The 57671-nt window shown below is 68.3% G+C and carries 56 protein-coding genes (1 of these 56 running past the window's edge); 22 read left to right on the plus strand and 34 right to left on the minus strand.

Going from position 1 to position 57671, the window contains the following annotated elements; genetic code table 11:
* The first annotated feature begins 288 nt into the window (after window positions 1-288).
* Complete coding sequence (locus AB0F41_RS19385; RefSeq protein ID WP_357425630.1) at window positions 289-1188, plus strand: cutinase family protein; 900 nt, start codon at window positions 289-291, stop codon at window positions 1186-1188.
* On the opposite strand, the gene AB0F41_RS19390 is transcribed toward AB0F41_RS19385, so the two are convergent.
* From AB0F41_RS19390 to lysX, 3 genes are all read right to left on the minus strand, one after another.
* Entirely contained in the window at window positions 1189-1800 is a 612-nt protein-coding gene (locus AB0F41_RS19390; protein WP_357425632.1) for a histidine phosphatase family protein, read from the minus strand.
* Between the two features lie 130 nt (window positions 1801-1930).
* The gene (locus tag AB0F41_RS19395; protein ID WP_357425634.1) at window positions 1931-2392 is read right to left on the minus strand and encodes a hypothetical protein; all 462 of its coding nucleotides are present in this window, start codon (window positions 2390-2392) and stop codon (window positions 1931-1933) included.
* 119 nt (window positions 2393-2511) lie between these two features.
* Entirely contained in the window at window positions 2512-5844 is a 3333-nt protein-coding gene (gene lysX / locus AB0F41_RS19400; RefSeq protein ID WP_357425636.1) for a bifunctional lysylphosphatidylglycerol synthetase/lysine--tRNA ligase LysX, read from the minus strand.
* 259 nt (window positions 5845-6103) lie between these two features.
* On the opposite strand from lysX, the gene AB0F41_RS19405 reads away from it, so the two are divergent.
* On the plus strand, window positions 6104-6325 hold the full coding sequence (locus AB0F41_RS19405; RefSeq protein ID WP_357425638.1) for an RNA-binding S4 domain-containing protein: 222 nt from the start codon (window positions 6104-6106) through the stop codon (window positions 6323-6325).
* A gap of 30 nt (window positions 6326-6355) precedes the next feature.
* Here the strand turns inward: AB0F41_RS19405 and rraA are convergent, their stop codons facing one another.
* The 8 genes from rraA to AB0F41_RS19445 form a co-directional block, all read right to left on the minus strand.
* Window positions 6356-6844: a ribonuclease E activity regulator RraA gene (gene rraA, locus AB0F41_RS19410; protein WP_357425640.1), complete on the minus strand. Its 489-nt coding sequence runs from the start codon at window positions 6842-6844 to the stop codon at window positions 6356-6358.
* Window positions 6845-6913: 69 nt separating this feature from the next.
* Entirely contained in the window at window positions 6914-7276 is a 363-nt protein-coding gene (locus tag AB0F41_RS19415) for a DUF5313 family protein (RefSeq protein ID WP_357425642.1), read from the minus strand.
* Between the two features lie 60 nt (window positions 7277-7336).
* The gene (locus AB0F41_RS19420; RefSeq protein ID WP_357425644.1) at window positions 7337-7720 is read right to left on the minus strand and encodes a DUF5313 family protein; all 384 of its coding nucleotides are present in this window, start codon (window positions 7718-7720) and stop codon (window positions 7337-7339) included.
* Window positions 7721-7729: 9 nt separating this feature from the next.
* Window positions 7730-8656: a CopD family protein gene (locus AB0F41_RS19425; RefSeq protein ID WP_357425646.1), complete on the minus strand. Its 927-nt coding sequence runs from the start codon at window positions 8654-8656 to the stop codon at window positions 7730-7732.
* The gene (locus tag AB0F41_RS19430) at window positions 8653-9195 is read right to left on the minus strand and encodes a copper resistance CopC family protein (protein ID WP_357425648.1); all 543 of its coding nucleotides are present in this window, start codon (window positions 9193-9195) and stop codon (window positions 8653-8655) included. The genes AB0F41_RS19425 and AB0F41_RS19430 overlap by 4 nt, the downstream gene beginning before the upstream one ends.
* Window positions 9192-9854 carry a YcnI family protein gene (locus AB0F41_RS19435; RefSeq protein ID WP_357425650.1) on the minus strand — a complete coding sequence of 221 codons (663 nt, stop codon included), beginning with the start codon at window positions 9852-9854 and terminating at the stop codon, window positions 9192-9194. Before AB0F41_RS19435 ends, AB0F41_RS19430 begins: the two co-directional genes overlap by 4 nt.
* Window positions 9815-10441, minus strand: a complete 627-nt coding sequence (locus tag AB0F41_RS19440; RefSeq protein WP_357425652.1) for a hypothetical protein — start codon at window positions 10439-10441, stop codon at window positions 9815-9817. The genes AB0F41_RS19435 and AB0F41_RS19440 overlap by 40 nt, the downstream gene beginning before the upstream one ends.
* Before the next feature lie 198 nt (window positions 10442-10639).
* Complete coding sequence (locus AB0F41_RS19445; RefSeq protein WP_357425654.1) at window positions 10640-11284, minus strand: DUF6474 family protein; 645 nt, start codon at window positions 11282-11284, stop codon at window positions 10640-10642.
* A 279-nt stretch (window positions 11285-11563) separates the two neighbouring features.
* Between AB0F41_RS19445 and AB0F41_RS19450 the strand changes: the two genes are divergently transcribed.
* From AB0F41_RS19450 to AB0F41_RS19460, 3 genes are all read left to right on the plus strand, one after another.
* Window positions 11564-13231 carry a TM0106 family RecB-like putative nuclease gene (locus tag AB0F41_RS19450; RefSeq protein WP_357425758.1) on the plus strand — a complete coding sequence of 556 codons (1668 nt, stop codon included), beginning with the start codon at window positions 11564-11566 and terminating at the stop codon, window positions 13229-13231.
* A 15-nt stretch (window positions 13232-13246) separates the two neighbouring features.
* On the plus strand, window positions 13247-15205 hold the full coding sequence (gene htpG, locus AB0F41_RS19455) for a molecular chaperone HtpG (RefSeq protein ID WP_357425656.1): 1959 nt from the start codon (window positions 13247-13249) through the stop codon (window positions 15203-15205).
* Between the two features lie 250 nt (window positions 15206-15455).
* On the plus strand, window positions 15456-15980 hold the full coding sequence (locus AB0F41_RS19460) for a hypothetical protein (protein ID WP_357425658.1): 525 nt from the start codon (window positions 15456-15458) through the stop codon (window positions 15978-15980).
* Between the two features lie 88 nt (window positions 15981-16068).
* Here the strand turns inward: AB0F41_RS19460 and AB0F41_RS19465 are convergent, their stop codons facing one another.
* The 5 genes from AB0F41_RS19465 to AB0F41_RS19485 form a co-directional block, all read right to left on the minus strand.
* Window positions 16069-16836, minus strand: coding sequence for an SDR family NAD(P)-dependent oxidoreductase (locus tag AB0F41_RS19465; protein WP_357425660.1), 768 nt, complete (start codon window positions 16834-16836; stop codon window positions 16069-16071).
* Between the two features lie 110 nt (window positions 16837-16946).
* Window positions 16947-17687: a TMEM165/GDT1 family protein gene (locus tag AB0F41_RS19470; RefSeq protein WP_357425662.1), complete on the minus strand. Its 741-nt coding sequence runs from the start codon at window positions 17685-17687 to the stop codon at window positions 16947-16949.
* Window positions 17688-18295: 608 nt separating this feature from the next.
* A complete protein-coding gene (locus AB0F41_RS19475; protein ID WP_357425664.1) occupies window positions 18296-18826 on the minus strand; it encodes a peptidase in 531 nt (176 codons plus the stop codon).
* Between the two features lie 184 nt (window positions 18827-19010).
* A complete protein-coding gene (locus AB0F41_RS19480) occupies window positions 19011-19634 on the minus strand; it encodes a superoxide dismutase (RefSeq protein WP_357425666.1) in 624 nt (207 codons plus the stop codon).
* Window positions 19635-20004: 370 nt separating this feature from the next.
* Window positions 20005-20643: a hypothetical protein gene (locus AB0F41_RS19485; RefSeq protein ID WP_357425668.1), complete on the minus strand. Its 639-nt coding sequence runs from the start codon at window positions 20641-20643 to the stop codon at window positions 20005-20007.
* A 480-nt stretch (window positions 20644-21123) separates the two neighbouring features.
* Here AB0F41_RS19485 and AB0F41_RS19490 point away from each other — a divergent pair, with 480 nt between their 5' ends.
* The 4 genes from AB0F41_RS19490 (at window position 21124) to AB0F41_RS19505 (ending at window position 24328) form a co-directional block, all read left to right on the plus strand.
* Window positions 21124-21483: a rhodanese-like domain-containing protein gene (locus AB0F41_RS19490; protein WP_357425670.1), complete on the plus strand. Its 360-nt coding sequence runs from the start codon at window positions 21124-21126 to the stop codon at window positions 21481-21483.
* A gap of 18 nt (window positions 21484-21501) precedes the next feature.
* Complete coding sequence (locus AB0F41_RS19495; RefSeq protein WP_357425672.1) at window positions 21502-22551, plus strand: DUF4328 domain-containing protein; 1050 nt, start codon at window positions 21502-21504, stop codon at window positions 22549-22551.
* Entirely contained in the window at window positions 22548-23333 is a 786-nt protein-coding gene (locus tag AB0F41_RS19500) for a glycerophosphodiester phosphodiesterase (RefSeq protein ID WP_357425674.1), read from the plus strand. Before AB0F41_RS19495 ends, AB0F41_RS19500 begins: the two co-directional genes overlap by 4 nt.
* A 74-nt stretch (window positions 23334-23407) precedes the next feature.
* Entirely contained in the window at window positions 23408-24328 is a 921-nt protein-coding gene (locus AB0F41_RS19505) for a DUF5926 family protein (protein ID WP_357425676.1), read from the plus strand.
* A gap of 278 nt (window positions 24329-24606) precedes the next feature.
* Here AB0F41_RS19505 and AB0F41_RS19510 read toward each other — a convergent pair whose 3' ends face one another.
* From AB0F41_RS19510 to AB0F41_RS19530, 5 genes are all read right to left on the minus strand, one after another.
* A complete protein-coding gene (locus tag AB0F41_RS19510) occupies window positions 24607-25158 on the minus strand; it encodes a ferritin (RefSeq protein WP_357425678.1) in 552 nt (183 codons plus the stop codon).
* A 92-nt stretch (window positions 25159-25250) separates the two neighbouring features.
* Window positions 25251-25805 (minus strand): ferritin-like domain-containing protein, encoded by a 555-nt coding sequence (locus tag AB0F41_RS19515; protein WP_357425680.1) that lies wholly within the window; start codon window positions 25803-25805, stop codon window positions 25251-25253.
* Window positions 25806-26028: 223 nt separating this feature from the next.
* Entirely contained in the window at window positions 26029-27279 is a 1251-nt protein-coding gene (locus AB0F41_RS19520; protein WP_357425682.1) for an LCP family protein, read from the minus strand.
* Window positions 27280-27532: 253 nt separating this feature from the next.
* On the minus strand, window positions 27533-28309 hold the full coding sequence (locus AB0F41_RS19525) for a CPBP family intramembrane glutamic endopeptidase (protein ID WP_357425684.1): 777 nt from the start codon (window positions 28307-28309) through the stop codon (window positions 27533-27535).
* A 45-nt stretch (window positions 28310-28354) separates the two neighbouring features.
* Window positions 28355-29113: a DUF2470 domain-containing protein gene (locus AB0F41_RS19530; RefSeq protein WP_357425760.1), complete on the minus strand. Its 759-nt coding sequence runs from the start codon at window positions 29111-29113 to the stop codon at window positions 28355-28357.
* Window positions 29114-29305: 192 nt separating this feature from the next.
* Between AB0F41_RS19530 and AB0F41_RS19535 the strand changes: the two genes are divergently transcribed.
* The 3 genes from AB0F41_RS19535 (at window position 29306) to AB0F41_RS19545 (ending at window position 31728) form a co-directional block, all read left to right on the plus strand.
* The gene (locus AB0F41_RS19535; RefSeq protein ID WP_357425686.1) at window positions 29306-29737 is read left to right on the plus strand and encodes a hypothetical protein; all 432 of its coding nucleotides are present in this window, start codon (window positions 29306-29308) and stop codon (window positions 29735-29737) included.
* Window positions 29738-30151: 414 nt separating this feature from the next.
* A complete protein-coding gene (gene pheA / locus AB0F41_RS19540) occupies window positions 30152-31069 on the plus strand; it encodes a prephenate dehydratase (protein ID WP_357425688.1) in 918 nt (305 codons plus the stop codon).
* Complete coding sequence (locus AB0F41_RS19545; protein WP_357425690.1) at window positions 31066-31728, plus strand: histidine phosphatase family protein; 663 nt, start codon at window positions 31066-31068, stop codon at window positions 31726-31728. Before pheA ends, AB0F41_RS19545 begins: the two co-directional genes overlap by 4 nt.
* An 18-nt stretch (window positions 31729-31746) precedes the next feature.
* Here the strand turns inward: AB0F41_RS19545 and AB0F41_RS19550 are convergent, their stop codons facing one another.
* The 5 genes from AB0F41_RS19550 to AB0F41_RS19570 form a co-directional block, all read right to left on the minus strand.
* On the minus strand, window positions 31747-32577 hold the full coding sequence (locus AB0F41_RS19550) for an ESX secretion-associated protein EspG (RefSeq protein ID WP_357425692.1): 831 nt from the start codon (window positions 32575-32577) through the stop codon (window positions 31747-31749).
* Window positions 32574-33740 carry a PPE domain-containing protein gene (locus AB0F41_RS19555; protein WP_357425694.1) on the minus strand — a complete coding sequence of 389 codons (1167 nt, stop codon included), beginning with the start codon at window positions 33738-33740 and terminating at the stop codon, window positions 32574-32576. The genes AB0F41_RS19550 and AB0F41_RS19555 overlap by 4 nt, the downstream gene beginning before the upstream one ends.
* A gap of 96 nt (window positions 33741-33836) precedes the next feature.
* A complete protein-coding gene (locus AB0F41_RS19560; RefSeq protein WP_357425696.1) occupies window positions 33837-34169 on the minus strand; it encodes a PE family protein in 333 nt (110 codons plus the stop codon).
* A 177-nt stretch (window positions 34170-34346) separates the two neighbouring features.
* Window positions 34347-34697, minus strand: a complete 351-nt coding sequence (locus tag AB0F41_RS19565; protein WP_357425698.1) for a metallopeptidase family protein — start codon at window positions 34695-34697, stop codon at window positions 34347-34349.
* Between the two features lie 13 nt (window positions 34698-34710).
* Complete coding sequence (locus AB0F41_RS19570) at window positions 34711-35964, minus strand: septum formation family protein (protein WP_357425700.1); 1254 nt, start codon at window positions 35962-35964, stop codon at window positions 34711-34713.
* Window positions 35965-36110: 146 nt separating this feature from the next.
* Between AB0F41_RS19570 and serS the strand changes: the two genes are divergently transcribed.
* The 4 genes from serS to AB0F41_RS19590 all read left to right on the plus strand — a co-directional run bounded on the left by serS (window position 36111) and on the right by AB0F41_RS19590 (window position 41922).
* On the plus strand, window positions 36111-37373 hold the full coding sequence (gene serS / locus AB0F41_RS19575) for a serine--tRNA ligase (protein ID WP_357425702.1): 1263 nt from the start codon (window positions 36111-36113) through the stop codon (window positions 37371-37373).
* Between the two features lie 159 nt (window positions 37374-37532).
* Window positions 37533-39311 (plus strand): bifunctional diguanylate cyclase/phosphodiesterase, encoded by a 1779-nt coding sequence (locus AB0F41_RS19580; RefSeq protein ID WP_357425704.1) that lies wholly within the window; start codon window positions 37533-37535, stop codon window positions 39309-39311.
* A 160-nt stretch (window positions 39312-39471) separates the two neighbouring features.
* The gene (locus AB0F41_RS19585; protein WP_357425706.1) at window positions 39472-40830 is read left to right on the plus strand and encodes an MFS transporter; all 1359 of its coding nucleotides are present in this window, start codon (window positions 39472-39474) and stop codon (window positions 40828-40830) included.
* Window positions 40831-40950: 120 nt separating this feature from the next.
* The gene (locus AB0F41_RS19590; protein ID WP_357425708.1) at window positions 40951-41922 is read left to right on the plus strand and encodes a DMT family transporter; all 972 of its coding nucleotides are present in this window, start codon (window positions 40951-40953) and stop codon (window positions 41920-41922) included.
* Window positions 41923-41982: 60 nt separating this feature from the next.
* On the opposite strand, the gene AB0F41_RS19595 is transcribed toward AB0F41_RS19590, so the two are convergent.
* The 4 genes from AB0F41_RS19595 to AB0F41_RS19610 all read right to left on the minus strand — a co-directional run bounded on the left by AB0F41_RS19595 (window position 41983) and on the right by AB0F41_RS19610 (window position 47424).
* Window positions 41983-44268: a heavy metal translocating P-type ATPase gene (locus AB0F41_RS19595; protein WP_357425710.1), complete on the minus strand. Its 2286-nt coding sequence runs from the start codon at window positions 44266-44268 to the stop codon at window positions 41983-41985.
* A gap of 22 nt (window positions 44269-44290) precedes the next feature.
* Window positions 44291-45214 carry a hypothetical protein gene (locus AB0F41_RS19600; protein WP_357425712.1) on the minus strand — a complete coding sequence of 308 codons (924 nt, stop codon included), beginning with the start codon at window positions 45212-45214 and terminating at the stop codon, window positions 44291-44293.
* 636 nt (window positions 45215-45850) lie between these two features.
* Window positions 45851-46591, minus strand: coding sequence for a lysophospholipid acyltransferase family protein (locus AB0F41_RS19605; RefSeq protein ID WP_357425713.1), 741 nt, complete (start codon window positions 46589-46591; stop codon window positions 45851-45853).
* 71 nt (window positions 46592-46662) lie between these two features.
* Window positions 46663-47424 carry a lysophospholipid acyltransferase family protein gene (locus AB0F41_RS19610; RefSeq protein WP_357425714.1) on the minus strand — a complete coding sequence of 254 codons (762 nt, stop codon included), beginning with the start codon at window positions 47422-47424 and terminating at the stop codon, window positions 46663-46665.
* Between the two features lie 119 nt (window positions 47425-47543).
* Here AB0F41_RS19610 and AB0F41_RS19615 point away from each other — a divergent pair, with 119 nt between their 5' ends.
* The 6 genes from AB0F41_RS19615 to hemC all read left to right on the plus strand — a co-directional run bounded on the left by AB0F41_RS19615 (window position 47544) and on the right by hemC (window position 52768).
* Complete coding sequence (locus AB0F41_RS19615) at window positions 47544-48545, plus strand: hypothetical protein (protein WP_357425716.1); 1002 nt, start codon at window positions 47544-47546, stop codon at window positions 48543-48545.
* Between the two features lie 44 nt (window positions 48546-48589).
* Entirely contained in the window at window positions 48590-50167 is a 1578-nt protein-coding gene (locus tag AB0F41_RS19620; protein WP_357425718.1) for an MBL fold metallo-hydrolase, read from the plus strand.
* A gap of 9 nt (window positions 50168-50176) precedes the next feature.
* A complete protein-coding gene (locus tag AB0F41_RS19625) occupies window positions 50177-50677 on the plus strand; it encodes a GNAT family N-acetyltransferase (RefSeq protein WP_357425720.1) in 501 nt (166 codons plus the stop codon).
* A gap of 57 nt (window positions 50678-50734) precedes the next feature.
* Window positions 50735-51001, plus strand: coding sequence for a type II toxin-antitoxin system prevent-host-death family antitoxin (locus AB0F41_RS19630; protein WP_357425722.1), 267 nt, complete (start codon window positions 50735-50737; stop codon window positions 50999-51001).
* A complete protein-coding gene (locus AB0F41_RS19635; protein WP_357425724.1) occupies window positions 50998-51252 on the plus strand; it encodes a Txe/YoeB family addiction module toxin in 255 nt (84 codons plus the stop codon). The genes AB0F41_RS19630 and AB0F41_RS19635 overlap by 4 nt, the downstream gene beginning before the upstream one ends.
* Before the next feature lie 589 nt (window positions 51253-51841).
* The gene (hemC, locus tag AB0F41_RS19640) at window positions 51842-52768 is read left to right on the plus strand and encodes a hydroxymethylbilane synthase (protein WP_357425726.1); all 927 of its coding nucleotides are present in this window, start codon (window positions 51842-51844) and stop codon (window positions 52766-52768) included.
* An 88-nt stretch (window positions 52769-52856) separates the two neighbouring features.
* Here hemC and AB0F41_RS19645 read toward each other — a convergent pair whose 3' ends face one another.
* From AB0F41_RS19645 to AB0F41_RS19660, 4 genes are all read right to left on the minus strand, one after another.
* Window positions 52857-53231, minus strand: coding sequence for a hypothetical protein (locus tag AB0F41_RS19645; RefSeq protein WP_357425728.1), 375 nt, complete (start codon window positions 53229-53231; stop codon window positions 52857-52859).
* Window positions 53232-53429: 198 nt separating this feature from the next.
* Window positions 53430-54167: a hypothetical protein gene (locus AB0F41_RS19650; protein ID WP_357425730.1), complete on the minus strand. Its 738-nt coding sequence runs from the start codon at window positions 54165-54167 to the stop codon at window positions 53430-53432.
* Between the two features lie 38 nt (window positions 54168-54205).
* Window positions 54206-55882: an ABC transporter family substrate-binding protein gene (locus AB0F41_RS19655; RefSeq protein WP_357425732.1), complete on the minus strand. Its 1677-nt coding sequence runs from the start codon at window positions 55880-55882 to the stop codon at window positions 54206-54208.
* Between the two features lie 43 nt (window positions 55883-55925).
* Window positions 55926-57671 carry the 3' portion of an ABC transporter ATP-binding protein gene (locus AB0F41_RS19660; RefSeq protein ID WP_357425762.1) on the minus strand. Its footprint extends 123 nt past the window's final position, so the window shows 1746 of its 1869 coding nt (coding positions 124-1869); its start codon lies beyond the right edge, outside the window; it ends in the stop codon at window positions 55926-55928.

Here is a 57671-nt window from a genome sequence, read left to right on the forward strand (position 1 = left end):
CCTCGAAGCGCATGTGGCGAAGCCACGAGTCTCGAGGGCTGACAGCAGACGCCAAGAGGGCCGAACCCCGCGCGCGCCAGCGCGCCAATAAACACCGACTGGCGGTGATCGGTTCGTCGCTCTATTGTTATCTTCGGTGTGTCTGGGCGCCGGATCGTGATCCGATCGTGTACTTGTGACGCGTGGCTGTTGTTCACCTGTTGCACACGTCGGTGACATCGGCCGGGTTCAGCATTTTGGCGACGTAATCGGAGCGTCCCATCTGGGGCCTGGGTCGACTGGAGCAGTATGCAATTCAAGAGGGTTGCCGCGGCGATGAGTGCCTGCGCGGCGGTCGCGTCCGGATTGGTTTTCGGCGGTTCCGCGGCGAACGCGGCCCCCGGTTGCCCGAGTCTGTATGTCGTGGCGATTCCCGGAACCTGGGAAACGGGGCACGATAAGCGTCCTTCGCCGGGCATGCTGGCCCGGGTGACCGATGATCTGCCCGATTCGGCCGAGGTCGCCTACGTCACCTACGCCGCCACCGCCTTCCCGTGGGAGGGCGACGTCTACGGTGCCTCCAAGAACGAAGCGGTGAGCAACGCGCGCGGCATGATCTCGGCCATGGCCGAGCGCTGCGGTGCCACCGATATCGCGCTCCTCGGCTACAGCCAGGGCGCCGACGCGGCCGGTGATCTGGCCGCGGAGATCGGTACCGGCCTGGGCCCGATTCGCCCGGAACGGATCTCGGGCGTCGGCCTCATCTCCGATCCGCGGCGTTCACCCTCGGATATCCAGGTCGGCCCGGCCGCTCCCGGTGCCGGCGCGGGTGGGCCCCGGGTCGGCGGGTTCGGCTGGCTCAGCGACCGCACCCGCACCATCTGCATTCCCGACGACCTGTACTGCGCTACCGCGCAGGACGATTTCGTCACCCGTTTCGCCGGTTTCCTCGCCCAGAGCTCGGATCCCAGCCCCGCCAACATCTGGCGCTACCAGATGGAGGTCGGCGCGATCGTCAGCGATCTGATGACGCAGGGCGGGCTGCCCACTCTGCAGGCCCAGCTTTCCGATGGAGCCAACGAGAAGCGGGTCAAGGATCTCGAGAGCTTCTACCGGTCCGAGTCGCATCATTCCTACGGGAGCTACCGGGTCGGCAACGGTCAGACCGCGCTGTCCTGGATGCATAACTGGGTTTCGGATATGGCCTGATCAGCGCGATATATTGCGTGGCAGCAGTTCCCAGACGTGTCCGTTCTCGTTCACGGTCGCCGCACTGCGGCGGCCGGTGCGCGAGAACAGGATCCGGGTGATCGAGCAATAGTCGATGGGGAAGGTCAGCGGCCGGTCCAGGCCGAGGATCTCCTGAAGTGTGATGTTGATTACGCCGCCGTGGGCGAACACCACCACGGTGTCGGCCGCGGCGGTGGTGGACGCGATTTCGGTGACAGCGTCCCGCACCCGTTCCCGGAAGGCGTCCGCGTCGACCTGTGGCGGCAGATACCCGGCTTTGATCCGATCGTAGGTGTCCCGGAACTCGACCTTGGCGTCCTCGATCGGTATGTAGGACGGTAGGTCGCGGTCGTATTCGGCCAGCCCGTCCACCGTCTCGATATCGAGTCCGAGATCGGCCGCGGTGCGGGCCGCGGTCTCGCGGGCCCGGCGTTGCGGACTGCTGACGACCCGAACGATCCGGTACAGTTTCAGTGCGCCCGGTACCCGTTCGGCCTGCTCCACACCGATCGGCGAGAGGCCGGGGTCGGCGGCTGTCTCTGCGTTGTCGACCCGCAGGGGCTGGGCATGGCGAACGAATATCAACTGCACGGGTCCACTCTGCCGCATCACGGCCGGCCACTTTCCACGAGGTCGGGGCCGCTCACGGCGGGTCGGTGGTCCGAACGGACAACGGCCCGGCTCACCGTGGTGAGCCGGGCCGTTGTGGTTGCGGCAGTTCCTAGTGACCCGACGGCGGGTACGGCGGCTGACCGCCCTGCGGGGGGTAGGGGTTGTTCGGGTCGGAGGGGTATCCGCCTTGCTGGGGATAACCGCCCTGCTGCGGGTATCCGCCCTGCTGGGGATAACCGCCTTGCGGGTATCCGCCCTGCTGGGGGTATCCACCCTGGGGGTATCCACCCTGCTGCGGGAACCCGCCCTGCGGCGGCTGTCCGGGCTGGGGGAACTGGCCCGGCGCGTTGTTGTCGCTCTTCTTCTTCCTGGCCAGCAGGATGATCGCGACGATCACGACCACGACGAGGACGCAGCAGATGATGCCGACGAGCCCGAAACCGCCGCCGCCCTTGCTCTTGCCCTTCTTCCGGGCGGCCTCCAGATCGGCGACGGACGCGAGGACGTCGGTATTCGCCCAGGCGGAAAGGTCCACCTGGCTCGCGTGGGTCAGCAGGTCGACGTAGCTCACAATCAATCCCCGTTCCGAGAAGTGGGGCCCCTCCTCCTGGGGCCGAAGTCACACCACCGTACTTGCCGGGGGGCCGGTAGGAAACTCGGACGCTGCGGGATTATTCGGGCCGGACCGGGTCACCGGCGCCGGACCAGGGGGAACAGCTGCGTCTCGCGGATCGTCCGCCCGGTCAGCAGCATGATCACCCGGTCCACGCCGAGGCTCAGACCACCCGTCGGCGGCATGGCGTATTCCAGCGCGCACAGGAAATCCTCGTCGAGTTCCACGGTGGCGGGTCCGCCGCCGGCCGCGAGCCGCGACCGTTCGGCGAGCCGGCGGCGCTGCTCCACCGGATCGGTGAGTTCACTGCGGCCGGAGGCGAGCTCGATGCCGTGCGCCACCAGATCCCAGCGCTCGGCCAGCGTCTCGTCGTCGCGCCGGGGCCGCGCGAACGGCGAAATCCCGGCCGGGAAATCGGTGTAGAAGGTGGGTTCGCGAGTCGTTTCGACGACCAGTTTCTCGTACAGCGCGTAGGCGACCCGGCCTCGATCCCAGGCGGGCTGATAGGCGATATCGGCCTTCTCGCACAGTTCCCGGAGGTCGGCCAGCTCGGTGCGGGGGGTTATCTCCGCACCGATCTCCTCCGCGAGCGCCCGGTACATCGAGCGCACCCGCCATTCGCCGGAGAGGTCCACGGCCTCCAGTGAACCGTCCGCGGTCGGGCGCATCGCGATGAGCGAATCGTTGGCCGCCAGCGCGGCCTGCTGGATCAACTGGCGGCACAGGGTCATCACCCGGCGGTGATCGCTATGGGCCTCATAGGCTTCCAGCAGGGTGAATTCCGGCAGATGCCGGGAATCGGCCCGGGTGTTGCGGAATCCGGGGCCGAGCTCGAAAACCTTCTCCACACCCCCGACGCACAGCCGTTTCAAAGACAGGCCCGCGGAAACACGGAGATGCAGGTCGGTGTTGTCGGCGTCGAGATGCGTGCGCATACCGCGCGTGAACGCGCCGTCGCGGCTGTTGCGCAGGACCGGCGTGGTGACTTCCAGGAAACCGCAGTCGTGCAGGACGTCGCGTAGTGAACGCACCACGGCGCTGCGCCGGGCCAGCAGGTCGCGGGCGTCGCGGTCGGTCATCAGGTCCAGATAGCCGCGCCGCATCCGGAGTTCGGGATCGCTGAGCCCCCGCCACTTCTCGGGCAGCGGGCGCAGGCATTTGCCGAGCATGCGCCAATCCGCCACCAGCAGAGACAGTTCGCCGCGCCTGCTGTGGCCGAGCTGACCGCTCACCGACACCAGATCACCGAGGTCGACGAGTTCGCCGAACTCGGCGCAGCGTTGGGTGCCGAGCCGGTCCCGGTCGAGCAGCAGCTGGATATCGCTGGTCCAGTCCCTTACGACCGCGAAGATCACCCCGCCGCAGTCGCGTAGCCGCAGCACCCGGCCGGAGACGCGGACCGTGGTGCCGCGCGGGGCCCGTCGCGCGGCGGCGACGGTATGGGTCGGTGGGAACGGCAGAGGGTAGGGGTCGATATCGGCGGTGGCCAGCCGGTCCAGTTTGCCGGTCCGCACCCGGACCTGTTCGGGTCGCGGGTCGCGCGCGGGTACGGAGTCGGGATCGGTGACGGTCACCGTGGAGACGGGAGGGGTGACAGCGGTGTCCGGCGCGGCCCGGTGGGTTCCGGTATGGGTGAACGCCGTGTTCTTGCGGCCGAACCGGGGCAGCAGTCCTTCGGCCGCCGCGGCGGCCACCGCGATCGCCGGCAGCGCGCGGCGGTCGGCGCACAGCACGAAGCGGGGAACCCACTGCGGTTGGTATCGCATACTCGCCCGGTGCAGCTGGGCGAGCTGCCACCAGCGCGAATACGCCAGCGGTACCGTGCTCGCTCCGCGCGCCAGCGCCGCCACCCGGCCCGGTATCGACCGGACGCCGTGAGCCGGGCCGGTTGCGGCCGGGTATCCGGCCGCCTCGAATACCGAGCGGAATACGGTGAAGTTCAGTGAGATCCGGTGCACGCCGTGCTGTTCGGCGTGTAATGCCAGTTCGGCGATCAGGAGGTCGGTGATCTCCTCGGTGGTATCGGGGGAGCGGCGGATCAGTTCCAGCGTCGCGCCGGTTCGACCCCACGGCACCAGCGAAAGCAATCCGAGTAGCCGGGCGTCCGCGTCCAAGGCCTCGACCAGCAGGCAGTTGCCGTCCTGGCGGTCGCCGAGCCGGCCCAGGGGGAGCGGATAGGCGCGTTCACCGGCACCGGGGTAGCGGCTTTCGGCGAAGACGGCCAGCTGTGCCAGTTCGGAGGTGGGAATATCGCGCTGGCGGCGGATCCGGACCGTCATGCCCTGTTTGCGGAGCCCGGTGACCACGGCGCGGACCGGCTTCAGTTCCGGGGTGGCGAGCGAGAAGGTTCTGCTGTCGAGTACCGCCTCGGCTCCCGCCGGTACCGGTACGAGTCCCGCGCGCCGGTAGATCGGGACGGCGGATTCGCTTGCCCCGATTACCGCGACCGTCCAGCCGAACCGCTGGGCATGACGCTGCCAGGCCTCGACCGCCTGCGGCCAACTGTCGCGGGCGCCGACCGGATCGCCGAGGGCCAGGCAGATTCCGTACTCGACGCGGTAGCCGATGGCCGCCCGGCCGTTGGGTGTGAAGACGACGGAGCGGTCCCGGCGGGTCGTCGGATAGTCGGTGGAACCGGCGGGGTCCGGACCGTCGAGCAGGGCGCGCAGCGCCGATTCGTCGCTTTCGGTGAGGGCGTACTCGTCGCGCCGGGTCCGGTTCAGGACGAACGCGGTCGCGCCGAAGACGAGCACACCGAACAATCCGATCGTGAACTGGACCTGGAAGGGGAGTGCACCGGCGAGAGTTTCCGTGCGCAGCACCGGGTTCACGGTGAGCCCCGCGAGCACCCACAGCACGCGCTGACCCCCGGATACCACGGAACCGGGGAACGCCTGGACCAGGCACCAGCCGAGGACGGCCGCCGCCACCCAACCGGCGGCCAGTGCCGTCACCGCGGGACGCAGCGAGCAGCGTCTGATCCGCGCGCCGAACCGGGCCCGGCTCGCGAGCAGCACAGCGAGCATCAGCAGATGCGCGAGCAGCGCCACCGCGGCGTGGCGATCCTGATGGCGGACGATATCGAGCAGATTCACCGGCAGCCAGCTCACCAGGTACAGCACCAGCGCCCACCAGGCCGGCCGTTTACGTCGCGCGAGTCCGATCGCCAGCGTCGCGGCCGCGGCCGCCCACAGCAGGCTGGTTGCCGGTGCGCCGAGATAGTAGTGGTCGAGATAGCGTCGTGGTCCACCCAGCAGCGTGGACAGGGCCGGCGAACAACTCCACAGCAGGCAGGCCGCGGCGAGAACACCCGAAATCAGCGCGGTGACGCGCGGTATCGCGCCGAATCGCCCGGGTGTTCTGGATCGGCCCGGTGTTTCGAGGTGTTGCGGCTCTTGCGTGGCTATCACCGTTCCAGTCTGCCGCTCACGGTGATCGAATCAGTGCTGTGGCCCGGCGTGTTAGGGCCGGATCGGCCCGGATCGGCACGTATTGCCCTGTGCGCGGGCACGGTTGGCCGATATGGGAAAGAGTGTCCCGGGCGTGGCGGGTGAGCCGATCGCGAAATGCCGGATTTGTCTTAATTGTTCGAGACCGGTGCGCGGTTCGGCACGCCAATACCCCGGGCCGGTCGGAATGCCCGGCGACCGGGGGAGTAAGCATGTGAGTATGCCGGATCCAATCGATGTGCCGATCGACGACGACACCATACGGCTCGGGCAGTTCCTGAAACTCGCCAACCTCATCGAATCGGGGTCGGAGGCCAAAACGGTGATCTCGGCCGGATTGGTACGCGTCAACGACGAGGTCGAACTGCGCCGCGGACGGCAGCTCCACCCGGGCGACGTCGTCGGCCTGGCCGGACATCTCGCCCGGGTGGGCGGAGGCTAGTCCCGGGCCGACCGTCCGCGCCGGTAGGGATCAGGCCTGCGCGCGAACCACGATGCCGTCGTGATCGCTGTAGAGCATCTCGCCGGGGTGGAAGGTCACGCCGCCGAACTCCACCGGAACATCCTTTTCGCCGCTACCGGTCTGGGTGCTCTTGCGCGGGTTGGTGCCCAGGGCCTTGAGTCCGATATCGAGCGTGCGGAGAATGGCCGAATCACGGACGGCGCCGTTGACCACGACACCGGACCAGCCGTTGTCCACCCCGCGTCCGGCGATGATGTCGCCCACGAGCGCTGTGTGCAGACCGGCGCCGCCGTCGACCACGAGCACCCGGCCCGCCCCCGGTTCACTCAGCGTCTGCTTGACCAGCAGGTTGTCCTGGAAGCAGCGGATGGTGGTGATCGGTCCGGAGAACGCCGGACGGCCACCGAACTGGATGAACTGGGTATCGCAACTGCGGATATCGGGTCCGATCTCGTCGGCGAGATCCGCGGTGGCCACCTGCTGCTCTGAATCGGTCACGTTCCCGATTGTGCCGGTTGCGCGGTGGCAGCCGCCAGCGACCCCCCGCGCCTACGTACTGCTCCCGCGCTAAGTGCGATACCGCGCGTTGTACATGTCACGATCATGCGAGGAGAACTTCTGCCGGTCGACCAGGTCCGGGTCCAGGCCGTGCTGGACCAGGCGGTAGCGCCGCCACACGTAGCAGAGGGAGATGGCGAAGATGATCAGCGGAACGATCATCATCACGATGATCCCGAGCTTGAGCGTCATCGGGCCGGGGTACAGCAGGATCAGCACGAAGAACGGGATGATCGGACCGATGAAGCGGATCAGGTAGCGCTCCATGGCCCCGTGGCCGCAGAGATCCTCGACGACCCATTCGTGCAACTCCACGGGAAGTTCGCGGCCCAGATCGTAGGCGATCCGTTGCTTGAAGGTCGGCTTTTCCATAGCTCCAGGCTATGCCTGTGTGAAACAGCTCACCAGGGTTGATTCCGCACGACGCGGCTGTCAGGCCCGGCCGTGCCGCGATTCGTAGGCCAGCCGTTCGGCCTCGGCGCGGCGGCGTACGTCGATATCGGCCAGATCCGGGTCCAGCCCGTGCTTGACCAGCCGGTTCCGCCGGAACACATAGGTCAGTGCGACCGTGAAATAGATCAGCGGCAGCAACAGCAGGCCCAGCATCGACAGACCTATCCACAGCGGCCCCGGGACCAGCAGGAACGGCAGCAGCACCAGCACGATCGGAACCAGCATCCGGAGTAGATACCGCCGGGTCGCGCCGGGGCCGGTGAGGTCCTCCAGTACCCAGTCCGAGTACTCGGACGGCAGCGCGCGGCCACAGATGTACCCGATCCGCTGGAACGGGTTGGGAGAGGCAGCTCCGGCACGCATGGCCCCAGGTTATCCGCTGATCGCCAGCGACGCCGCCAGCCCGAACGCCGTCGCCATCACCGAGACCTCCAGCACCGCCCGCCGCAGCGACCCCTCGGCCGATATCCGGTGCCCGCCGGCCGCCACCACCCAGGTGCGGCGCCACCACCAGCCGAGGACCAGCAGTACGACGAGCAGCAGGGTCTTGGCGACCATGATCCGTCCGTAGCCGGTGGTGAAGAACGGCGTGATCCCGCCGACCCTGATCAGTCCGTTGAGGACACCGGTCACCGCGATCGCCGCCACCATCGGCATCGCGATCGCCGAATAACGTGGCAGCGCCGAGGCCCAGCCGCCGCGGCCGCGCACCACCAGGGCCAGTGCCAGTAGCAGACCCAGCCACATCGACGCGGCCAGGGCGTGCACCCCGGCCAGCATCGAGCCGAACGCCTGTTGTGACATATGCCCGGTTATCGGCCGCAGGGTCACGGTCACCGCGGCGAACACCAGCACCAGATCGGGGGTGCGCTGCCGTGGCAGCCGGTAGGCGAGAGCCGCGTAGCCGGCGACGGCGGCGGTACCGAGCAGAATCGCCACGCCTATCTGACCGCCGCTGATCCGCGCCAGATAGGTGCCGAAATCGGCCGGGCCCAGACCGCCCACACCCGTGCCGACCACCTCGCCGGCGGCGAAGATCAGCACCCCGAACTCCAGACAGCACCAGAGCCCGGCCAGTGCCGCCAGCATCCGCCACGGCACCTCGAACCGGCCGTCCAGCCGGGGCAGCGCCGCCAGCCCGAGTACGGCCGCCCCCGCCATATCGGCGCCGAACCGCACTGTCGCGTCGACCGGGACGTCACTCAGAGCCCAGGCCAGCAGCACCCCGAGCAGGCCCGCCGGGATTACGAATACGAGCCGGGCCCGCTGGTCGGGCCCGCTCGGGGTACCGCGTCTCACCGCTCGTTCTTGCCCTTGCCCAGGTTCGACCCGAACAGCGCGAACGCCAGGCCGCCGCCGAACAGCACCAGCGCACCCAGGATGTACACCCAGACCGGCACACCGCCGCCGGAGTCGCTACCGGAACCAGCGGCATCGGCCGCCGGACCCGGTGTGCCGCTGCCCGGGGCGCTCAGGGTGAAACTCTGCTCGCCGTCCACGACATGCCCATCGGCCGAGGTCACCCGGTAAGCCATCCGATACACCCCGGCGGGGCCCAGTTCACCGACCTCGACGCTGATGTTGCGGCCGTCCACGACCGGATCACCCTTGGACCACAGGTTGCCGTCCGGCCCCACCACGGTCATGGCGGGGAAGTTCGGTTGCAGCGGCTCGTTGAAGGTGAGGGTGGCGCGGGCCGGTCCGGCGTCGAGCGTGGCGCCGTCGGCCGGGTCGCTGCCCACGACCGTGGAATGCGCCGCCGCCGGTCCGGCGGCGAGGCCGAGGCCCAGGCCCAGCAGACCGGTCACCAGTGCGACCAGTCGCAGCGCCCGGTTCATCGCCGGCTCCGGAGCACCGCGCCGACACCGGCGCCCAGCGCCAGCGCGCCCAGGGCCAGGCCGATGCCGCCGAGCCAGCGGGCGGTGGTGTCGGCGTCGCTCGCGGTATCGGCGGCCGCGGTGGCTTGATCGCCGTGGTCGTGTCCCGAATCCTGGGCGCTGCCGGCCGTGAGGGTCACGACGGGCGCCGGATGATCGACCGAATCGTGGTCACCGGTCTCGTTCCAGCGCACGACCTCGCCGTCGCTGTAGGTCTGCTCGGCCGGGAAGGTGAGCGTCTCGGTTTCCGGGAACGGCCCCAGCGAGACCACGAAACGCTGGAACTCGCCGGGACGGATTCCGGGCGAGCCCGGGGCCGCGGTCCAGGTCACGGCCGTGATCTTGTCCTGGTCGTTGCGGTCGACCTTCGCGGTCCAGCCGGGCAGCGGCTCGGTCCGCGCGGAGGTGAATTCCGGGACGGTGACCTTCACCGAGGTCGTGCTCGCGGTATCCGATTCGGTCGGCACGCTGAAGGTGGCCACGGCGGACCGGCCGGGTGTGGCGTCCGGGGCCGAGACGGAGACGTGCGCGGCGGCGGTGCCCGCTCCGGCCAGGACGAATCCGGTGGCGACGGTGGCGGTCAGGCCACGACGCAGGACAGGGGAATACCCGTGGGGCATGGGTCGAATACTTTCTCTCCGAAGGAAATGGGTGCGTAGGTGCCGCCGCGCGCGGGTGGCGCGCGCGGTCCGGCCGCCCCGTTCGGAGCCCGGTGATCCGGGGTCGGGAGAGTCGCCGTCGCGAGGCAGCGAGGTGCCCAGGGCAGGGGACGTGAGGAGCCGAGCAGCACTCGGAGAACCGCCGAAGCGACCCGGTACAGCTGCTCGGCGGCGGTGATGGCGACTGCGCAGACCAGCGTGGCGATCAGGTGCGCGGCGAACATCACCGATTGCGGTTCCGCCGCCTCGACCGGCGTGACGATGTGGTGATCGGTGAGCCCGGTCAGCGCCCAGTGGCCGATTCCCTGGCCGATCGCGAGGGGGAGCACCACACCGATTCGGGCCGCGAACCCGGAACGCGGCCGGCCGCTACCGGCGGCCGCACCGGCCGCGAACCCGGTCAGGAGTGCTGTGAGCAGCAATAAGGCCGCGCCCTCCGAGGTCGGGTATCCGCCGCCCGCGGCGCCGTGCGCGGCGAGGGCGAGGGCCCCGGTCGCCGCGCCCACCACACAGCCCCGCAGCGGCGCGGCAGCGGCGGACGTGGGCATCGGGATCTTTCGGAGGCGGCGGGCTCACCGTGCCCGGTGAGCCGGAGTGGACTGGGCACTGTCCATCGTGGCCGACGCGCCGGGGCGCCGGGCACTCGGGCCCGTCGGCGGCCCGCTCCGGGCCGATACCGGGGTCCGAACCGGTCCTTGCGGAGCCTCGGCACCGGGTTAGAGCGCGTTCGGGTCCCGGGTCTCGGATCAGGCGACGCCGAGACGCGCGAGGACGTCCGCTTCGATCCTGGACAGTTCGGTGGCGATCGAGGTGTGCACCGAACGCCGCCGCGCGGCCGGCATCTGATCGGCGGTGCGGACCGCCGCGGACAGGGCGTCGAGCCGGCTCCGGGTGGAACCGATGAACTGCTGGATGTCCTTGTCCTTGCCGGCGTTGCCGTTCGCGATCTTGTCCAGGGCCGCTTCGGTGTTGGCGATCCGCGCCTGCAACCGGCCGCCGTGCCCGGGGTAGTCACCGAGCCGCTCCACGCCTACCCCGAGCCGGCGGGCCCGGCGGGCGTCGAGCTGCCCGCGCAGGTAGGTGGCGCCGCGGTAGGCGAGTGGGGCGAGCACCGGAACCAGCACCCGGGCCACCCCGATGTACTTCTTCACCTGTCCCGGGGCGAAGGGATCCCGCTCGGCGCGGGCGGCCGTTTTGAGGGCGGCCTTCTCCTCGGCCTGCAAGGCGGCGACCTGGGCCTTGGCGACCTTGCGCTGGGACCGGGCGTCGGCGCGGTGTCGTTTGCGTTCGTTCTTCGCGCCGAGTTTGGCCTCCACGGCGGCCTTGTGTTTGAGAGCCTTGGCCTCGGCCCGTCGACTCGGCCGCCGTTTGCGCTTGGTGAACAACCCCATCGAAGGCCCTCCGTCATGCTGGTTCGCTACGGCGATACGACACGAAAACCGCACCGTTCACCCGTGTCACACGGTTCGCCGACACCCTATCGGTTTCCGGCCCCAACCCGCGACAGACTCCGCTCCGGCCGGTGTTCGCGCCGGGCGTCCGGGTGCTCGATTGGCCGGGGTGTCGGGGGCAGGGACCATACTGCTTGCGTGCAACCGGGCAGTGTCGACCGAGAAGATCACTCCGCCGCCGATGGCGAGCGGCGTGAGTTCCCCGTGCTCACGGGGCGGATCGCAGCGGGTGAGAGACCCGCGTTTCTCGACGCGAGGGGTCTGATCGGGTGTCGCCACCGGCTCGGCATGGATGCCGCGCACCCGGAAATGCTGGCCGAGGTTCGTGAGGACGCCGGGGTGGAGCAGCGCCGGGCCGCCGCGCAGGCGCACCGGGAACGGGTACGCGACACCCTGGTCGCCGCCGATCCCGAGAGCTGGGTGATCATCGACCCCACGCTGTCCGCCCGCGACCGGGCCGCCGCCACGATACGGGCCTGCGAAGCGGGGGCCGCCCGTATCTGGGGTGGGTTGCTGCCGCAGGAATCCGATACCGGCCGCCGCGGCGGCGCCGAGATCTTCCTGCGCGACGAGCGCGGCGGCTATATCCCGGTGATCGTCGTCAACCACAAGGTGACCGATCCGCGCCGTCCCGCGCCCGCCGAATTCCATCCGCTGACCTCGGATCTGCTGCGCTGGCATCCCGAACCGGACCGTGCCCGCAAACTCCGCCAGCAGCCGCGCGACCAGCAGCGCCTGGCCCACGTCTACCGGATGCTCGAGCGGCGGGGTCTGGCGCCGTCCACCCCGGTGGGCGGAGTCATCGGATTCCATTTCGACCGGATCCTGGTGCACGATCTGCGGCCCGTGCTCGTCGACTACGACAAACGCTATGCCGACCGGATCGCGGTGGTTCGCGGGCAGGCGCAAACCGTGCCCTCGAAGGTGCCCGAATGCCGTCAGTGCATCTGGTGGAATCGTGGTCCCGGTGGCGGCTGTCAGGCCTGGCTGAACGAGCATCGGGATGTGAGCGTGGTGGCGCCCGGGTCCCGCGCCGAGGTGCTGCGTGGTCACGGTGTCCGGACCATCGACGAGCTCGCCGGCTGGACCGGACCCGAACCCGAGGACTGGCAGCACGGTCCCTTCGAGGAAACCGTGGTCACCGCTCGTGCCTGGCTGGTCGACGCACCACTGGTACGCCGGTTCGACCGGGTCTGGGTGCGGCGCGCCGATGTGGAGGTGGATGTCGATCTGGAGAGCTACCAGGAGGACGGCGCGTACCTGTGGGGCACTCTGCTCGACGGTGTGTACCGGCCCTTCGTCACCTGGGATCCGCTGCCGACCGAGGACGAGGGGCGGTCCTTCGCGGAGTTCTGGGTGTGGCTGATGGGTATCCGTGACGAGGCGGTGGCCGCGGGCAGAACTTTCGCCGCCTACTGCTATTCGCGTTCGGCCGAGGACAAATGGCTCTACGAATCCGCGCGCCGGTTCGCCGGGCGGCCCGGCGTCCCGACCGAGGCCGAGGTCACCGCGTTCGTCGACTCGATCCAGTGGGTCGATATGTTCCAGGCCGTCACCGATCAGTTCATCTGCCCGAGCGGTAAGGGGCTCAAGAAGATCGCACCCGTCGCCGGTTTCGCGTGGCGGGATCCGGAAGCCGGTGGGGAGGCATCGATGAGCTGGTACCGGCGGGCCGTCGGATACGACGACGCCCCCGATCTCACCCAGCGCACCCGGTTGCTCGAATACAACGAGGACGATGTGCGGGCGACCGCCGTGCTGCGCGAATGGATGAACCCGACCACCATCCGGGAACACTGCGCCGAACGAGAGGTACCCGCGCTCAGCGATTTCGCCGGTCCTCCGGGGAACTCGCCCGACCTGTGGACGAGCGGCGCACAGGCTTGATTACCATGGTCCACCGTGACTGAGCACGTCGAACAACTCGAGTTCCAGGCCGAAACTCATCAGCTGCTCGAGCTGATGATCCACTCGGTCTACTCCAACAAGGACACGTTTCTGCGGGAGCTGATCTCGAACGCTTCCGACGCGCTGGACAAGCTGCGGCTGGAGTCCTACCGGGACAAAGATCTGCATGTCGATACCGACGACCTGCATATCGAGCTGGAGGTCGACAAGGATCAGCGGATCCTGACCGTCCGGGACAACGGCATCGGAATGTCGCGCGCCGAGGTGGTCGATCTGATCGGAACCCTGGCCAAGTCCGGTACGGCCGAACTTCGCCGGAAACTGAACGAGGCGAAATCCGATGCCGCCGCCGAGGAACTGATCGGCCAGTTCGGGATCGGCTTCTACTCGACATTCATGGTGGCGGACAAGGTCGTGCTCACCACGCGCAAGGCGGGCGAGAGCACCGTCACGCGCTGGGAGTCCGAGGCCGGGTCGGGCACCTACACCATCGAAACCCTCGACGAGGGCCCGCAGGGGTCCGCGGTGGCACTGCACCTCAAGCCGGCCGATGCCGAGGATCACCTTTTCGACTACACCCAGGAGCACAAGCTCCGCGAGATCGTCAAGAAGTACTCGGATTTCATCGCCTGGCCGATCCGGATGCAGATCGAGCGCACGGTGACCGAGGGGGAGGGCGAGGATCAGCAGGAGAAGACCGTCGTCGAGGAGCAGACGCTCAACTCGATGAAGGCCCTGTGGACCCGCCCGCGCGGTGAGGTCTCCGAGGAGGAGTACCACGAGTTCTACAAGCACGTCAGCCACGCCTGGGACGAGCCGCTGGAGACCATTCCGCTCAAGGCCGAGGGCACGTTCGAATATCAGGCGCTGCTGTTCCTGCCCTCGCAGGCGCCGTTCGACCTGTTCACCCGGGAGCACAAGCGCGGTGTGCAGCTCTACGTGAAGCGGGTGTTCATCATGGACAACTGCGAAGAGCTGATGCCGGAGTATCTGCGGTTCGTCAAGGGCGTGGTGGACGCGCAGGATCTGTCGCTGAACGTCTCCCGGGAAATCCTGCAGCAGGACCGTCAGATCCAGATGATCCGCAAACGGCTGGTCAAGAAGGTGCTGAGCACCGTCAAGGATTTGCAGGGCGCCGAGGACCAGGCGAAGTACCGCACCTTCTGGCAGGAATTCGGCCGCGTCCTCAAGGAGGGCCTGGTCTCCGATTACGACAACCAGGAGACCATCCTCGAGGTGTCCTCGTTCGCGTCCACGCATTCCGACTCCGAGCCGACCACCCTCGCGCAGTACGTGGAGCGCATGCCGGAGGGCCAGGACGCGATCTACTACATGACCGGGGAATCCCGTGAACAGGTGGAGAAGTCGCCGCATCTGGAGGCGTTCCGCGCCAAGGATCGCGAGGTGCTGATCCTCACCGATCCGGTCGACGAGATGTGGGTGGGCTCGGTACCGCAGTTCGACGGCAAGACGTTCCAGTCGATCGCCAAGGGCGAGGTCGATCTGGAAACGGAGGAGGAGAAGAAGGAATCCGAGGCCCTGCGCGAACAGCAGGACAAGGATTTCGCCGAGGTGCTGACCTGGCTGGGCAAAACCCTCGAGGACAGCGTCAAGGAGGTCCGCCTCACCTCGCGTCTGACCAGTTCACCGGTATGCCTGGTGGGTGACGTCTTCGATATGACCCCCATGCTGGAACGGATGTATCGGGCCTCGGGTCAGGAGCTGCCGCAGTTCAAGCGGATCCTGGAGCTCAACCCGACCCATCCGCTGGTCACGGGTCTGCGCGACGCGTACGACACCCGCAAGCAGGACGCCGACGAGGGTAAGGTCCCCGAACTCGCCGAAACCGCCGAACTGCTGTACGGCACAGCGGTTCTCGCCGAGGGCGGCGAGCTGAAGGATCCGGCGAAGTTCGCCCAGATCCTCGCCGACCGGCTGACCCGCACCCTGTGATCGAGACGGAGGCCGCGCCACGTCGCGCGGCCTCCGCTTCGTCCGAGGACCCCGCTCACCACCACCGCGTATCCCGGGAGCCGGCACTGCTGGCGTCGTGCGCCGCCGGGCGGACGGTCGGCGTCTCCGAACCGATTCGTGCGCAGAGGGTTTCGCCTGGGCGAATCGCTTGTGTTCTGTAATGCGTCAAGGGGTGTAGTCGATATAGATCTCCGGGACACGCGAATCGTGTTCGGATAGGAGATCGATTATGTCGACCACCAGTGCGGCGCGCCGCGGATCGCGCCACACCTCGTTTCGGATCGCTTTGCTCGGCGTGCTGTTGGCCGCCCCGGCCCTGGTGGCGATACCCGCGACGGCAGCACCGGGTGAGGCCCCGATCACAGCGCGCTTCGCCACCGTTTCCGATGATTACGACGCCTTCGGCTATGACGCATTCGGTTACGACCGCCACGGTTACGACCGCAAAGGGTATGACCGGTTCGGTCGCGACCGCGACGGCTTCGACGAGGACGGCTACGACCGGTTCGGCCGGGATCGCGGCGGCTACGACGAGGACGGGCTCGACACTTTCGGGCGTGATCGATCCGGTTACGACCGCCACGGCTACGACCGGTGGGGTTACGATCGCCGCGGTTTCGACCGCGAGGGCTACACGTCCTCGGGATGCCGCATCGACGGCAACGACCGGGAGTCGGCAGACCGCGCGGTCTGCGATGCCTGGCGGGCGCGCCTGGCCGACCGGCAGCGCCCGCCGACCGGCAGCGCCGGCTGACACGCAATCGGTACGCGGCACCCGGAACACAACGCCCGCCGCCCGGGATTCCCGGGACAGCGGGCGTTGTTGTTGTACGGCCTGAGGACTACCGCGGCGCCATACGCAGCGCGCCGTCCATGCGGATGGTCTCGCCGTTGAGGTAGTCGTGTTCGACGATGTACTGCGAGAGCTGCGCGTACTCGTCCGGGCGGCCCAGGCGGGACGGGAACGGCACACCGGCCTCCAGGCCCTGGCGGTATTCCTCGGTGACACCGGCCAGCATCGGGGTGTCGATGATGCCGGGGGCGATGGTGTTGACCCGGATGCCGAACTGCGCGAGGTCACGCGCGGCCGGGACGGTCATACCGTGCACGCCACCCTTGGACGCGGAGTAGGCGATCTGGCCGATCTGGCCCTCGAACGCGGCGACCGAGGCGGTGTTGATGACCACACCGCGCTGGCCGGCCTCGTCCACGGTGTCGGTCTTTGCGATGGCGTCGGCGGCCAGGCGCATCACGTTGAAGGTGCCCAGCAGGTTGACGGTGATCACCGTGCGGAACAGCTCCAGATCGTGCGGGCCGTTCTTGGACAGGATGCGACCGGCCCAGCCGACACCGGCGCAGTTGACGACGATGCGCAGCGGAGTGCCGGACTCGACGACCTTGGCGACGGCCGCCTCGACCTCTTCATGGTTGGTGACATCAGCGGCGAGCAGGGTGACCCCGTCGGGCACGTTGTCGCCGGCGCGCTCGATCGACTGCGGTACGTCGAGCCCGAAAACGGTGGCGCCCAGATCGGCGAAACGCTTGGCGGTGGCGGCGCCCAGACCGGACGCGCCCCCGGTGACGATGGCGGCGGAACCCGAAATCTCCACGATGGTCCTCTCGTTCGTGACTGGCCAGTTGGCCTGACGTCAATTGCACCCTAACCCCTGAGTGCCCGGCCTTCGTGGACGGTCCCCTTGCGCTTATCGGTGATCGATGCTCACTGCCGATCCTCGGACCGTGCCTCCTCGATTCCGGCCGGTCCGGCCTCGGAAACGAGTACGGTCCGGCCGCGAGAACGGCTGGTCAGCAGCCATAGGACACTCCCGGCGGCAGCCGGCACCAGCAGGGCGAGACCGATCGCCGCCGGGACCCCCAGGGCGGGGGCCGCGGTGGTCAGGCCGGTCAGTGCGCCGATGAAGAGGAACAGCAGCCCGGATCCGAAGCCGATGGCGCGTTCGGGCAGATGTTTGCCCACCAGGATGCCGACGGCGATGGCCAGCGCGTCCGCGGCGACCATGCCGATGGTGGATCCGAGCCAGACGGCCGCCCAGTTGTTGTCGGTGGCCAGCGCCGCGGTGGCGAACATGGTTCGGTCGCCGAGCTCGGCCAGCAGGAAGGCGGACAGGACGACGAAGAATGGCGCGGTGGTGACCAGCCGGGAGGCGGGGGGCTCGTCCTCGCCGGAGCCGCCGGTGACGAGTTCACGCAGGGTCCACACCCCGACCGCGAGGAAGGTCAGCGCCGCCACCACCGCGATCGCCGCGGTGGGCAGGGCGGCGCCCAGGAAGTGGCCGATCGCCACGGAGATCACATGCACCGAAGCCGTGGCCACGGCGATACCGCCGAGGACGACCCACCAGCGGTACCGCAGGGCGAACGTCAAGGCCATGAGCTGGGACTTGTCACCCAGTTCGGCGAGGAAAACGATGCCGATGGCGAGTCCGATGGTGGCGATCATCTGAAGGGCTCCCGATCATCCGGTTCGCCGGCCGGATTCGGGGTCGTCTCCGGCCGACAACATCACTGCTGTCCGCCGAAGGTCTCGCCCACCGGGTTCTCCGGTTCACGCGCCCGGACTCACCGGCGAACGGTGGGTCAGTATGTCGACCGCGTGATTGGGGGCTACTCCCCTTCGCTGTCGGCAACGATACCGCATCACCTACCGTGAGACAACGGTCAGGATTCCAAATACCCACCGTGACAATATGTTTGGCGAGGCTTCCGAGTGGTTGAGGGTACCCTTAAATATCAGGTACGGGCAGCCGGAAGATCCTGTTGGCATCGTCGTGGCAAACATCTGCTCGCGCAGGTACGGGCCCGTTTCCGGTAGCTGAGGTGAGGGTCGCCGGGCCCGGTGCCACCGGCGGTCCGCTGTTGCGATGAGCCCGGGGAAGGAGTCGTTCGCGCCCTGAACGCCGCGATCGCAGGCTGCTTGCTCGGGGTGCTCGCCGATGGCGGGCGCGTCGGGACGGTGTGGGGACCGGGTCGATTCAGCGATGGGATCGGCACGCCGGAGGAGTGTCGGCGGCCGGTCCCGCATGGACTGTCCGGCCCGTTGCCGGTGGGTCAGGCCGCTGCGAGCAGCATGGCGAGCACGGCGGTATCGGGGTCGCTGATCGGATCCAGCCCGATTCGGCTCACCAGCGAAGTGACGGTGCCGTCGGCTTCCGCCTCGGCCCAGGCCGCACGGTGTTCGAGGCCCAGATGGGGTATTCCCGGCAGCAGGACGCACCCGGATGCCGCGCCGCTGCATTCGGGCAGCGAGGGGTTGGTCTCCTGGGGTGGATGCAGCATGAACAGGGCCGGTGGGATGTGTTCGGCGAAGCGCCCCGGTTGCACACCGTCCTCGCCGAGGACCGGACCTTCGGAGATCACCAGTCCGACGGTATCCGGTGCGGGATCGTCGGGCAGTTCCTCACGGACCCCGAATATCGTCGAGGTCGACAGCAGGCCCGGCATCGAGGCCACCCGGACCGCCAGGACCAGCAGTTGTGACCATTCCTTGGTGGTATCGGGCCAGCGGCCCGAGATCACGAACCCGCGCAGCGTGCCCGCGGCGTGGAACGGCGTGACGCCTATCGGAGCGTTGCTGCGCATAGTGCCTCCCGTACGGATACCCGGGGGCGGCCCTGCCCGTCCTCGAACTATGTGAAAGACGAGGATCCCGCAGAAGTTGTCTGGCACACAAGTACCAGAGAGTGCCAGATCGCGCGGCGAACGCGGAAAAACCCGCGGACGACGGTCCGCGGGTTCCTGTCGCGCTACCCGGATGGGCAGGCGATCAGCCGAAGATGAGGCCCTTGGCCTGGCTGGTGGCCTTGGTGAAACGCTCCTGGACGTCGGCCCAGTTGACCACGTTCCAGAAGGCCTTCACGTAGTCCGCCTTCACGTTCTTGTACTGCAGGTAGAACGCGTGCTCCCACATATCGACCTGCAGCAGCGGAATGATACCCAGCGGCACGTTGGCCTGCTGGTCGTAGAGCTGGAAGGTGAGCAGCTTCTGGCCGAGGGTGTCGTAACCGAGCACCGCCCAGCCCGACCCCTGCAGACCGTTGGCCGCGGCGGTGAACTGCGCGCGGAACTTGTCGAACGAGCCGAACTGGTCGTCGATGGCGGCGGCCAGATCGCCGACCGGCTTGTCGCCGCCGTTGGGGGAGAGGTTCTTCCACCATATGGAGTGGTTGACATGACCGCCGAGGTGGAAAGCGAGGTTCTTCTCGTTCAGGAAGATTGCGCCGTGATCGCCGGCTTCGCGCGCGGCTTCGAGCTTCTCCAGTGCGGTGTTCACACCGGCCACATAGGCCGCGTGATGCTTCGAGTGGTGAATTTCGTTGATCTGCCCGGAGATATGCGGCTCCAGGGCGGCGTAGTCGTAATCCAGATCTGGCAGCGTGTACTCAGCCACGATGTCCCTTCCTTGTCGGGTCGAGTGCTCCCTGTGCGGGATGCTCCCGACCATTCGTACACCCGATCGGTCCAACTCGCCCCGACACCCCACCATTCCATATCGGAGCAAACCCGACCATTCCGGACCGAACCCACAGGTGCGTACCCCGTCTCGCCCGATACATGCTCTGCGGTGCCCGAAGGGATCGAAAAGAATCAGAAAGCGCGCTACCCGGGGTCGCGGGGAGAGCGCTCGATCCACGCGTGGCCGGCGGCCGCGTAGCCCGTTTCGCGGTGCGGAAACCGGGATGGAAACGGCACGGCCCGCGGCCGCCGGCCCGGTGGGCCGATGGACGCGGGCCGGCCGGGTGCGTTTCCGGCGGCCGGGCTCACAGCGGGGGCGCGATACCGGGGTGGGTCGCGCGCGGGTCGCCCTTGTCGTGGGCCGCCCACCAGCGCTCGGATCCGGACACCAGTTCCGGCAGCGGTATCTCCGTGTCGTCGGAGCGGTGCGCGGTGACCGTGTCGAACCAGACCCGGATATCGAGTTCCCGCGGGTCGATGCCCTCTTCCTGGGAGAACTCGAGGACATGGCGGGCGATCCGGGTGTCGATGGTGGTGTCGAAACTGAGCAGCTCGCTCCACAGCGCCCAACCACTGTCGTCGAGGTCGATGAACTCCCAGCCGTGCAGCCGGCTGCCACCGAAACTGAACACCGCGGCGCCGAGTCCGGACAGTTCCAGCGGCAGGACCCGTGGTTCCAGATCGTCCCAGCGCTGCATCCGCAACGAAGCGGCAATTCTCGTGACCCCGTGGAAGACCAGCCGCACCCGGGTCGGCTGGGTGGAGGTGGCAGACCCATCCGGAGCGATGCCCGGTATTTGCTCCGGCAGGCTGAGCACCTCGAGCTCGAGCTCTAGGCGTTTGCGTTCGGAATCCACTTCCAGTCCCAGACATCCGGCCTCCGACAGTGCTTTGTCGAGGCCGGCCACGTCCAATCCATCGAGTAACCCCCTGGTTGATGTCATGGCGCCAGATTACCGAGGTCAGTGCCTGGATCTCGGGATTTTGCCGTTTTGAAATCCCGATGGAACCGAATGCGGGTGCCCGGCGTCCAATTGGTTATCGGGTCACGCAACGGGGCGTGGCCCGAGCCGGTGACCGGGCGGTCGCTCCGGGATTGGTGGAGGGGAGTACCGGATCGGCCGTTCGAGTCCGCTGTTACCGCAGGTCATCCGGCATATATCGAGCTATCTGGCATAATGGTGCGCTGAATGATAGCTGATACCAGAGGCTCTGGTTGTGAGTTATATGCATTAGTTATGAATCCGGTGGATTTGTTGTCGATGTCCGGATGATCCATCGCGCTTCGGCATCCATTCGGCGAACCATCGGGCGTGTCCGGCGTGTCGGCGCGCGTCGGCCGCGGGCCGATACATCGGCCGCGTGCGGCGCGGCTCTCACCGGAGCCGGGCAGGGGTCCGGGGGGTTATGGCAGGATCTGAGGAGTGAGCTTCGGAGTCCCGTCGGTACCGGTCGAGTCCGTACCGGCAGAATTCGACCGTCCGCCCGGGGAAGCGGCGGCAGCCGTCCTGCTCGATGTGCGTGAGGACGACGAATGGCAGCTCGGCCATGCGCCGGGTGCCGTGCATATTCCGCTGTCCGATATCCCGGCTCGCTTCGGCGAACTGGATCCCGATGCCGAACTGTATGTGGTGTGCCGTCAGGGCGGCCGGTCGCTCGAGGCCGTGAAATATCTCATGACGGTGGGATACGAAGCGGTGAACGTGGTGGGCGGAATGGTGGCCTGGCAGCAGACGGGCCGTCCGCTGACCGGCGAGGGTGACGAGCCCGCGAAGATCTACTGACGAAGAGCGAGGTGCGCGGTGAGTACGGTGGTGCAGCCTTGTGCCCGCTGCGGGACACGCTGGGCGGTGCAGGGGTCGCCGATGCACTGGTGCCCGCGCTGCCGCGGCGTGCTGCTCTCTCCGGGGCCGATCGATGCCCCGCCGGAGCGCCGAAACTATCGCTGGATCGCGCGGCGGCCCGGCCGCCCCGCGCGGCCCGGACACGCCGCGGCCGGCGGACGCCGAGACACCGGCACGCCCCGCTACACGGAGATCCCCCGCTGGGGACTGTACGACCGGCCTGCTACCGATCGGGACCAGCAGAAGCCGCGTCCGCTCGCCACCCTGACCCGCTGGGCCTATGCCGCGTTGTCCGCCACCGCGCTGCTGTTCGGGGTCGCCGCGGTCGCCGAACTGGGCCGCTATCTCCTGCTCCTGCGCAATCGCACCCACCTCATCGAACCGCCCCTGCTGTGGTTCTCCGACGCGCTGGTGAACACCTCCGCGCTGTTCGCGTTGATCATGGCGCTGGTCGCCGCGGTGGCGGCGCTCGGCTGGCTGATCGAGACGCGCCGGGTGCTCTGCGCGGCCCAGGGGCGCAAGGACCCCAGATCGCCGCGCCTGCTCGCCCTCGGCTGCTTGGTTCCGGTGGTGAATCTCGTCCTTCCCGGGGTCTTCCTGACCGAAGCGGTAGCCGACCGCACCGATCCCCGCCCGCTGCGGGCCGTACGGATCTGGTGGGCCGTCTGGGTGCTCGGCGGTCTGGTCGCGGTGGCGGCCCTGTTCTGGCGCGGCGCCGATTCGCTGCAGGCCGAGGCGGACGGGGTGCTGTTCACAGCGGCTGCCGACGCGCTGGCTGCCGGGGTCGCGGTGCTTACCCTGTGGGTCATGCGCACGATCGAGGGTCGTGATCTGCGCGGTGCCGACCGGCTGGCCAGGCGCTGGGTGATCGCGGTCGATCCGGTCGAGCCGCTCATCGAGCCGGTGCATCCGGGGCCTGCCGCTACGGTGGGCACGGCGGCGGATGCCGGGACCGATGATTCCCGGGACGGCACCCAGAGGGCACTACAGGAGGTTGCGGCCAAGTGAGCGAGGGCAGTGGCGAGTCGGTCCAGGGCGGTCGCGCACCGTTCGTGGTCGCGCACCGGGGCGCCTCGGCGGCCCGCCCGGAGCACACCCTGGCCGCCTACGAACTCGCGCTGGAAGAGGGCGCCGACGGAGTGGAATGCGATGTCCGGCTCACCCGTGACGGTCATCTGGTCTGCGTGCACGACCGCACCGTGGACCGGACCTCGAGCGGTAGCGGTCTGGTCAGCGAACTCAGCCTGGCGGAATTGAAGGATCTGGACTTCGGGGACGGCAACCCGGCCGGTGTGCTGACGCTCAGCGAATTGATCGGCCTGGTGCTGGACTGGCGTAGTCGACCGACCAAGTTGTTCATCGAGACCAAACACCCGGTGCGGTACGGGTCGCTGGTGGAGAACAAGGTGCTGGCCGAACTGCAGCGGTTCGGTATCGCGACACCGGCCTCGGCCGCCCATTCCCGCGCGGTGGTGATGTCGTTCGCCGCCACCGCGGTCTGGCGGATTCGACGCGCGGCGCCGCTGTTGCCGACCGTCCTGCTCGGTGAATCGTCCCGCTACCTCGGCGGTAGCGCGGCCACCACCGTCGGCGCGACTGCGGTGGGCCCCTCGGTGAAAACCCTGCGGGACCATCCCGATCTCGTGGACAAGGCCGCGGCCGCCGGCCGGGCCACCTACTGCTGGACGGTCGACGAACCCGACGATATGCAGCTGTGCGCCGATCTCGGCGTGAGTTGGGTGGCCACCAATCATCCCGGCCGGGCGAAAGCCGTCCTGGCCAACGGTTGACGGCCGTACGCGCGAACAGCCGAAATGTGTGGCCTGCACGGGTCGCATGGTTCCGGCGTGTAACTTGACCAGCCGTGGGTAAGAGCAAACGCAATAGTCCGAAGCCCGGCGGCAACCGGGCCCAGCGTCTGGCCGAACGGCGGGCGGCGTTGCAGGAGGCCGAGCAGGCCGTGACCCGGCCCTTCGAAGGGTTGGCCGCCGAATGCGATCTGGTGGCACTGCGCGAGTTCGTCCCCTCGGCCACCGCCGAATTGAAGCTCGCGGACCATATCGCCGCCGAGCGCGCGGTAACGCTGGCCACCGTTCTCCCGGGTGCGGTCTCGGCGCTGGTACGGGCCGGAGAACAGCCGACCGGATATGTCGGCGTCCAGGTGCAGACGCCGAGTGCGGATCCGGGTGCCGATCTGGCGGCCTCGATTCTGTGGACGCAATCGGCCGAACCGGGTGAATCGCTGGCGGTCGCGCACGCCGCGCCGGGCGGTCCGGCGCTCTCGGACGTCATCGTGGCCGACGCGCCCCTGGCCCTGACGGTGCATCAGGATTTCGATTGGTGGGTTCCCGAAGGGGTGCAACCCGATCCGCAGGTCGCGGCCACCATCGAGCAGGCCAAAGATGCGATCATGCCGTCGGATCGGCTGGACCTGGGGCCGGGCGAGATCGGCGCCCCGTGGTGGGTCGACGCGGGAGAAAAGGCGCATCTGCGGTGGGTACGACCGGAGGCCGAGGATGATCTGATGCTGGCGCTGGCCCGCCTGCACGCCGCGGGCGGTCTGCATCTGGGCGAGGGATCCCGCTTCGCGGGTTCGTTCCGGACCCACGGGCTGCTGGTTCCGGTCTTCGATCTCGACCCGGAGCGGCACATCAGCGAATGGCGTTCGCCGGCAACGGAATTCGGAGCGCGATTGGCAGACGCGCTGGCCGTGGATTCCCCCTTGACCGCCGAACAGCGGCGCTCCCGGGACGGCTTGAGGTCGCGGCAGGTCACACTTCGCTGAATAAATCGGAGGATTTTCCGAAAAACTCTTCTTTCTGAGGCCGATCTCGGCTAGGTTTCAGAGGTCGCCGTTTCTGGAACCCCCGGCGACATCACGTCAGCCGACACAACGACCCGGCGCCGGCTGACGTACCGGAGCATCGGCCGCCCGACCTCGGCGCAGTAGGCCGGGACGGCCGATGCTCCCATCATCACCCGGACACGACACCGGAAACTCCCATCGGCTGCTCCCAGTGCGGTCCGCACCGGCGCCGACGGGAGACGGGCCGTCAACCGAAATCAGATATGACCGCCGGCCACCGACGGCGCGCCGGAGGCATACGAAGGATCGTCGCTCATCTCCCGGGCGATGAACTCCTCCAGATCGAACAGGTTCGAGCCTGCCCGATCGGCGACGGTCAGCAGGGTGGTCATCTTCGCGACCTCTTCCACCTGCTCCTTCAAGAACCACTGCATGAACTGCTCGCCGAGGTAATCGCCTTCCTCGCGGGCGGTGCTGGCCAGCTGGACGATCTGATCGGTGACCGTCTTCTCCTGATCGAGCGCCATCGCGATCGGCTCACGAGAATTCTCGAACTTCGACTTCGCCGCGTCGATACCGGCGACGTCGACGCTGATATCGCGATCCAGGAAGTACTGGACGATCATCATCGCGTGATTGCGCTCCTCGCGCGCCTGCGCGTAGAAGCGCTTCGCCAGCTGCGGGAGATCGGCGTTGTCGTACCACACGGCAATAGCGATGTACTGGTGCTCGGCATTGAACTCGTGCCGAATCTGATCGTGCAGCAGGCCATGGAATTTGCTGCGCGGGCTTTCCGGATGATTGGACATGCCTTGACATTAACGCCGAAAACACCCACTGTCATCCAAGTGCAGCCTTAATGAGGATAGTGTTGCCTCAACCAATTAAGGATAGTGTTGCCTTATTTATTCGGCCCCGAACCCGCCATTTTCGGAACGGAGCCACCGGCCGGTGCGGGCGACGAACGGAGCTCTCGCGCGACGAACTCCTCCACATCGAACATATCCCCGGCCGACCGGTCCAGCACGGTCAACAGAGTCGACATACCTGCGACATCCTGCTGTTCCCGGTCGAGCAGCCAGCTCACGAACCGCTCACCCAGGTAATCCCCCCACTCTCGTGCGACCCGCGCCAGCTCGGTGACCTGATCGGTCGATGTCTGCTCCCTGGCCAGTAGAAAAGCCACCGCGGCACGCGGGGATTCGAAAGTCTCCCGCACTTCCCCCAAACCGCCGATTGTGATCTCCAACTCACGGTCGATCAAATACTGAACAATGCGCAACGCATGCCCGCGATGCTCTTCGGAACGCCGATAACTGTGCCCGGCCAGTTGGGGTAACCGCTGAATATCGAAATACACGGCGGCAGCCAGATATTGCTGCGACACGGTCAGTCCGTGCCGCACCTGCGCCCGCAACAGCGCGATGAACGGTTGAGCCAGATCACTATCGTCCATAAGAGCAGTGTATTTGGAGCGGCTCCGCCGCTCGAGGTTCGGGCTGGAATTTTGGAGCGGCTCCGCCGCTCGAGGTTCGGCCCCCCAGACGCGGGCCGAACCCTTTCAGGGCCTCGTAAGACTCGGCGCTCGGGGGTAGGGGGGGAAGGGCTCGGCGAGATAGGCAAGCGGTCAGCAGTGGCCTACGGGCCGAGTCGTGCACGGACGTTACGGTCGTTGTGGATCAGTTGGCGGAGACTTCTTCGGGGACCGGATCGCCGTTTGCCAGGGCTTCGAAGAAGTTGCTTGCGTCCGGTTTCGCCCAGAGCACCACGTTCCCGCTGTCGGTGTCCTCGAACCCGCCCACGGGGACAGTGGTGGCGAGGGTGTCGCCACGTAGGGCCCAGGCCAGGCGGGCCAGGTCCCAGATGTGGTCGCCGGAGTCGACGGTCAAGGATTTTGCGGTATTGGTGGCCATGGGCCAGAGGGCGAAGGGGTTGGCGAGGGTGCCGGGGCTGGTGGCTTTCTCCAGGAGTGCGGAGAGGAACAGCCGCTGGTTGTTCATCCGGTCGATATCGGCGAGGGCGGTGGCGCGGGTCCGGACGAATCCGAGGGCCTGCGGTCCGTTCAGTTCCTGGCAGCCTGCGGGGATATCGAGGCCGGCGAGGGGATCGTTGATGGCCTGGGGGACACACAGGTCGATACCGCCCAGAGCGTCTACGACACCCGCGAAACCGGCGAAACCGATTTCGGCGTAGTGGTCGATGCGCAGGCCGGTCGCGGTCTCCACGGTTTGGGTGAGCAGGGGGGCGCCGCCGAAGGCGAAGGCGGCGTTGAGTTTGTCCTGGCCGTAACCGGGGATGCTGACGTAGGAGTCGCGGGGCAGGCTCACCAGTGTGGTGCGGCCGGACGGCGGGATGTGCACCAGGATGATGGTGTCGGTGCGCGGGTCACCGGCGTCGCCGCCGGTGGCCAGGCCCTCGGCCTGTTCGTCGGAGAGCCCGGATCTGCTGTCGGAACCGACCAGCAGCCAATTGGTGCCCGCGGTGTTGCCGACCCGGTCCTCGTATCCGCCCAGCGCGTCGATCCGGGTCAGCGAGCCGTCGAGTTTCACCACTGCGTAGACCAGGCCGAATACCAGCACCAGCAGGATTACCAGCAGCCAGCGGCCGATATGACGTTTGCGGCGGGGCCGGGGCCGGGGCGCCGCCCGGCCGCCGTAAGGCCGGTTCCCGCCGGGGGGTCCACCGGGAGGCGGTGGACGGCGGCGGTCTTCGCGCAAGGGTTGGGGCCGCTGGGTCGGAGCATGCTCGGCTCCCCGATAGGGCACCGGTCGCTGGGTGGGAGCGTGCGGACCCGGCGCACCTTTGGCGGGAGGCGGTCCGGGCCGGCGTCCGGACGGTGCGGCGCGGCCATCGGGCGACTGCGACCAGGCGCGGGGCGGTTCGTAGCGTTCGGTCGGACGACCGCGCTGCCCCGGGTTGCGGCGCATCATCTGGGGTTGTTCGGAGGGCGGAACTCCGCCCCGCGGCGGTGGCGGGACGGGGCCTCGCGCGGGCGGTCGTCCGGGGGTCCCGCTGTGCGGCGGCACCCGGCGCATCCGAGGGTCGTCGCCGTTCATCATCATCAGACTCTACTTATCGATCGGCCCCGGTTTCGTTAGCATCACGATTCCGAGCCGATCCCCAGGTGAAAAGGCATGGTCGGGAATAGGAGGGGTTACGGGCTTGTAAAGGGGGATTACCCCATCAAGGTAGCCACGACACCCGGTCGTGCAGCAGCCCGTAGCCGAGATAGGCGACCACGTCGATCAACGCATGAGCGATCACCAGCGGCCACAGCCGCCCGGTGCGCTGCCAATATCGGCCGAACACCACGCCCATGACGATATTGCCGATGCCGCCGCCGAGGCCTTGGTACAGGTGATAGCTGCCGCGTAGCAGCGCGGAGGCCGCCAGTGCGGAATTATCCGACCAGCCGAGCGCCCGCAGCCGGGTCAGCAGATATGCCACCACCACGATCTCCTCGGCCGCGGAGTTGGCACACGCGGAAAGGACCAGGGCGGGTAGGCGCCACCAGTGGTCGTCGAGGGCGTCCGGAACGATCGTCACGTTGATTCCCGACGCCTGCGCGATGAGGTACAGGCCCAGGCCCGGCAATCCGATCACGGCGGCCAGGGCCACCCCGTGCAGGACGTCGGGCCGGAATCGGACCCGGGCCAGGCCGATCGCACGCGGCGCGATCCCGCTGCGCCACAGCAGATACAGTCCCAGCCCCGCCCAGGCAGTCAGCCGCAGCACGCCGACGAGCTGGAACAGCAGGTCGAGTAGGGATTGGGCCGAGCGAGAGGAGTTCAGGGCGACCGTCTGGTCACCGACACCGCCGGGCGCCAAAGCGCTCTCGAGCAGGGAAAGTGCCGCGTTCAGGCCGCTGAGCCCGAAAGTGACACCCAGAACGACCAGGATCTCGAGCCGGATCTCCCGCTGTTCCCGGGTGCGGTCACCGACCGCGCTGCGCTCACCCATATGTCGAATCTAGGCGGTCACACCGCCGACCTGGGGCCGCCCGGTTCAGCCGCGTCGCAAGCCGTTCAGAAACGGGCAGCCGGCGAGAGTGCGGACCGCCCGGCCCAGGCCTTCGATATCTTCGGCGGGCGTCGCGAACGGCAGCCGGAAGTCGTGGTCGCCGTCGAGGCCCTCGATGCGCAGTGTGAGGCCGTACCGGTCGATCGCGAGTGGGTGGATACGGCCGTGCCGCAGTTTCGCGGGCAGATGACGGGCCAGCTGGGCCACCACATCGGCGTGGTCGGCGTCCAGATGCTGCAACCAGGCCGATTCCATCGAGCAGAACGGGTCGGGGGCGGCCAGGCGGAGCTCGTCGACGCAGACCGATTCGGCGCCTGACGAATCCGCCACGACGGCCGAGTTGAGTACCAGCCGCAAGAGGGTGGTGGTGTGGCCGATATCGAGGAGCCCGGGATGCGGGTACTCCTCGGCCACCGCGCTGACCAGCGTGCGCTGGGCGCGGCTCGGAACGCCGCGCACCCAGCCGCGCAGCCAGACCAGCGAGCGCACCGGCTCGCGCAACGGCAGCGGTGCGTGGTCGGTGAGTTCGAGGACCGCCGGGGCGCCCGCGATCTGCGTACCGGCGGCGTACACCGCGGCGCAATCGTTCGGGACCGCGAGCACGACGTCGCCGCACTGCCGTAGGTAATGGACCGCGACCGGAGCGGGGTCGGCTCCGGGTAGCGCCAGCATGGCCTGTTCGGCATGCGAACAGGCGCTGCGGACACGCTCGGCGGTGGACGGGGCGGGGGCGATCGGCGCCATGGGTACCTCCATTGCGGGCGTGCCCGACTTCACAAGGTCAATATTAGGTTAACCTAAGCTAAGTTAAAGTCGAGTGCGGCGCAAGGGGATCGCGCGACCGGAAACCACCGCCCACCGGGGCCACCGGTGGGCGTCTCGCCGTGTGTCCGGAGGCCCGGCGAATCCTGGTCGGGCCCCGCTTACGATCGGGGGGTGGTCGCACGTGAATCCCAGCCGGTACTCCTCGGGCTGACTGTTCCGAAACGCGCCGTCGAGCGTGGACTGGTCGACGGCCTGGCGGTGTCCGCGGGTCATTTCTCCGATGTGGAGCTCATCGATGCCGCCGACCGGGACGAACGGCTGGCCGACTTCCTGGCCGGCGCGGCGCACGGTGCGAACGGTTACGCGGTACGGACCGACGATCCCGACCGCGCTCTCGCGCTCATCGCGGCCACCGCGGCCGCGCTGTGCGGCGAAGATATCCGCGCTGCCCTGGCCCGGCCGGACCTCGCGTTCCTCGCCGGTCTGTCCAGCGGTGCCGTCGACGCGGTCCGGGACATGCTGCTGGGTATCGAAACCGCCGATCCCGAGGCGCTCGGCAGTGCGCTACGTGCCGCGCTGGACGGTCACGCTCCGGCCGCGTGACCACGCCGCACGTGCCGCCGCACCTGCCGCCGCCCGGCAGCCGGGCGGCTGGCACCGGCGGCTGGCACCGGCGGCTGGCACCGGCGGCTGGCACCGGCGGCTGGCACCGGCGGCTGGCACCGGCGGCTGGCACCGGCGGCTGGATGCGGTCGGCGGACTGCGGAAACGCTGAGTAGCGCCGCTGCATCGCGACCGCGACCGGCGCCGCGGCCCATCCCGCGAGCTCTGGTGGACGCCGGGTACTCGGCGCTGCTCGTGTGGACCGGAACCGTCCCCGGCCTGCTCGTACGACCGGCGCGGTCCGCACACCGCGTTCGGTTCATCCCGGGTCGACTATCCCGTCATCGACGGTCGGCCGGTCCTTCCCCTCCGGTGGCCAGCGGCCGGTGTGCGGTCACCAGTAGTCTCGTAGACGTGCCGCGTATCGCCTATTTCGGCCCGTCCGGAACCTTCACCGAGATGGCCCTCGCCGAATTCGAGACCTCCGGGTCGTTCGACGGACCCGTCGAGCGCGTCGCTGCGCCCAGCCAATCCGCGGCGCTGGATATGGTGCGCGCCGGCGCGGTCACCGCGGCCGTGGTCCCGATCGAGAGCTCAGTGGAGGGGTCGATCTCGGCGACGCTGGATTCGCTGGCCCTCGGCCCGCGGCTGCAGATCATCGCCGAAACCGAGCTGGAGGTGACCTTCACCATTTTGGCGCGGCCGGGAACAGAGGTCTCCGCCGTGCGCACGCTGGCGGCCTATCCGGTCGCGCTGGCGCAGGTCCGGGGCTGGGTCGGCCGCACCTGGCCCGAGCTCGGCATCCACACCTCCGATTCCAATGCCGCCGCGGCGGAGGACGTGCACGCCGGCTTGGCGGATGCCGCGGTGTCCACCGCGCTGGCGGGGGAACGGCTGGGTCTTTCGGTACTCGCTTCCGGAGTCGCCGACCATGACCAGGCGGTCACTCGCTTCGTGCTGGTGACGCTGCCGCGGGTGGCTCCCGCGCCGACCGGTACCGATCGCACCTCGATCGTGCTCGAGGAACTGCCGAATACACCCGGTTCGCTGATGCGCGCGTTCGCCGAATTCTCGACCCGCGGAGTGGACCTGACCCGCATCGAATCCCGGCCCACCCGGACGGGTATGGGCACCTATCGCTTCTATCTGGATTGTGTCGGCCATATCGAGGACGCCGCGGTGGCGGAGGCGCTGAAGGCTCTGCACCGCACGGCGCGCATCCGCTTCCTCGGTTCCTGGCCGGCCACCTCGGCGAACGGTAGTCCACCGCCGTCGGACGAGGAGGCCGCGTTCTGGCTGACCCAGCTACGGAAAGGGGTGGCCGACCTGTGACCGGCAAACTCGTTCTGGTGCGCCACGGTGAAACCGAAGGCAATGTCGCCAAGATTCTCGACACCAAACTCCCGGGTCTCCCGCTGACCGAGCGGGGCGCCGCCCAGGCGAAGGCCTTCGGCGCGAACCTGCTGACACCGCCGCGGGCACTGTTCCATTCACGGGCGCTACGTGCCCGCCAGACAGCGAGCTATATCGAGGCGGCCACCGGTATCGCCGCGCTCGAGCGTGACGGTATCCACGAGGTGCAGCTGGGGGAGCTGGACGGGCAGAGCAGTCAGGAGGCGCACGACCGGTTCCAGGCCGTGTACCGGCTCTGGCACGAGGGGCAGCTCACCGGCCGGACTCCGGGCGGCGAATCGGGGCAGGATGTACTCGATCGTTTCCTCCCGGAGGTCGCGCGGCTGCGCGCCGAGTATCTGGAAGACGGCGGGACCGGGAACGTTCTGCTGGTCACCCACGGCGCCGCGATGCGCCTGGTGGGCAAGACCCTGACCCGGGTGGCGCCGCCGTTCACCACCAACAATCACCTGGACAACACCGAGACGATCGAGTTGGCCCCGCTGCCCGGTGGCGGCTGGGAATGCGTGCGGTGGGGCCGGTTCACGCCGCCGTTCGGCGATAAGGCCGAATCGGGTGCCGACGATCCCATGGGCTGACCGCCGGCGGCACCCGTTCTAGGCCAGCGACGGATTTCGCGGGAAATCCGCGCGCTCGGGCAGCGAATTGATCAGGTCTTGGAGCGCTATCCGCAGCCGAGCTGTGGTTCCACTGCTGAACGACGACCATTTGGTGCCGTCGTCGGCGACGCTGGCGGTCGCAATGAAACGACCCGCGCGGGTATTGAACACGGCGATATGGTTTTCCGCGACATCCCGGCTGGCGTCGCCGTAGACGACACCGACTATTTCGGCGTGCGATTCGCAATGCGCCATCGCCGAGGCGATGGTCTGCGCGTCGCGTGCGGGGTTGCCGACCTTCGCGAGCCGGGCGGCGGTGGCCGCCGGATCGCCCGCATCGTCGAAGATCGGCACCACCTGCTCGGTCGGAGCGTTCATACCGGTGAGCTCCAGCGCTTCGGCCGGACCGAGCGCCGAGAGGACCGGTCCGGGAAGGTCTTCGCCGGCTTCGTCGATCACGTAGGAGTCCGGCCCGCGGAGGGCGACGGTGACCAGATCATCGCCCTTCGCCAGGCACATCCGGCTCACCTGACCGTCGACGATCAGGCGTAGCGCCACCACCCAGTGCGGCCGGTACAGGCCCCGCAGCCGATCCTCGAGTTCCGGATGGACCTGCTCACCGTCGAGCAGGTCACGCTCCCGGAGGAGCTGCGCCGCCGCGTCCATCGCCTTGTCGTGGTCGACCTGATTGTCGTAGCGACCCATCGCGTTCAGAACGACGGGTACCTCGTCGATCTCCAGTTTCTCCAGGAGATACTGCATTTCGTCGAGCGACAGCACGACCGCCGCGAGCATCGACGGCCCCCGCCCCGCACCGAGCACTGTCACTTGCCCGGTCGGGGAGGTTCGCCGCCGCCGATCACGCCGTCGGCGATATAGCGACCGTCGGCGAAGTGATCGCCGCGCAGGTAGTCGGCCGCGTCGTGATCCTGATCCTCTTCGCCGTTCGCGCCACGGGAATTGCCCATCAGCGGACCGCTGTTGGCGCCGGTACCCGCCGGACGGACCGGCGCGGTCTCGCCGCGGGTCAGCGCCACGTTCTCGGCGGCGGGGGCGGTGGCGTTCGCGGCCGGGGCGCCCCAGCCCTCGGGAACCTTCAGTCCGCCGTTGTTGAGGCCCAGTGCCGAGCCGGAGGGCAGTCCGCCGGTCCGGGTGGCCGCCGCGGTGGTGGCCGCCACCGCACCGGTCACCAGGCCGGGAACGGCGAGGGAGGGCGCCGTGGCGGGCGCGGACGTGGTGGCGGCGACGAGGGCGTTGGCACCCAGATTGCCCACGGTGGTGACACCGGTACTCGCCACCGAACCGGCCACATGCGCGGCCTGGGTCGCGGCGCTGGCCAGCCCCGGGTTCTGCGCCAGTGCGGTACCGGCCGCGGCCAGCATCTTCACCGGATCACCGTTGGCCTCCTGCATGGCCTGATCGGCCGGGCCCGTATCGGCGCGACCCGCACCGTTGGCGATCGGCGGCGGGGTGAGGAATTCGCCCGGGGTGAGCACGGTGGCGGAGACGGCCGCCTCATAGGTCTCCATGGTGAGCGCGGCGCGCAGATCCAGGGCGGCCTTGGCGGCCTCGGCGATCTCGGAGGAGCCGTTCAGCACGCCGCCGGTGGAATGCGCGGCCGCGCGGGCCGTGTTCACCGCGATGATTTCCGGCAGGCTCGGCATGGCGATGGAGGCGACGGTGTAGGCGGTGGCCTGCGAGGCCGCCTTGGTGCCGAGGGCCGCCGCCATCGTGCCCTGCTGTTCGGCCCATCCGGTGAAGCCGACGAGCCGGGCCAGTGCGCCGATACCGTTGATGCTCTGCATACCGACCCCGAGCTCCGCCATGACGCGGACCACCGTGGCGGTGGCGTCCACCCAGGCTCCGGTGAGCGTGCCCCAGGCGCCGGCGGCCGCCGACATCGGAATGGCGTGTGAGCCGGCGTTCAGTGCGATCGAATTGCCCTCGGCGAGTCTGGGCAGCCAGAACACCCCGGTGATACCTGCGGTCATGCTTGTTTCTCCCCTTGTGAACTAACGATGGTGGATCGGTCGGCCAGTGGTGCCCGGCGGCTCGGGTCGAGCCGTGATCGCCGCGGCGGCATGGGCTCAGGCGGCGATCGAACCGAACGCCCCGCCGGTGAGCGTGAGCACCCCGGCCGAAGCGGCGTCCTGGGCGAGGTACTGGGCGAGTTGGGTGCGCAGGATCGCGGCCGTGTGGTGCAGTTCGAGAACGGCCTGGGCGAGAGAGGTCTGGTGGGTGGCGGCGCCCTTGTTCATATGCATGGCGCCGTGCAGTGAGGCCTCGTCCGCGCCGGACGGTGCTACATAGGTCGCGGGTACGGTGGCCGCGGCCACGCCCGACAGCCGGTCGGCGAGTAGATCGAGTTCGACCGCGGCGGCGAGGATGAGCTCGGGTGTGACGTCGACGTTGCCAATCATGTCCTCGACTCCTTCTGGTGGCGGCTCTTGGGCGGAACCACGAGAATTCCCCCTACGAGTACATTGGACGCGATACCCCCGCGAGCGGTTCCATCGAATCCACAACTTTCTTCCGGCTCGGTCCGGCGCGGCGTCCGTGAGTTCCCCTGCAGGACTGCCGCATGTACCGGATAGAGCTTAACCCCATCCCAGCTGATGGAGCCGGTCTTCGTCAATCCCGAAATAGTGTGCGATTTCGTGGATCACGGTGATTCGCACTTCTTCGACCACCTGTTCCTCGTCGTCGCACACCTCGAGCAGAGCGTCGCGATACACCGTGATCGTGTCGGGAAGCGAACCACCGTAGTGACTGTCGCGTTCGGTCAGCGCGATTCCGTGATAGAGCCCCAGCAGATGCGGCTCGTCCGGATTACGCGGCTCGATCAGCACGACCACATTGTCGATGGCGCGGGCCAGCTCCGGAGGTATCAGATCCAGTGCGTCGCCGACCAGCTCCTCGAAACGGTCCTCGGACATGACCACCGACATGCGCGGGCTCCGGTTACCGCGGTACGGGCCGCGGTTCCGGCTGCGGGGGCAGCGGCGCCGCGCCCGGCAGCGGTTCGGGGGTGGACCTTCCGGAATTCGGCGGCGGTACGGGTTCCTGGCCGTTGATCAGGAGGCGGCCGCGGGCCGGTCCCACGAGCGGCGCGAAACCTTCCTGGTCGGCGCCCTTTCCGACCATGCAGTTGAGCTGGCGGCTACCGGCGAGCCAACTGCGCGCGTCGATGTAGTCGAAGAACACCGTGAGGGTCTTGTCCCGCAGTACATGCGGCCCGCCGAGGTAGTCGTTGGTGGTGCGGCCGCACTCCTCCTCCAGGAACTGGTCCTGGTCGGCCTTGGTCGGCGGTCCACCCTGGAACCGGCCGGAGAGATCCACCGTGGCGGCGATCTCGACCGCGTGCTCCTGGGTGCAGTCGACCGGGTCGGTCGGCAGGTTCTGGTTGATTCCGAGGCAGACACCGGGTTCGTACACCTTGGACTGGTCGCCTTCGGCCACCCGGCCGGTCTTGGGTAGCGGGCTACCGCTCAGCCCGGGGACCTGCAGACCGCAGCGCAGCATCCGGTCACCGGAATTGGTCCAGCCGTCGTTGCTCGGATACATCAGGCCCACCGCGTATTTGCCGCGCGGATCGAAGCGGCCGTTGAGATAGCGCTGTGCGGCGGGTACGCAATGTTCCTCGCGAAGTTCGGTGAGCCGCAGCGAATCCGGCCAGACCGCGTCCGGGCCGAACTCCGTGCCCGGGTATTCGCTCAGATCGACGGTATCGGTGACCTCGAACAGATGCTCGTCGGCGCAATCCAGTTCGACCAGATCGGAGTGATCCGGTTTGGTCCAGGTCAGGCAGTCGCCGGTGGCGACGGAGGCGAAAACCTTGTCCGCTTTGGCCACCGCGCCACCCGGACTGCGCGCCTGCAGGTTGGAGTCGTTGTCGAATCCGCTGAGCATCATGGTGAGCAGCGCGGCGACGACGGCGCCCACGGCGACTGCGAGCAGACTCCAGCGCAGCTGCGGCGCCGCTATCCGTTTGACCCGGCTCGTGCCGGGTCCGGAACCGCGCTCGCCGCCCGCGGCGGACCCGCCGGGCCGGCGCCCGCCGGGAGCACGGCCGGGCGGATCGAACGATGCCGGACCGCCGGGCCGGCGTCGCGCGGAATCGGTCTTGCGACCGCGACCCGGGCGGGCGGCACGCGAGCGCAACGATTGGGCGCCGCGGGGGCCGCGCCGGTTGGTGGGCTCATCTTCGGAGGACATCGCGGTCCATCATGGCAGCGCGGTACCCGAACGTGCCACGAACCCGGCCGATCGGCCCCGGCGGGTCGCGGACGAACCTCCGCGAACGGAGGTCGGGGCGATACTCGGTTGAGGCTCCGGAACGGCGACCATTACGCTGGTCAGCCATGATCGACCTCCGACTCCTGCGCGATGATCCCGAGCTGGTCCGCGCCTCGCAGCGAGCCCGGGGCGAGGACCCGGCGCTCGTCGACGCGCTGCTCACCGCCGATTCCGCGCGCCGGTCCGCGATCGCCACCGCCGACCGGCTGCGGGCCGAGCACAAGACCATGGGCAAACAGGTCGGCAAGGCGAGCAAGGAGGACCGGCCCGCCCTGCTGGCGCAGGCGCAGGAGATGTCGGTCAAGGTCAAGGAGGCCGAAACCGCCCAGCACACCGCCGAGGCCGAACTGCAGGGCGCGCACCGCGCGATCTCGAATGTCGTCCAGGAGGGCGCGCCCGCCGGCGGCGAGGACGATTTCGTCCTGCTGGAGACGGTCGGCGCGGTACCCGAGTTCGATTTCACCCCGCGTGATCATCTGGACCTCGGCGAAGCGCTGGGGCTGATGGATATGGAGCGCGGCGCCAAGGTGTCGGGGTCGCGGTTCTACTTCCTCACCGGTTACGGCGCGCTGCTGCAGCTGGGCCTGCTGCAGCTGGCCGCCCAGCGCGCCGTCGCCAACGGCTTCACCATGATGATCCCGCCCGTGCTCGTGCGTCCGGAGATCATGGCCGGGACCGGTTTCCTGGGTCAGCACTCCGCCGAGGTGTACCACCTGGAAGAGGACGATCTGTACCTGGTGGGGACCTCGGAGGTGCCGCTGGCCGGTTATCACTCCGACGAGATCCTCGACCTCTCGGCCGGACCCAAGCGGTACGCGGGCTGGTCGTCGTGTTTCCGGCGCGAGGCCGGCAGCTACGGCAAGGACACCCGGGGCATCATCCGGGTGCACCAGTTCGACAAGGTCGAGATGTTCGTCTACTGCCGTCCCGAGGACGCCGATGCCGAACATCAGCGGCTGCTGGCCTGGGAGCGGGAGATGCTGGCGGCCATCGAGGTGCCCTATCGGATCATCGATGTGGCGGCGGGTGATCTGGGCAGTTCCGCCGCGCGGAAGTTCGACTGCGAGGCGTGGGTGCCGACCCAGGGCACCTATCGGGAGCTCACCTCGACATCGAACTGCACCACCTTCCAGGCCCGGCGGCTGTCGGTCCGCTATCGCGACGAGAACGGGAAACCGCAGACAGCGGCGACTTTGAACGGCACTCTCGCCACCACACGCTGGATCGTCGCGCTGCTGGAGAACCACCAGCAGGCCGACGGTTCGGTGCGGGTGCCGGCCGCGCTGGTGCCCTTCGTGGGCACCGATCTGCTGACCCCTCCGAGCTGACGCGGTTGGCCACGACCAGCCCGGGGTACTCGATATCCCCGGTTGACCACGCGATCGACGATCCCGTTGTTTAGGCTGTTCATCGTGCGAGGAAGCGGGTCTCGCGGCGATACCCGGACGCGGGTACGGGCCGCGTCTGGTGTGGCGACGGCCATGGTCATGTCCCGGACCACCGGGGCCTTCTACGTGATGGGCGGCGCACTGGGGCTGCTGGTGACCGCGATAGCGCCCACACAGGTGCTTTTCCCGGGCGACGAAGGCAACCGGTGGCTGGTCGGTTCGGCGGCGGTGGTGGCGCTGTTGCTGGGGATAAGCCTGCTCGGATGGGGCCCCCGGATGCCGCATTGGGTGCATCACGGCTATGTGGTGATGGCGACCCTGCTGGTGACGATCGCCGTGCACTCGTTCCCGAATACCGTCGCGGCGATCACGCTGGCCTCGTTCTATGTCTTCGTCGCCTGTGACGCGGCGTTGTTCTTCGCGTGGTCGCAGGCCGCGGCCCATATCGCGCTGTGCATGGCGCTGTGCCTGTGGGTCCTGCCGACCCGGGCCGGTCTGCCGTGGTGGTCCGGAGTGATCCCGGCCGGGATCACCTTCGGGGTGGGCGTGGTGGTCGGAATCCTCACCCGGATGGCGTCGGAGGCCGATATCGACACCCTGACCGGTCTGCTGAACCGGCGTGGCTTCGACCGGGCGCTCAATACGGCGATCGAACAGGCCGACCGCTCCGGCCAGGCACTGGCGCTGGTGCTGGTGGACCTGGACCGCTTCCAGAAGGTCAACGATCATCTCGGGCACCGCGCGGGCGACGCGGTCCTGCAGCGGGTGGCCGATACCTGGGCCGGTCTGCTGGGGCCGGGGCAGCGGCTGGCCCGGTACGGCGGTGATGTCTTCGCGGCGCTGCTGCCCGGCACCACCGAACAGGCCGCCATCCTGCTGACCGAACAGCTGCGGGCCGCGGTGACTACCGGCTGTTCGGCCGGCGTCACCTCATGGCAGCCGGGCGAATCGGCGTCGCTGCTGGTCAGCCGCGCCGATGTGGGGCTGTACCGGGCCAAGCAAGCGGGCCGGAACCGGACGGTGCTGGAATCGGGGCACCGCACACCGCTGGCCGTGGAACTGCGTGAGGCGATCGACAACGGCAGTCTCGACGTGCACTATCAGCCGATCGTGAGCCTCGGTGACGGCGGCGACAAGGCGGTCGGCGTGGAGGCGCTGCTGCGCTGGTCCTCCAGCGCGCAGCCGGATGTGACCACCGAGGGGCTGATCCGGGTCGCCGAGGAGTACGACCTCATCGCCGATCTGGACGAACTGGTGCTGCGCCGCGCCTGCGCGGACGCCGCCCAGCTGCAGGACACCTTCGCCGCGCTGGACCTGACCCTGAATGTGAACGTCAGCGGTCTGGAGCTGGCGGAGACGGGCTACGCGGACAAGGTCGCGGGGATCCTGGAGAGCACCGGATGGCCGGCGGATCAGCTCGTCCTCGAGGTGACCGAAACCGAGCTGGCCGCCGAATCGGATACGGCCATCGCCAATCTGCACACCCTGCGCGACCGCGGGGTCCGGATCGCCATCGACGATTTCGGCACCGGCTATTCCTCGCTGAGCCGCTTGGCGACCCTGCCCAGCGACATCATCAAGGTGGATCAGTCGTTCGTCGCGGCGATCCGCTCCGATTCACCGGCGCCGCCGCTGCTCGGCGTGATCGCGGCGCTGAGCAAATCGCTGGATCTGCAGGTGATCGCCGAGGGCGTCGAAACCGAGCACCAGGCCGCGGTGCTCACCGAACTGGGTTTCGCGCTGGCGCAGGGCTACCACTACAGCGATTCGCATCCGGTGGCCGATCTGATCAGCGATATGAACCGGGGGCAGCTCCGTTCGGCGGATCCGCGCGCGCTGGGCGCTCCGGCGGACAACAACGGTTGGATCCCGCTGTAGCGCCCGCCGGGATCTCGCCGCGGTATCTCGGAAAACGCTTGACCTGCGTGCTCCCTGCGCGAATGCTGACGATATGCGAATGATCTTCTACCACCGTTGAGTCGAGCCCACCGGCTCCGATCGGGAGGCAGGACTGCGCTCGCTGACACTGCGCGCGACGTTGTTCGCCGCGACAGGCGACCTGATCCCGTACTACGGGCTCTATGCCCTGCTGTTCGCCGACCACGGGTTCGGCCCGGGTCAGATCTCGCTGCTGCTCGCGCTCTGGTCGGCTACCGCCTTCGTCTGTGAGGTCCCCTCCGGTGCGTGGGCCGATACGGTGTCGCGTCGCGGTCTGCTGATCGCCAACGGCCTGCTGATGACCGCCGGTTTCGTGCTGTGGACCGCGGCCCCGTCGTATGCCGGGTTCGCGATCGGGTTCGTCCTGTGGGGGCTGGCGGGCGCATTGCGGTCGGGCACCTTCGAGGCCCTGCTCTACGACGAACTCACCGCCCGGGGCGAATCCCGTGCCTACGCGCGCGTACTCGGCTACACCAGGTCGGGCAGCGAACTGAGTGCGGTCATCGCGATCCTCGCCGCGACGCCGCTGTATCTGTGGGGCGGGTACGAGCTGGTCGGCTGGGCCAGTGTGGGCTGCGCGGTCCTGCATACGGTGCTGGCGCGCAGTCTGCCCGCCGCGCCGAAATCGGTCTCCGCCGCCGAAGTGGGCGATCTCGACGAAGACGATTCCGGTGAACCGGCCGTGCTCACGCCCAGCCCCCGGCCCGCCACCGCCGAACCCGCCGGGGCGGGTGGACCGGATGGTTCCGGAACCTTCCGGCGGTACCTGCGGATGCTGCGCACCGGAGTCGGCGAAGCGGTGCGGGTGCGGACGGTGCGGTACGGGGTGGCGCTCGGCGCTCTGCTGTACGGGATCACCGCGTTCGACGAGTACTTCGGCCTGGTCGCCGGGGAGGCCGGTGTGGCGACAGGGGTGGTTCCGGTCCTGGTCGGGGTGACGGTGCTCGGATCGCTGGCGGGTTCGCTGCTGGCGGGCCGGACCGAGGCGATGAGCGCGCGGACGATGTCGTGGGCCCTCAGCGGCGCCGGTGTCCTGTTCGGGTCCGGTGCGCTGGTGGCCGGGGCGGCCGCGGACCGGCCGGGGGCGGCGTATGCGCTCACCGCACTCGGTTTCACGGCGCTGGCCGCCGCGTACGGGATCACCTACAACGCGGGGATCATCGCCGAGGCACGGTTGCAGGACGCCATCACCGGGCCCGCCCGGGCCACCGTCATGTCGGTGGTCGGGCTGCTGGAGGAGTTGGTCGCGCTGGCGGTATTCGGGTTCGTCGCGGTGGTGACGCTGTGGCTGCCGATGTCGTCGACGATCGCCGCACTCGGTCTCGCGCTGGTCGCGATCGGTTTGCTGACACCGTCGTGGCTGCCGTCCCGATCGGCGCCCGAGGTCCCGGCGCCGGCTCCGCCGGGTGATACCGCGCCCGGATCCCTCGACTCGGCTCCGGGCGATGACCTGCCCTGACCGATATGGACCCCCTGCTGCCGAGTAGCCGGGGAAAATCCGTCGTGACCAGTGCCGGAACGAGTTCGACCGGCGCCCGGCCGGGCGGGTGGACGCCGGGCCGTCGGTAGGGTTTCGATCATGGTGTGGCGGCAGTGGGGTCTCGGGCTCGGACTACTCATCGGCGCCGGGGTCGCGACACAGGGACGTATCAACGGGGAGCTGGGGGCCCGATTGCAGGACGGCGTCGCCGCGGCGGTAGTGAGTTTCGGTACCGGATTCGCCGTGCTCGCGGTGGCCGTGCTGCTGAGTTCCCGGCTTCGAACGGGGTTGCGGGAGGTCCGCGGCGCGGTGGCGGCCCGCGAACTGCGACCCTTCCAGCTGCTGGGTGGTTTGTGCGGGGCGATGTTCGTGGCGAGCCAGTCGCTGACGGTCGCCGCGATCGGAGTCGCCGCGTTCACCGTCGCGGCGGTCACCGGTCAGTTGCTCAGCAGTCTGCTGGTGGACCGGCTGGGGGTGGGACCGGGTGGTCGCACCCCGGTCACACCGGCGCGGATCGCGGGCGCCGCGCTCGCGGTGGTCGCGGTCCTGGCGGCCGGCTCCGGCGGATCCGGTTCGAAGACGATCGACACCTCGGACTGGCTGGCCGGAGTCCCCGCGCCGCTGTTGCTGGCACTGCCCGCGGTGGCCGGATTCGGGTTGGCGTGGCAACAGGCGTGGAACGGCCGGATCGGTACGAGCGGTAGCCCGTTCGCCGCCACGGTGATCAATTTCGCGGTGGGCCTGGTCGGGTTGCTGATCGTGGAAGCGCTGGTCCTGTTCGCGGTGGGACCGCCCGCCGAATTCCCGCGGGAACCGTGGCTGTATCTGGGTGGGGTGATCGGAGTGGTTTTCATCGCGGCCGGGGTGCTGGTGGTGCGCTGGCTGGGGGTGCTGCTGATGGGATTGAGCACGGTCGCCGGCCAGCTCTCGGCGTCGCTCGCACTGGACTGGATGCTGCCCACCGGTGCGGAGTTGTCGGCGGTGAAGATCGCTGGCTGCGTGCTCACCCTGATCGCGGTGGTGGTCGCGGCCCGCTCCGCGACACCGGAAGACTCGCGGACAACGACCTGACGCGGCGGCCACCGGATAACCATCCGGCGGCCGCCGCGCGTGCCCGGCGCGAATACCCGGTCAGTGGGTGGGGCGGAAGTTGCGCAGGCGCAAGCTGTTGCTGACCACGAAGACCGAGGAGAATGCCATCGCGGCGCCCGCGAGCATCGGATTGAGCAATCCGGCCATCGCCAGCGGGATCATGGCCACGTTGTACCCGAAGGCCCAGAACAGGTTGCCCTTGATGGTGCCCAGGGTGCGCCGGGCCAGCCGGATCGCGTCGGGGGCCGCGGTGAGGTCGCCGCGGACCAGCGTCAGGTCGGCGGCCTCGATGGCGATATCGGTGCCGGTGCCGATGGCCAGTCCCAGGTCGGCGCGGGCGAGGGCGGCCGCGTCGTTGACACCGTCGCCGACCATCGCGACGACCTTGCCCTCGCCTTGCAGGCGTTCGATCACCGCGACCTTGTCCTGCGGCAGCACCTCGGCGATCACCTCGTCGATCCCCACCTCGGCGGCGATGGACCGCGCGGCGGTGGCGTTGTCGCCGGTCAGCATGATCGGGGTGAGACCCAGGGCGCGCAGCCGCGACACCGCCTCGGCGGAGGTCGGTTTCACGGTGTCGGCGACGACGAGCACCCCGCGCACCTGTCCGTCCCAGCCGACCGCCACCGCGGTCCGGCCCCGGCTCTCGGCCGTGCGCATGGCCTGCTCCAGCTCGGCATCCGGGTACAGGGCGTAGTCCGCGAGCAGACCGGGCCGCCCGACGACCACCGCATGCCCGTCGACGAGGCCCTCGACGCCGAGCCCGGCGGTGCTGCGGAAATTCTCCACCGGCCGGAGTTCACCGACCCGTTCCCGCGCACCGGCGGCGATCGCGGCGGCGATCGGATGTTCGGAGGAATCCTCGAGCGACCCGGCCAGCCGCAGCACCTCACCGGTGTCCGCACCGGCGGCGGCGATCACGTCCACGAGCGTCATCCGGCCGGTGGTGACGGTGCCCGTCTTGTCCAGGACCACGGTGTCGACGCGCCGGGTGGACTCCAGTACCTCCGGTCCCTTGATGAGAATGCCGAGCTGCGCGCCGCGGCCGGTGCCGACCATCAGAGCGGTCGGGGTCGCCAGGCCCAGCGCACACGGGCACGCGATGATCAGGACCGCGACCGCGGCCGTGAACGCCGCCGCCACCGACCCGCCGGTGCCGAGCCAGAACCCGAGCGTCGCCACCGCGAGCGCGATCACGATCGGTACGAACACTCCGGAGATCCGGTCGGCCAGCCGCTGGGCCTGTGCCTTTCCGGACTGCGCGTCCTCCACCATCTGCGCCATCCGGGCGAGCTGGGTATCGCCGCCGACCCGGGTCGCGCGGACGGTCAGCCGTCCGCCGACGTTCACGGTCGCGCCGGTGACGGTATCGCCCGGGCCGACCTCCGCGGGTACCGGTTCGCCGGTCAGCATGGATACGTCCACCGCGGACGAACCGTCGGCGACCACGCCGTCGGTGGCGATCTTCTCCCCGGGCCGCACGACGAAACGGTCGCCGACGGCGAGCTGATCGACCGGTATGCGCTGCTCGACCCAGGTGTCCGTAGCGGCGCCGGGCCGCAGCACCGAGACTTCCTTGGCGCCCATTTCCAGTAGCGCGCGCAGCGCCGCGCCGGCCCGTCGCTTGGACCGCGCTTCGAAATAACGACCGGCCAGGATGAAGGTGGTGACCCCGGCGGCGGCCTCCAGGTAGATGCTGCCGGTGCCGTCCATCCGGGCGATGGTGAACTCGAACGGGTGGGTCATGCCCGGCGTGCCCGCGGTGCCCCAGAACAGGGCATACAGCGACCAGCCGAACGCGGCCAGGGTGCCCAGGGAGACCAGGGTGTCCATGGTGGCGGTGGCGTGGCGCAGGTTGGTCCAGGCGGCCCGGTGGAACGGCCACGCGCCCCAGACCACCACCGGTGCGGCCAGGGTGAGCGAAAGCCACTGCCAGTTGGTGAACTGCAGCGCCGGGATCATCGCCATCGCGATCACCGGCACGGTCAGCACCAGCGAGATCAGCAGCCGGGTGCGCAGTGCGGCGGTGGGGTCGGCCGGTTCACCCGCTTCCGGTTCGGCGGCGGGCGGTTCCGGAAGAGCGGCGGTGTAGCCGGTCGCCTCGACCACGGCCACGAGGTCCGCGGGGGCGAGGGTGGCCGGGTAGTGGACCCGGGCCTTCTCGGTCGCGTAGTTGACGGTCGCGGTGACGCCGTCGAGCCGGTTGAGCTTCTTCTCGATGCGGTTGGCGCAGGAGGCGCAGGTCATTCCGCCGATCACCAGTTCGACCTGATCGGTCGGTGTGGCGGTGCTCGCCGGGGTGGTTTCGTGTGCCTGGGTGGTCATCGTCTGTGCTCCGTGGCCGGTATCAGTGGCCGTGGCCGTTGTCGGTGGGGGCGGTCGGGGTTTGCGCGCCGTGCGGCTCGCCGGGGTGTGCGGCGGCTACCGGGACGGTGAATTCGGCCCGGCGCACCGCTCCGTCGTGGCGGAATTCGAAGAACAGCCGGTAGTCGCCCGTACCGGGTGCCGTCACCGCGAAGGTTACGCCCGGCCCGGCCGGTGTGGTCCCGTCACCCGGGTGGCCGGCCGGGTGGACGTGCAGATAACCGAGGTCGGTGGTCCGCAGGGCCACGAGATGACCGTATGCGCCCAGGTACGGCTGCAAATCGGTGACCGGCTTCCCGCCGCGGGTGACGGTGAAGGTCGCCTCGGTGTGCGCACCGGGTGCGAGGTCTCCGGTCAGTTCGACGGTGTAGTCGCCGGTGGTCGCGGTGGTGGCGGGCGCCGGGAGCGGCCGGGGCACGTAGTTCCCGCCGACCCGCAGGTCGGTGCCGAGGGTGAACGGTGCGCCGTCGGCGGTCACGAAGTCGGCGAAGACCCGGTAGTCGCCCGCGCCGGCGAGGTCGACCGGTGTACTCCAGGTTCCGTCCGCGCCGAGTGTGGGGTGCAGGTGCCGGTACCCGGAGGTATCGCGGCGCACCACGATCAGGTGCAGGTCTTTTTCGTGTTCACGGGTGTACCGCGTGACCGGGCGGCCCGCGCTGTCCTCGATACGGAAGCGCAGGGTGTGGTCGCGGCCGGCGGTGGTGATCGGCTCCTCCAGCACCAGGGTGTATCCGCCCGCGCTGTCGGTCAGGCCCCCGGGACCGGAGGCGCCGGGCTCGTCGGTGGCCGCGCCGTGCTCCTCGGGCTCGGTGCCGGGGTTACCGACCAGGGCGCCGGCCCCCAGCGCGACGCCGAACAGGGCGACAAGTCCGAGCGCGAATCCCGCGAACTTCGTCGACGTACTCATCGGATGCTCCATCCATCGATCATCGGCGGTCTGTACCGCCCTCTCGCCGATTACGATACCCCCCTAGGGTATTTTGTCAATCATGCTCGTGGGGGCATGGAAATGCGTCGAAATGGTTCCGGCAGAGGGTGGCGGTGGCAACCGGAATCGGCCATTTCTGCCGCTGCGTCCGTGGTCCGGCCGGGATCCACACTCCTGCGCCACCCCCTTGTTCTGGATTGGTGCCAGGGGGGACGGAGGGTGTTGGCCCGGCCGGGCCGGTAAGACGCGGCCCGCCGGTGCGGGGGCGCGCGCCGCGCCGTAGGACGACGGACGGGTTGCGGGGCGGATGGTGGTCCGCGTCCCCGGCTGGTCGTAACCGACGTCGGTGGTTGTCGTCCGACGTGGCCGGACGGTGTCGCGCAGTCCGGCCGGTTCGCGGTGCTGCGGTGCGGTCGCCGGTGAACCGAGGGCCAGGAGCACGGTGTCGCGGCGAGGGTGAGCGACCCGACGGCTACCGGGCCGGTGGCGGCGTGAACCCATAGGGGGTATGCGGGAGCAGGTTCCCCGCAGCAACGCGTACGCAGATCGGCTACGCGGCGCCGGCGCTGCTGGTCTCGGGTGGATGGGCGGCTGCCGTTGCCCGGCGTGCCCGCGCTAAGGGCGTTTCGCCCGGCGGCGCGCGTACTCCTCGGCCTCCAGCACGGCGGCCTGATCGAGGGTGGGCGCACTGCCACCCAGCCGGGCCGGAACCCACGGTTCACCGGCGGGCATCGGATAGCCCTCTTGCGCGGCGGACAGCAGTTCGCCCATACGGGTGCGCAGAGTGCCGGTGACCTCGGCGACCGAATCCGCGGCGGGCAGCGGTTCGCCGATCCGGATATGGATCGGGAAATGATGACGCCCCAGCTGTTTCGGGAAACCCTTGGTCCAGATCCGCTGCGCGCCCCAGATGACGATCGGGATGATGGGCGTGCCCGATTCCTGCGCCATCCGCGCCGCGCCCGATTTGAATTCCTTCAGTTCGAAGCTGCGACTGATGGTGGCCTCCGGATAGACCACGACCAGTTCGCCGTCCCGCAGCGCCGTCACCGCCCGGCCGTACGACTGCGCACCGGCCGAGCGGTCCACGCCGATCGCCTTGCAGTGCTTCATCAGGAAGCCGACGACGCCGTGCTCGAGTTCGGCCTTCATCATGTACCGCACATTGCGGCCCGAGCGGCGTCCCACGACTCCTACCTGCATGAAATCCAGGTAGGCCGTATGGTTCACCGCCAGGACGGCGCCACCGGTACGTGGGATATGTTCCTGGCCGCGGATATCTATCCGCAGGCCCTGCACGAAATCGACGGTGTGCACCAGCCCGGCGAGGACATCGAAAACCGGCTCCCGTGCCATCGTCTGCTCCTGATCACTACCCCGCGGATACGCCCGCGCGCGGCCACCACCCTGCTTCGGCGGAACCGATTTTACGCGCCGGAGTCGTCCTGGCCGGCTCGTTTGCGAGCCGCCCGCTCTTCGGTCTCGGCGGCATCCAGGGCATTGGCTTCCTCGAGCGTGGGCGCGCCGCCCCCGAGCCGTGCCGGAACCCAGTACGCGCCGGGCTCGTGGACATAGCTCTCCTGCAGTCCGGCGAGCAGTTTCTGCATGGTGACCTTGAGTTCGGCGGTCAGTTCGGCCGCCGGCTCGGAGGGCGGGATCGGTTCGCCGACGGCGATGGAGATGGGCGTGTTGGTGCGGCCCAGCCGCTTCGGATGCCCCTTGGTCCAGACCCGCTGCGCGCCCCAGATGACGATCGGGATGATCGGCACATCGGCCTCGATGGCCATCCGCGCGGCACCGGACTTCAGATCCTTGATCTCGAAGCTGCGGCTGATGGTGGCCTCGGGGTAGACGCCGACGAGTTCGCCGCTACGCAGGTACTCCACCGCCGATTTGTAGGAGTCGGAGCCGGCGGTCCGGTCGACGGGAATATGTTTGAGCGCCCGCATGATCGGTCCGGAGACCTTGTTGTCGAACACCTCGTGCTTGGCCATGAACCGGATATAGCGCTTGGGTGTGCGCACCGGGAGCCCCGCGTAGGTGAAGTCCATGTACCCGGTGTGATTGACCGCCAGCACCGCGCCGCCGCGGGCGGGAATGTTCTCGTCGCCGGTGACGGTGAATTTCAGGCCTTCGAGGAAGAAGACGGTCCGGGCCAGGCCGATGATCGTCCGGTAGACGGGTTCCACAAGTCCGCTAGCGTAGTCGCTGCCATGATGACCGGCAGCGTCCGGCCCGCCGCGCGATGCCCGTCCGGGTTGTCCGGATCCGTGCGGAACCGGATCAGCCGAGGTGTATCGCACGAAAGGTGATCGTCGAAGTGGAACGCGCCCGCCCCGTACCGTCGCGTCGAACCGGCGGTGCCGCCGCGCCGCAACGGATACGTGAGGTTCGTGAGGTCTGTGCCGAGGACGCGGTCGCCGCACCGGTCGCCCGCCGGCGGTATCCCCGGGTGCGCTCGCTGGCCGCCGGTCTGGCCGCGGCCGGGGTGTTGCTGAGCACCGGATGTGATTCGGTCTCGGGGATTCCGGCCGACGATCAAGGGTCCGAGCAGGCCCCCGCCACGCAATCAGCGGAGTCGGCGCACCCGGATATGCCCGTGGACCCACAGCAGTCCGCTGCCCCGGAACTGCCGCCGGTACCCGCGGACGCCCCGGTTGTCGGTGCGGTCCCGGGAGTCGAACAGGCCACGCCCGCGCTCCAGCGCTTCGCCGCCGACCTGCGCGCCGGCGATACCGCGACCCTGCAGCAGCGCTGCTGGTCCCTGCCCCCGCTCACCGTGCAGACCATGTACGCCGACCCCGGCGCGGTGCTCTCGGCCCTGGCCCAGCCGGGGACCGCGACCGACGGAAACCTCACCTGGACCGACGGAGTGACCACCGTCACCGTCACCGAGAGCCGGGTCGAGTCCGGATATGCCTGCGGGCGGGTGTCACCCGCCTATACAGAACCGGTCTTCGATGCCGCCGACGCCCGCCACACCGTGCGCCGCTACCTCGCCCGGTCGACCGGGCAGCCCCTCGACCCCACCGACCGCGAAGAGCGGTATCCGCTGGTCTGCGCGGCGCAACCGGCCGGGTGGGATCCCCAGGCGACCGGCGCGCCGGTGGTCCCGCCGCTCGCAGGCGATTCCGGCGCGCTCACCGGAATCACCGGTTTCGCCGATCAGCAGATCAGTTCACAGCAGTTGACGCCCGGGTATATGTCGGTATCGGTGCCGGTCACGAATGCGGCCGGGATCACACAGAATCGGACATTCCTCCTCGAGCAGGGTGACGACGGCTACTGCATCGGGGAAATTTCGTCCTGACCCACTACCCTGGAGGCCCGTAAACGGTCAGGAGGAGTGAGCTCGTGCAGATCACCAGTGTCGGACACGCGGGATTCCATATCCGGACCGCGGCCGGTTCCATCCTTTGCGATCCCTGGATGAACCCCGCGTATTTCGGTTCCTGGTTCCCGTTCCCGGACAACACCCAGCTCGACTGGGAGGAACTCGGGAACTGCGATTTCCTCTACGTCTCCCATCTGCACCGAGATCATTTCGACGCCGCGCATCTCCGCGAATACGTCAACAAGGACGCGACCGTTCTGCTGCCCGACTACCCGGTCCCGGATCTGCGCCGTGAGCTGGAGAAACTCGGTTTCCACAAATTCTTCGAAACCGAGGATTCCGTCAAACACAAGATCACCGGCGCGATGGGCGCGGGCAGTGGTGATCCCACCGCGGAACTCGACATCATGATCGTCGCGCTGCGCGCGCCGGCCGACGGCCCGATCGGCGATTCCGGGCTCCTCGTCTCCGACGGCGAGACCACCTGTTTCAACATGAACGACGCGCGTCCGGTCGATATGGATGTGCTGCACGACGCGTTCGGCAAGATCGATATTCATCTGCTCCAGTACTCCGGCGCCATCTGGTATCCGATGGTCTACGACATCCCGGCCCGCACGAAATCCAATTTCGGCAAACAGAAGCGGCAGCGCGGAATGGACCGGGCCCGCAGTTATATCGAACAGGTGGACGCCACCTGGGTGGTGCCGTCGGCCGGTCCGCCGGTTTTCCTGGACGACGAATTGCGCTACCTCAACGACGACTGCGGCGACGAGGGCAATATCTTCCCCGACCAGATGGTCTTCCTGGACCAGATGCGGGAGCACGGCCACGACCGCGGTGTGCTGATGGTGCCCGGTTCGACGGTCGACGTGCACGGTGCCGACCTGGACGTGAAGCACCCCTACGATCCCGCCACCGTCTGGAGCGATAAGGCCGCCTATATCGAGAAGATGGCCCAGCGCCTGGCGCCGGTCCTGGTGGCGGAGAAGAAGACCTGGGCGTCCGCCGAGGGTGAGCCGCTGCTCGAACCGCTGCGGCAGCTGTTCGAGCCGATCATGGCGCAGAGCGATCTGATCTGCGACGGGATCGGTTACCCGGTGGGCCTGGTGATCGGCGAGGAGACCGTGGTCCTCGACTTCCCGAACCGCGCCGTCCGCGCACCGCTCGAGGGCGAGGGCCGATACCGCTACGGTTTCCGCATCGCACCCGAACTGGTGCGCACGGTGCTGCGCGACCAGGAACCGGACTGGGTGAACACGATCTTCCTCTCCACCCGCTTCCAGGCGTGGCGGATCGGTGGCTACAACGAATACCTCTACACCTTCTTCAAATGCCTCACCGACGAGCGCATCGCCTACGCCGACGGCTGGTTCTCCGAGGCCCACGACGATTCGGCCTCGGTGGAGGTCGCGGGCTGGGAGATCCAGCGCCGCTGCCCGCACCTGAAAGCCGACCTGTCGAAATTCGGTGTGGTGGAAGGAAAAACGCTCACCTGCAACCTGCACGGGTGGCAGTGGGACCTGGAGTCGGGCCGCTGCAAAACCTCCAAGGGACACGAACTCCGTTCCCGCAAGGTCTCCGAGCCGGCGGGGTAGCGCGGCGGCGTGTGGCCGATCGGCATCCGGCCCAGAACCAGCGAGGATCTGCCGGCCTGCGTGAACGCCCTTCGCCAGGCCCATGAAGCCGATGGATATCCGGCAGTCTGGCCGGACGCGCCGGCGCATTGGTTGAATCCGGCCAAGATGGTCGATTCGCGGGTTGCCGACGATGGCTCCAGCGTTGTCGGTCACGTCGGGATCGGCGAAAGCATGCTGCCACCCGCAGTCGGCGCCGCTGTCCACGATCGAATCGCGTTGATCTCGGTCATCCGCCTGTTCGTTGTGCTGGCGAGCCGACGGCAGGGCACGGGCCGCGCACTACTCGATGCGGCAGCGACGATGGCCGCACTGCGAGGTTGCCGCGCGGTGCTCGACGTGGAAGACGGTGCTGTTGCCGCTGTCTCGCTGTACGAGCGGGCAGGCTGGCAGCGGATTCACAGCGGGCCGGGGACATGGACTATGCCCGACGGTCGGGCGGCCTACCTGCACCACTACCTGAGTCCGTGACAAGTCGTACCACAATCCGGTACCATTTTGGGTGCGACCCAGGGAAGGGGACCGCCGATGACCAGCATGTCCGCCAGTGAAGCGCGCGCAAACCTGTACCCGCTCATCGAACAGGTCAATGACGACGCCGTCGCTGTCCATATCACCAGTCGCAAAGGCAATGCCGTACTGATTTCCGAAGACGAGTACAACTCCCTTCGCGAGACTCTCTACCTGATGCGTTCCCCCGCCAATGCCGCACGCCTTGCGAAGGGTATCTCCCAACTCGAAGCCGGTGACTCCGTCGAGGTGGACATGGAACAGCTCGCCGAAGAGCTCGAATGAAAATCACCTTCGCCAAGGTCGCATTCGAAGACCTCGGCCACTGGGTTTCCACGGATCGAAAAATGGCGTTGCGGATCATGCGGCTGATACACGATATCGACCGTGACCCCTTCTCCGGGCTGGGTAAGCCCGAGCCGTTGAAGGGTGACAAGTCGGGGTACTGGTCTCGCCGCATCAACGATGAGCACCGCCTGGTGTATGCCGTCTCCGGAGACAGCATCCTCATCGCTCAGGCCCGCTATCACTACTGACCAGGTTGGGCGGATCAGCGTCGGCGCTGTTCGAGTAGGCCCGGAACCAACTTCATCGCACCACCTCTGAGTGCAAGGGCCCCGGAGGGGAGCGGCGGCCCGCACGAGGAGACACCATGGGCAGTACGCCGATTCGGCCGAGGTCGCTCACTGATCTCGAAGCCGGTGTCATTGCGAAGCTGTTGTCGGCAGGGAGAGCCGGGTCCGCCGAATACCTTGCGCAGATTCCATTTTCGCGGGTGGTTTCGACTTGGGGTGCCGGGTCGCCCAGTGTCGATGTGGAGGTACGTTCCGGTGTCGACCCAGCGGCCGGTTCGGCGAACGGTATCTTCGCCGAAGGTGGGGTCACAGACCGCGCCGGGACATCTGTCGGGGAGGTCATCCTCTGGGTCGAGGGCGGGTGGCTGAGCGGGATCGAATACGCGTGGTACACCGACGAACGCCCCCGCTCGCTACCTGACCCTGCTCGGATCGAGGTTTGGTAGCCCGGTCCGGCCGCCGCCGGCTCGTGAGCCTCGATTCCGTCGCCCGGGGCCGAACCCTCCGCACCGGACCGGGGCGTGATATCGGGCGGCGGTAGAGTCACGCCATGGCTTCGCGCATCATCCGGATCGCCACCCGCTCCAGCCCGATGGCGGTGGCTCAGGCCGAGCAGATCGCTGCCGGTCTTGCCGGGTTCGGGGTGGAAACCGAGCTGGTGAAGGTGACCTCCGCCGGTGACCGCTGGATGGGGGATCTGGCGAAGCTCGGCGGTAAGGGGGCTTTCGTCAAGGAGATCGACGACGCCCTGCTCGACGATCGGGCCGATCTCGCGGTGCACTGCCTCAAGGACATCCCCGGCGATATCCCGATCCCGGAGGGCATCGCGTTCGCGGGCTTCCCGGAACGCGACGATGTGCGGGACGCGATCATCACCAAGGATGGCCGGCCGCTGGCCGAACAGCCCGCCGGGACGGTGGTGGGAACCAGTTCGGTGCGCCGTGCCGCGCAGTTGCGGTTGCACTACCCGGGCCTGGAGATGAAACCGCTGCGCGGGAATATGAACACCCGGCTGCAACGGCTCGAGGACGGGTACTGCGATGTGCTGATCGCCGCGGTGTCCGGGATGTACCGGATCGGCCGGGAGGACCGGATCACCGAGATCCTGCCGGTCGACGTGATGTGCCCGCCGATCGGGGCGGGTGTGCTCACCCTCGCCTGCCGCGCCGGCGACGACGAGGTCCGCGAGCTGGCGGGGCGGCTGGATCACGCGGAGACCCGCAAGGTCGCCGATGCCGAACGCGCGATGCTGCACGCGTTGCAGGGGCACTGCAATTCACCCATTGCCGGGGTGTGCGTGATCGAACGCACCGGGCGGCTATCGCTGCGTGGCAAGGTGTTCGACCTCGAGGGTACGAAGTGGCTGGATTCGCAGCACTGGGGTGTGCCGGAGGATCCGCAGGCCCTGGGCTTCTTCGTCGGTTCGGATCTGCTGCGCCAGGGTGCGCGCGCCATCATCGACTCGATCCCGCACTAGGGGCATCGACCACACCCGCAGGAGATCCGGCGAAAGCACAGTCGAACTCGATACGACGGCACGTATCGCGGCTATCCGAGACATCCTCCTATGTCGAGGATTTCCGTGCCAGCCGGATGCCGGAATACTCCGCACTGGTAACCAGTCCCCGTGAACTACAAAGGGGCTGGACGAGGGATGTCAGGTGATACCGGGATCCAGAGCGCATGAAGACGATTCCGCCCTCCTCGACCAACCTGTAACGAACACTCTCCCGTTCGCCGGCAACCTCGATCCACCCGTCGCCTTCGAAATCTCCCTCGGAAGCGACATCCAGATGGACGGTGGTGTCGCCACCGGCGTACTCGGCCTCGTTGGAGCTGCCGAGCCATCCGTCCATCGTCGTGCCACACGTCGAATCGGTTGCGTCGGCGGTCGGTGACCATAACGTCACCGTCACCATCGCCACAACTATGGCGTTCATCCCAGAGACTGTGAATCGTCGCTTCACGCAGAACCTCCGAATCCATGCCTGCATCGAATGCGGTACGCGCCGACAGGTCTGGAGATCGCTGGAAGTCGACACGTGATCGAGAATCTATTGCAGCGGGAACCTTGCCGTCGTGGAGGTAGGTGAGGTGGCGTGTCGGCGGTGCGGTGTGCGGGGCCGGGATGCGGCCGGTCAGCTCGGATCCGAACCCCGGATCGCGGACAGCCAGATTCCGGCGGCGGCGGCCACGACCGCGGAACCGGCGAAAGCGCCTGTTCCGCCGCCCATCACGTACACCCACAGCAGTCCGGCGAACGGTGCGGCGACCGCGGTCTGGGCGTCCAGCAGCAGCCTGCGGCCGATTCGGGCGACCGTGGTGCTGCGGGCGGCGATATCGGGGCCCACACGGGTGGGGTTGTCGATCAGCCGCCCCGGGGGCTCGGTATCCCGCTCCCGGCCCGCGGGAAGCAGCCGGAGCCCGGTCCCGGTGGGGTCGGCCGAACGGACTTCGCGTCCCGCCGGCTCGGTCTCGGCGCTTCCGGTGCCGGGGTTCGCGGCGGTGTCGGGGCCTCCGGCCGGGCCGGAAGGCCCGGCGGTCGCTCGGACGACTATCCGGCGGTCGCCGAGAAACGCCGTGCCCCCCGTGAATCCGACCAGTTCCGGTGTGAAGTACACCGGGATCCACCGGGTCTTGCCGCCGTCGCGGATCTCCAGCCACGACCTGCTGAGCAGCTGGTATTCCTGCCGCACCCGCCGCACCGGCACCGGAGCCGGCCGGGCGGGACCGTAACGCAGCGTCCCGGCCGCCACCGCGAACCGGTATCCGCTGTACCCGGCGATCCCCATACCCACCACGACCAGTGCGCTGAGCTGGTCCGGATCGGCGAACGGCGCCCACGCGGTGAGTACCGCGAGGGCGCCGATCGTCACTGCGAGGGGATAGGCCAGGGCACGGCCCATCCCGGAACTCACTTCAGGAAACCGATTTTCGTGTAGTCCAGCGAGGCCAGGCCGGCCGCACCGTAGTTGGCGAGGTTGTCGCGCACGCCGACATTGCCGGGCGACTGCAGCAGCGGGATCGAATGCCCTTCGGCCCAGACCGCCTGGTCGACCTGGTTGGCCAGGTCGATGGCTTTCTGCGGATCCAGTTCGGCCAGCGTCTGTTCGATGAGCTGGTTCAGCTCCGGGGAACCGATCCGGCCGTAGTTGCCCTGCAGATCGTCGGGGTAGAGGCCCCAGATCTGCGGGATACTGCTGAGCGGGAACGCGTCACCCTGCCAGCTCCACTGCGCCACATCGAAATCGCCGGGCTGGATCACATCGGTGAAGAACCCGGGGCCCGGTTTGGTCTCGATATTCAGCTTGACCCCGATCTTGCCGAGGTTCTGCTGGATGATCTGCGCGATCTTGACCCAGGACTGGTCGTTGTACATCACATCGCGGATCTCGAGCCGGCGTCCGTCCTTCTCCCGCACGTCACCGTTGAGTTTCCAGCCGAGGGCATCGAGCTCGCGGGCGGCGGCGTCCGGATCGAAGGGCAGGCTGTTGTCCTGATAGCCCTCCTGGCCTTCGACGAAGATGTGATTGTTCAGCGGTTTCGGGTCCTGAACCAGCCCGTTCTGGATGGCCTTGGCGATTCCGCCCCGGTCGATCGCCTTGATGATCGCGACCCGCACCCCGGGATCCTCCAGCAGCGAACCGGGCGCACCGTTGAAGGTCAGGTGGTTCCAGTAGACGCTGGGGGCGCGGCGGATCACCACGCCCTGGGTGTTGCGCGCGGTCTGCATATCGTCGCGGGATCCCAGCCCGACCGCGTCGACCTCGTTGTTGGCCAGGGCGGGCACCATGGCCTCGGAGGACATTTCGCTGAAGGTGATGGTGTCCAGTTTGGGGGTGTCACCCCACCATTTGGGGTTACGTCCCAGGACCACCCGGCCCTGCGCCCGGTCGGTCGCCTGCACGACGAAAGGCCCGGCCGTCTTCCCGGGCGCGTTGCGCCACCCCTCGTTGAAGGCCTCGGGGGTGGCGGTCGCCTCCTTGGGCAGCAGCATGGAGTTACCGGCGAACTGCCCGGCCCAGTCGGCGAAATGCTTGTTGAAGGTGAGGATCGCCTGGCGGTCGTCGACGCCGCGCTCCACCTTCTCGACCCGGTCGAAGCCCGTGGTGTTGCCCACCAGGAATCGTTTGTCCCGGCCGCTGAGCGCGTTGGCCTGCGAGGAGATGTCCTCCCAGGTGATCGGCGAGCCGTCGGACCAGACGGCCTTCGGATTGATGGTGTAGGTCACCTGCTGGGGCTCGGTATTGGTGAGCTCCACACTCGTGAAGTAGTTCGTATCCACCGAGGTCTTGCCGGCGGCGTCGGTGGTGAACGCGCGGGGCAGGGTGGGCCGGATGACACCGGCCGAGCCGCCGTCGCTGTCGAGCTGCAGCGAATTCCACTGTTCGGGATACGACGACATCACCAGCCGCAGGTTGCCGCCGTCACGCAGCTCGCTCACATCGTGCGGGTTGATGTCGTTGACCGTGCCCACCTGGGCGACCGCGCCCTCGGGAGCCCCGCTGTCGTTCGCGCCGCAGCCGGCCGCGAGCAGGGCCACGGTGCACAGCGGCACCGCGAGTTTCCTCCCCACCGATCGAATCCTCATGGCCGATACTTCCTTCCTGCCGGTCGATCCCCGAACACCTCTGTCAACCCTCTACCACGGGCACGGGCACCGCATCGATCAGTGCGCGCGTGTATTCGTGTGCCGGATCGCCGAAGATCTGCTCCGCCGGACCGGATTCGACGATCTTGCCGCGGTACATGACGGCGATATCGTGCGCCAGGTTCCGGACCACCGACAGATCGTGGGAGACGAACAGATACGACAGACCGCGTTCGGCCTGCAGATCGCGGAGCAGGTTCAGCACACCCGCCTGGATGGAGACGTCCAGTGATGACACGGGTTCGTCCAGCACCAGCAGCTCCGGGTCCAGCGCCAGGGCGCGGGCGACGCAGATGCGCTGTTTCTGCCCGCCGGAGAAATCGGCCGGATAGCGGTCGGCGTGTTCCGGGCGCAGACCCACCAGCCGCAGCAATTCCGGGACCCGTTTGTCGATCTCGGATTTCGGCCGCCCGGCGATCCGCAGCGGCTGGGCGATCACATCGGAGACCGGGAGCCGGGGGTCCAGGGACGCGGTGGGGTCCTGGAAGACGATCTGAAGTTTCCGGCGCAGGTCACGGCGCTGTGCCCGGGTCAGCGTCGCGGTATCGCGGCCCATCACCTCGATGGTTCCGGCCTGCGGTTTCACCAGATCCAGGATCTGGGTGAGGGTGGTGGACTTCCCCGAACCGGATTCGCCGACCAGGGCGAGTGTGCGGCCCGCCCGGATCTCGAAACTGATCCCGTCGACCGCGCGCACCTCACCTTTGCTGCGGCGAAACAGGATTCCGGAGGTGATCGGGAAGGTTTTCACCAGATCGGTCACCTTCAGCACCGTGCGCGCCTCGGCGGGTGGAGTGGGTTCGGGTGCACCGATATCGCGCCGGTAGGCCTCGTAGAGCGCCTCGGGGCCGACCTCATCCGTGCGGATACAGGCGGCACGGTGCTCCGGGACCGCGTCGGTGAGCGGCGGTTCCGCGACCAGGCAGTCGTCGATCGCCACCGGGCAGCGCGGCGCGAACGAACACCCCGGCGGTAGCGCGTGCATGGCCGGGGGAGCGCCCACGATCGGGATGAGGGGGGCCCGGGCGGGCCCGTCCATCCGGGGGATCGAGCCCAGCAGGCCCACGGTGTAGGGCATCCGCGGACTCCGGAAGATCTGCGCGGTGCTCGCGGTCTCCACCACCCGGCCGGCGTACATCACCGCCACCCGATCGGCGATGGTGGCGGCGATACCCATGTCGTGGGTGATCATGATGACCCCCGCGCCGGTGATATCGCGGGCCTTGCGCAGCAGATTCAGGATCTGCTTCTGCACCGTGACGTCGAGGGCGGTGGTCGGTTCGTCGCAGATGATGAGCGCCGGATCGTTGGCGATCGCCATGGCGATCACCACCCGCTGGCGCATCCCGCCGGAGAACTCGTGCGGAAACGCCTTGGCCCGCAGCTCCGGATCGGGGATACCCACCAGGTCGAGTAGTTCCACGGCGCGTTTCGCCGCCTCGGACTTGCTCATCGCGCCGTGCGCGAGCAGCGCTTCGGCGATCTGCTCACCCACCCGGTACACCGGGGTGAGCGCGGAGAGCGGATCCTGGAACACCATGCTCACCGAGCTGCCGCGCAGTTTCGACAGTTCTCTGTCGCCGAGTCCGAGCAGTTCGCGGCCGCGCAACCGGATCGACCCCGCCACCCGGGCCTGGTCGGGCAGCAGACCCATCACCGCCAGCGAGGACACCGATTTACCCGAGCCCGATTCGCCGACGATCGCCAGGACCTCACCGTCGGCGAGCTT

The sequence above is a fragment of the Nocardia sp. NPDC024068 genome, assembly GCF_040638875.1.
Taxonomy (GTDB): Bacteria; Actinomycetota; Actinomycetes; order Mycobacteriales; family Mycobacteriaceae; genus Nocardia.

Bases quoted from the DNA above. Each gene is read 5' to 3' on its own strand.
- AB0F41_RS19460 (WP_357425658.1), top strand. From the start codon at position 15,456: ATGTCGACCACCAGTGCGGCGCGCCGCGGATCGCGCCACACCTCGTTT.
- AB0F41_RS19600 (WP_357425712.1), bottom strand. From the start codon at position 45,214: ATGAGTACGTCGACGAAGTTCGCGGGATTCGCGCTCGGACTTGTCGCC.
- AB0F41_RS19530 (WP_357425760.1), bottom strand. From the start codon at position 29,113: ATGGCGCCGATCGCCCCCGCCCCGTCCACCGCCGAGCGTGTCCGCAGC.
- AB0F41_RS19555 (WP_357425694.1), bottom strand. From the start codon at position 33,740: ATGACCGCAGGTATCACCGGGGTGTTCTGGCTGCCCAGACTCGCCGAG.
- AB0F41_RS19630 (WP_357425722.1), top strand. From the start codon at position 50,735: ATGACCAGCATGTCCGCCAGTGAAGCGCGCGCAAACCTGTACCCGCTC.
- AB0F41_RS19430 (WP_357425648.1), bottom strand. From the start codon at position 9,195: ATGAACCGGGCGCTGCGACTGGTCGCACTGGTGACCGGTCTGCTGGGC.
- AB0F41_RS19635 (WP_357425724.1), top strand. From the start codon at position 50,998: ATGAAAATCACCTTCGCCAAGGTCGCATTCGAAGACCTCGGCCACTGG.
- AB0F41_RS19570 (WP_357425700.1), bottom strand. From the start codon at position 35,964: ATGTCCTCCGAAGATGAGCCCACCAACCGGCGCGGCCCCCGCGGCGCC.
- AB0F41_RS19655 (WP_357425732.1), bottom strand. From the start codon at position 55,882: ATGAGGATTCGATCGGTGGGGAGGAAACTCGCGGTGCCGCTGTGCACC.
- AB0F41_RS19510 (WP_357425678.1), bottom strand. From the start codon at position 25,158: ATGTCCAATCATCCGGAAAGCCCGCGCAGCAAATTCCATGGCCTGCTG.
- hemC (WP_357425726.1), top strand. From the start codon at position 51,842: ATGGCTTCGCGCATCATCCGGATCGCCACCCGCTCCAGCCCGATGGCG.
- AB0F41_RS19470 (WP_357425662.1), bottom strand. From the start codon at position 17,687: ATGATCGCCACCATCGGACTCGCCATCGGCATCGTTTTCCTCGCCGAA.
- AB0F41_RS19605 (WP_357425713.1), bottom strand. From the start codon at position 46,591: ATGGCACGGGAGCCGGTTTTCGATGTCCTCGCCGGGCTGGTGCACACC.
- AB0F41_RS19515 (WP_357425680.1), bottom strand. From the start codon at position 25,805: ATGGACGATAGTGATCTGGCTCAACCGTTCATCGCGCTGTTGCGGGCG.
- AB0F41_RS19485 (WP_357425668.1), bottom strand. From the start codon at position 20,643: ATGACATCAACCAGGGGGTTACTCGATGGATTGGACGTGGCCGGCCTC.
- AB0F41_RS19595 (WP_357425710.1), bottom strand. From the start codon at position 44,268: ATGACCACCCAGGCACACGAAACCACCCCGGCGAGCACCGCCACACCG.
- AB0F41_RS19580 (WP_357425704.1), top strand. From the start codon at position 37,533: ATGTCCCGGACCACCGGGGCCTTCTACGTGATGGGCGGCGCACTGGGG.
- AB0F41_RS19645 (WP_357425728.1), bottom strand. From the start codon at position 53,231: ATGAACGCCATAGTTGTGGCGATGGTGACGGTGACGTTATGGTCACCG.
- AB0F41_RS19420 (WP_357425644.1), bottom strand. From the start codon at position 7,720: ATGCGTGCCGGAGCTGCCTCTCCCAACCCGTTCCAGCGGATCGGGTAC.
- AB0F41_RS19475 (WP_357425664.1), bottom strand. From the start codon at position 18,826: ATGCGCAGCAACGCTCCGATAGGCGTCACGCCGTTCCACGCCGCGGGC.
- AB0F41_RS19385 (WP_357425630.1), top strand. From the start codon at position 289: ATGCAATTCAAGAGGGTTGCCGCGGCGATGAGTGCCTGCGCGGCGGTC.
- AB0F41_RS19520 (WP_357425682.1), bottom strand. From the start codon at position 27,279: ATGATGCGCCGCAACCCGGGGCAGCGCGGTCGTCCGACCGAACGCTAC.
- AB0F41_RS19415 (WP_357425642.1), bottom strand. From the start codon at position 7,276: ATGGAAAAGCCGACCTTCAAGCAACGGATCGCCTACGATCTGGGCCGC.
- AB0F41_RS19440 (WP_357425652.1), bottom strand. From the start codon at position 10,441: ATGCCCACGTCCGCCGCTGCCGCGCCGCTGCGGGGCTGTGTGGTGGGC.
- AB0F41_RS19590 (WP_357425708.1), top strand. From the start codon at position 40,951: ATGGTGTGGCGGCAGTGGGGTCTCGGGCTCGGACTACTCATCGGCGCC.
- AB0F41_RS19525 (WP_357425684.1), bottom strand. From the start codon at position 28,309: ATGGGTGAGCGCAGCGCGGTCGGTGACCGCACCCGGGAACAGCGGGAG.
- AB0F41_RS19445 (WP_357425654.1), bottom strand. From the start codon at position 11,284: ATGGGGTTGTTCACCAAGCGCAAACGGCGGCCGAGTCGACGGGCCGAG.
- AB0F41_RS19560 (WP_357425696.1), bottom strand. From the start codon at position 34,169: ATGATTGGCAACGTCGACGTCACACCCGAGCTCATCCTCGCCGCCGCG.
- AB0F41_RS19435 (WP_357425650.1), bottom strand. From the start codon at position 9,854: ATGCCCCACGGGTATTCCCCTGTCCTGCGTCGTGGCCTGACCGCCACC.
- AB0F41_RS19565 (WP_357425698.1), bottom strand. From the start codon at position 34,697: ATGTCGGTGGTCATGTCCGAGGACCGTTTCGAGGAGCTGGTCGGCGAC.
- AB0F41_RS19405 (WP_357425638.1), top strand. From the start codon at position 6,104: ATGCCGGATCCAATCGATGTGCCGATCGACGACGACACCATACGGCTC.
- serS (WP_357425702.1), top strand. From the start codon at position 36,111: ATGATCGACCTCCGACTCCTGCGCGATGATCCCGAGCTGGTCCGCGCC.